Raw genomic sequence first — 53,703 nt, 5'->3', positions numbered from 1 at the left:
TAGGCCTCTAGACGATGGGGACGCAGAAAAATCTGTGTCACTAGGACGATTGATTAGTTAGACTCAAATCCTGAGTTTTAAGGTAATACGCTATACAAGTAAAGACTCGAGCTTTAATTGCTACGTTATTCTCTTGGTATATACCACAACTAATTAAATTAGTGGCGTCCCCAAGGGGATTCGAACCCCTGTTACCGCCGTGAAAGGGCGGTGTCCTAGGCCTCTAGACGATGGGGACACAGAAAACTGCTACCCTAGGACAGTGCACATTGTTTTGGTGGAGCTATGCGGGATCGAACCGCAGACCTCTTCGCTGCCAGCGAAGCGCTCTCCCAGCTGAGCTATAGCCCCAACTTTAACATCAATACACCTGCTCGCTTTAACGTGCTGTGTATCGCTGAGTGCGGGGCGCATTCTATGCAGTGCCCCAAATAAAGTCAACAGTTTTTTATCTAACTTTATTTAAATGATTTAATTTTCAACAAACTGGATAGAACACAAGCATTAAAGATTAACTTTTATCCATTTTTAAACGTAAGCCCTATTTACAACTCAACACACCTAACCAACTTAGGTGGGTATGAGCCCTACTCTATCTACCCTATTCGTTTATAAATAAATATTATGTGCTTTAAAGTAAGGAATGCCTATTTTAAAAGGTATACATTTATAAGCAATTTAAATCTAGGTGATGATTGATATATAAATTTCACTCATTAACTGCCCCTAGTGCAGTACTCAGTATTTATTTGCTGATTGTTTACCACTTGTTATTAAGTTAAATATAGTGGCTTTCGCCAAATCACTAAAAAAGAGATTAATATCGGCCTAAATAATGTAGCTGTTTAATACAGAAATGGCAGTACACATAATCACACACATTCATCTTTTACAGTTTACAAAAACGTTAAACAAAAGTACTGACGTTTGGTTGAGCAAATAACCTACCTATTTTAGCTGAGATACTTGCCTATAAAACATCCTCAATCACTGCTACGAGAACATATTTGATTATAAAAGCTTCACTCAGCACATTTTTATCATTCAAGTGTTGACACATTTCCAACTCTATCTATAATAGCGCCCCACAACAACGCAGCAATGTGTTGTTTTAGATATGGGTGATTAGCTCAGTTGGGAGAGCATCGCCCTTACAAGGCGAGGGTCACTGGTTCAAGTCCAGTATCACCCACCATAATTTAAAATATTATGGTCAATATCTAAGTTCTATACGGGTCGTTAGCTCAGTTGGGAGAGCATCGCCCTTACAAGGCGAGGGTCACTGGTTCAAGTCCAGTACGACCCACCATTTAACATTGTTAAATGTCGTGTAGAACAACAACGTAATATGGGTCGTTAGCTCAGTTGGGAGAGCATCGCCCTTACAAGGCGAGGGTCACTGGTTCAAGTCCAGTACGACCCACCATATTACACTATCTAAATGGGTCGTTAGCTCAGTTGGGAGAGCATCGCCCTTACAAGGCGAGGGTCACTGGTTCAAGTCCAGTACGACCCACCATTTAGATACTCTTTGCGGGTCGTTAGCTCAGTTGGGAGAGCATCGCCCTTACAAGGCGAGGGTCACTGGTTCAAGTCCAGTACGACCCACCATTTTATTGGTGAGTGCAAAGAAAAAAGATTATTTGGGTCGTTAGCTCAGTTGGGAGAGCATCGCCCTTACAAGGCGAGGGTCACTGGTTCAAGTCCAGTACGACCCACCATTTAATCGACATATTATATGTGGGTGATTAGCTCAGTTGGGAGAGCATCGCCCTTACAAGGCGAGGGTCACTGGTTCAAGTCCAGTATCACCCACCACATATAATAAAATCATACTGCCACTTCTTTTTATCTAAACGTTACAATATTAATCTATTTCATTGTTATCTTAGTTTTCGATATTATAGTTTTCGTAACAATTCTTTTTAAAGTTAAGCCGATACAACAAATTCCCTTGTAACGTATTAAAGGGTTGATTATAGTCTGTATAACGCATACTTAAGTTGCACCGTACATGCCAGCAAAAATATTTGATAAAGCAAAAATTCTCATAGTCGAAGAGCAACCATTGACTCAAAGCTATATGAAACAATCTCTTGAAAAGCTTGGCTTTAGCAAACTTTATTTTGCCGAACATGCAAAATCAGCTAAACAACAATGTACGACTGAGAAATTTGATATTATTGTTTGTTCGTTTAACTTAAGTAAACATCAAGATGGTTACCAGCTCTATGAAGAGTTAAGAGTAAAACAACTTATAAAACCCTCTACCGGCTTTATTTTCATTTCAGCTGAAACCAGTGGGACGCTGGTACACAGTGTTTTAGAATTACAGCCCGACGATTTTTTAGTAAAGCCATTTACCGTCAATGATTTAAAAATCAGAATTGAACGTATTTTAATACGAAAAAATGATTTATTAAAAATTTATACACTTATCGATGATCAAAATGATTCCAAAGCATTAAAGTATATCAATGCCACTCTTGAAAAAGCACAAGGTAATTACACCCCTATCCTACTGCGATTAAAAGGTGACATTTTATTACGATTAAATCGAGTGACTGAAGCTAAAGATTTTTTTAAATCCGTATTAAATATGCAAAATTTTGCGTGGGCTAAATTTGGCTTAATAGAAGCCTTAATCGAAAATAAAGAACATATCTTAGCCCAACGTATGTTAAAAACACTCATTGAACGCCCTGAAACACGTTTAATTGCCTTAGACTTACTCGGTAGGTTAGAAATTAAATTAAACCAATTTGAGCAAGCACAAACTTATTTAACGCAGGCTGCACAAATTGCACCGCGTAATATAAGCCGACAAAAATCGCTAAGTACCGTCTCTTTAATTAATCATGATTATGAACAAAGTTTTATGACTCAAAAAGAGATTGTTGATTTTGCCAAACATTCAATCCACGATCATCCCGACATCTATTTAAATGCCGCAAGAGCGGGTATCGACTTTGCGCTAACAACAGATCAAAGTGATCAAATACAACGAATTTCTCGTCAAACAAATCAACATTTAACGACATTAAAAAATCAATTTCCTAATATCTCAAACCAAGAACAAATTGATGTACTTAATGCACGCTTACATTATTTAAAAGATGAACATAACAAAGCAAAAGCATTAATTAACCAATTGCAAGATGATGAGCAAATCCGCTCAGTGGATGGTGCATTAGATAAAGCAAAAGCATTACATGAATTAGGGTTTCATCAAAAAGCACAAACATTGTTTACAAAGATCATTAGCCATTGTGAACGTCATTCACAAATCAGTGATAGTACTTATTTAAAATACATTCAACAGCAGCAAAATGAACGTCGAGATATTAAAATGGGGCCAAAGGAATTAAACAACCATGCTGTTACCCAGTTTAATAAAGGGCAACTTAATACCGCACTCGAAGCGTTCACTCAGGCTTTTCGAATCATGCCGCGTAATAACAGCATTGCATTAAACTTGTTACAGTGTTTATTTGATAGTGCGAGTCAACATGGTAAAACAATAAATTTAGCACTTGCCAAAAAATGCTATGCTTTATTAAGCAATGCATCTCTTGAAGAAGAACAAACTCAACGCTTTGATAAATTAGTAGATAAAGCAAATAAAATGAAGTTAAACCTAAGCTAATCGAGTATTAACTCACTTTTTTCATTGCTAAAGCATTAACGCAATAACGCAAACGACTCGGTGGTGGCCCATCAGGGAAAATATGACCTAAATGAGCATCGCACACATTACAAATCACCTCTACACGCTCCATACCATGGCTGTTATCTAATATATAAGCAATCGCAGAAATAGCCGCAGGCTGTGTAAATGACGGCCAACCACTGCCACTGGCAAACTTTTCATTGCCATCAAATAATAGATTGTCACAGCAAACACAACTGTATTCACCTGGCTCTAAAATATCACAACTGCTATTACTATTAGGATACTCGGTGCCTTTGTTGCGTGTGACATAGTATTGCTCAGGGGTTAGTTGGGCTTGCCATTGAGCATCCGTTTTTATCACTTTATGCTCAGCTTGAGGATTACCATGACTTGCAAAATGAATAATATCTTTCCACGTTAACATAACAGCCTCTAAATAGTTTTAATTAGTTATACGTTAGCATTAATGAAAATAAATTGATTGTTTTTCTGCTTCAGTTAATAGTCGCTGTAAAAAAATATCGAGCTCTTTTTTAGTGATTGGTAAGCTAATAGATAAACGACGATCGTTACTGCTATGTACAATTAATTCATTATTGTGAGTTTCTATTTTATTTATACTTTCAATAACTAACCATTGTGGTCCTAGCTTTTGATCAAAAAAACCGGCTAAACTAAACAACAATAAATGTTGTGCATCCCTTTGAATAAAGTGTTCGATCTTATTTCGTGCTTTAAATAAGGGCGTGATGCGATAGCAAGATGAAAGAAAGATGACTCCCCACACGCCTAATAACGCAATAAACCAATAATATTGCGTCAAATCTATGAGTAAAGCTAAAGATATAAGCGCTATACCAAATGCGCCTACACACAACATAATTTTTTTATTTACAGCTTCCATCGTGATTCCTAAGGAGTCGCTTAAACTTTATTTTTTATCGTTAGGCTCAGGCCAATCGTTAAAAAAAACAACTAAATAACGGCTTTTCACTAAATAGAGGGTCACCCAAAGAACCAGCACCATCTGCCCTGCTAATAAGCCTGAGAACTGATAATGACTATGTGCGGCTTGAATACTTAACCAGGTTAAATCTATAACCGCACATAACACTAATGGCCAACGCATAAAGCGCCATACCCTTGCTAATCGCTCGCTCTGTAAATGGGAGTCCCGAGGCCTTCTTAAACAAAACACCGCCAGCGGTAAAATAGCAATGGCACCAATCGCTACGGCGATAAAAAAGTCATTTTTCGTTCTAAAAAACAACGACATTAAATCAAGATCTGGGCGACGACTTAATGCCGCCACCGCCCAAATAAAATACCCTCGAAGTAACACTAATAAACTAAGGTGAAATGCTAAAGGCGTACGGTAGCTACCATACTTATCCCAGTACTGGGGTCCATATCGATTCATTATTACCTCAATCAACCATTATGAGCTACAAACAAATCAATGAGTTGTTGCTCGGTTAATACCTCAATACCTAAGTCTTGTGCTTTGGTTAATTTAGAACCTGCTTTTTCACCCGCCACCAAAGCATCTGTTTTAGCTGAGACACTGCCAGATACCTTGGCACCTAAATTCTGCAAGCGAGCTTTAGCATCATTACGGTTTAATGTATTGAGTGTCCCTGTTAATACATAGGTCAACCCAGCTAGCGGTTGCTCCTCTGTCGTGGCTACATTGATATCAGGCCAGTGGATTCCTTGCTCGATTAACGCATTGACCACATCGATATTATGTTGTTCGGTAAAAAAGCCACGAACATGGTTAGCAACAATGTCACCCACATCACTAACCTGTATTAAACTATCAGTATTTGCTGATATGATTTTATCTAATGTTAAAAAATAATTCGCTAGATTTTGCGCCGTTGCTTCACCGACTTCTCGAATACCTAAAGAGTAAATAAATTTTGCTAACGTCGTCGCTTTAGCGTCCTCTAATGCATGCACTAAGTTTTTTGCCGACTTAGGCCCCATGCGCTCTAATGACTCAAAGTGCCCTTGCTTTAAAATAAATAAGTCAGCAGGTGTTTTGATTAATTCACGGTCAACTAATTGGTCAACAATTTTATCGCCTAAGCCATCAATATCTAATGCTTTTCGTGATGCAAAGTGTTTAATCGCTTGCTTACGCTGCGCAGGACACACTAACCCTCCCGTACAACGTGCTACCGCTTCTCCTGCAACCTTTTCGATTTGAGAGTCACAAATTGGACACTGCTTAGGAAAAATAATATCACGAGCATCCTCAGGGCGTCTTTCTAACACCACTTGCGTTATTTGTGGAATAACATCGCCAGCCCTGCGAATAATAACTGTATCACCGACTTTAACTCCTAACCGCGCGATTTCATCGCCATTATGAAGTGTCGCATTTGAAACCGTAACCCCTGCGACAAACACCGGCTCTAAGCGAGCAACAGGCGTAATTGCCCCCGTGCGGCCCACTTGAAACTCAACATCAAGTAATTGTGTTATTTCTTCTTGGGCTGGAAATTTGTGTGCAATTGCCCAACGTGGTGCACGTGCAACAAAGCCTAAACGCTCTTGTAGGGCTTTTTCGTTAACTTTTATTACCACACCATCAATTTCATATTTAAGCTGTGCTCTGCGCGTTAAAATGTCGTTATAGTAGTCTAATGCGGCTTGTGTACCTGTTACTAACTTAGTTTCAGGGCACAAAGGAAGCCCCCAATCGGTTAATTTAGCTAACTGTTGATAGTGATCTTCAGGAATGCTGCCTTGAGCCACCAGCCCGGTGCTGTATGCGTAAAACATTAATGGTCTTTTCGCCGTGATTTTTGAATCCAGTTGGCGCAAACTACCTGCTGCGGCATTTCGGGGATTAACAAATACTTTCTCGCCGCGTTTTTGTGCTTGCTCATTAAGCTTGTCAAAACCGGCACTATCCATAAATACTTCGCCACGAACTTCTAGCTCAGCAGGGTAATCATTACCGCGTAATTTTAACGGCACATTGCGGATTGTTTTTACATTTTGAGTAATGTTTTCTCCGGTAAATCCATCTCCACGGGTCGCTGCTTGCACTAACACACCCTCGCGATAAATGATCGACACAGCAAGCCCATCAAGTTTAGGCTCACAACAAAACATCAGCTCATTCTTGCTCATCAAACGCTCTTTAATACGGCGTTCAAATGCGTTGAATTCATCTTCACTAAAGGCATTATCAAGCGATAGCATCGGCACTTGATGGTTTACTTGTTCAAACTTACTTAACGCAGCCCCCCCTACTTTTTGAGTTGGAGAGTCAGGCGTTAGCAATGCGGGATTTGCGGTTTCTAGCGCACTCAATTCACGTAATAGGCGATCGTATTCAGCATCGGGGATGCTTGGCGTATCAAGTACATAATAATTATAGTTATGTTGCTCTAAAACTTCACGAAGTTGAGTAATTTGTGCATCGGCGCTGGTAGACATTTGAACCTCAAAAATACATAAAAAAAGCCACTTTGACGCTAGCGCCCAGTGGCTTATAAAAACAAAACATTAATTAAGCTGAAAAAGCGCGAACTTGTTCAACATATTGACGTACACGATCTACGCTCATTTCATTACGTTCAGCATCTAAAATTTGAGCACCAAATTCATCCGCTAATTTTTTAGCTGCACTATGCAACATGTTAAATGCGCCAAGCCCATCCCCTTCGCAAGGTAAGGTCATAAATAAGCTCACGCCTGCGGTACTAAATTGTTCCATATTATCTATATCAAACGTACCTGGGTTATACATATTCACTAATCGAAATAAAATAGCACCTTGGCCTGCAGGATCAGTATGGCGATTAAAAAAACCTTCCTCTGAATACTTAAAACCTAATGTAGTAATACAAGGTAATAATTTACTGCCTTGCATGCTCAGTCCTTCTGGCATTTGAATATGTACAATAACAAAATCAGATACCGCCACATTGTCAGCTGACTCGTTTTCTGGCTCTGGGTCTGCCTCTGCGACAGGTTGCTCATCAATTGGTTGCTCGATTTCGTCACTTACTTGTGAAGAAAGTTCAATATCACCTATTTGTGGCTCATCACGACTTACTGAAACAGGTTCATTAAAATCGTTGTGTGCTGATTGGTTGGTATGCGATGATGGCTCTACACGTTCAAGTTGTTCATCAACTGAATCTTTTTTTCGTACAGACCATAGTCCATGTATTAATAAGCCACCAATAACAAAAATACTGATCACTATTAAAACCCATCTTAATTCTTCGGCCATCCCCTCACCTTTTATTTATTGTTATGCCTAAACTACAACTTATATCTATTATATAGAGCTGTAAAAATTATGTATGTGCTAATTGTACTGCTTGTTCTATATCTACCGCAACCATACGAGAAACACCTGGCTCAGCCATGGTCACACCGGTTAATCGGCCCGCCATTTCCATCGCAATTTTATTATGACTAATATAAATAAACTGCACCGATTGTGACATTTCTTCAACCAAACGGCAAAAACGAACGACATTGGCATCATCAAGTGGTGCATCTACTTCATCTAGCATACAAAACGGAGCTGGATTAAGCCTGAATATAGAAAACACTAATGATAATGCGCTCAGCGCTTTTTCTCCACCACTTAACAAGTGAATTGTCGAATTTTTCTTGCCCGGTGGTCTCGCCATTATACTAACACCACTTTCGAGTAAGTCATCACTGGTTAATTCTAAATACGCACTACCACCACCAAATACTTTTGGAAATAACGTTCCAAAATCATGATTAACTTGATCAAATGTTGCCTTAAAGCGAGTTTTAGTCTCTTTATCTATCTTATTAATAGCCGTTTCAAGAGTCGATAAGGCACTTGATAAGTCCTCAAGCTGGTTATCTAGGTAGTCACTGCGCTGCTGCGCTTGCTCAAATTCTTCTATTGCAGCTAAGTTGACTGCTCCTAAGTTAATTAATTCATTATTAATGTTCGATAATTTACTTTGCCACTGCGCTAAATTAATTGATTTAGGGAGTTTACTGAGAATGTCCTCTAAGCTTTGCTTTAACTCAGCCAGTGGGGCCAACGCAGCGTCGGCTTTAATGAGCAAACTTTGTTCTTCAATAGTGAGCTTTTGTAACTTAGCCTGCAATAATTGTAAGTCACTTTGCGAGTCTTTTAAGCGTGTTTGCTTATCACTGAGTAACGATTTTGCTTTAGCAACCTCTGCGTGTAACGTGTCTAGCTGTTGCTGTACATTATCTTGCTGTGCTAAATATTGCGCTATTTCATCACATAAGGTTAATTCAGGTTCAAGTAATTCGGCTAATTGCTGCTGTAAGTCTTGTGTAGTGTGTTCAACAGACAAGCACTCTTGTGATAAATGCGCTAACGTTGTTTCTCCTAACTGCCAATCACTGCGCGCTTTTTCTTCAGCTAACGTCTGTTGATGAACAGTCGTTTTAAACTGCGTTAATTGTTTACTTAAACGATTGTAGTCATCTGTACTTTTTTGTTGTTGCGCATTAGCCTGTGCTAATTGTTGCGCACGACTTTGCTGGTTTAAACTGGTTGCTTCGTAACTTTCACGCAGCTCACTCAGTTGTGTTTTTAGCTGTTCAATTTGGGCATCATAAGTGCTGTTTTGTGTGCTTAATTTTGATTTTTTTAACTGGTGCTGCTCGACATGCTCTGTCATCATATCAAAACGACTATTTGCTACCGCAAGGCGTTGTGCTAATTCATGAATCGCATATTTAAGTTGCTCCTGTTCATCTAGCAACGAATTATGCAAGGCTGATACTTCATCTAAGCTAAATTGTAGCTGTGCTAAATGCTGCTGTTGTTGCTCTAACTGCTGGGCTTTTTGCTGAATTTTTTTATGTTTAATTAAGACAGAGTTTTGCTCATTCGTATCGTTTTTTAAATGCCAGTTTCGCCCCGTTATCTCACCCTGCTTATTAATAACGGCAATAAATTGCGGGTTGTTTTTAAGTAAGCGAGTGTCTGCGCTCTCATGATAAGCAATAGCGTGTAGTAATTGCGGATAAACACCACCTTTTACTTTATGTGCTACAGAATGTGGTAATAATTCATCCTCTATCTTAGCGTCGCTTGGCCATACACTGTTTTGCGCCTCGCCCGGTTGTAATGTTAAATGCGCTAACCAACCTAATGCATGCTCAACCACCATTTCAAATCCTGGCTCCACCTCAAGTTGCGCAAATAGATTTTCATTTACATGTGTACTTTGTTCAATACCTACACTGCTGTTTAAGCCCGATATACTCGCTTTAAGCTCATTACACTGCTGAGTGCTTTGTTGTACCTGCTGTTGTATTTGTTGTTGTTTTTGCGAATGCGCTGATACGGTTTCTTCTATTTGCTTTAACTGAGTTTGCTTTACAGCAAGCTCAGTCGTAATGGCTTGTTTATTTTTTTGTTGCTCAGTCAATTGCGCTGTCAGCTGTTGTGCATCTAATTCGTTTAATTGGTTAATGACTTGCGCTTGTTGTTCATTTAAATGGGCAAGTGTTTGCTCTGTTTGAGTTAACTGATTTTTTGCAGACTGCAGCTCTAAGCATAAGGTTTGATACCCTTGGCTTTGAGTTTGATAGATATCTATATCATGCTGTTTTTGTTTTTCACTTTGCATCACTTGAGCCAATAATTGTTGCTCTTGTTGCGTTGCTAATACACTCTCTTTACCTATTTGCTCTAGTGCATCACTTAACTGCTGACAAACACGTTGCTGCTGCTCTTTTTCTTCATCAGCTTGGATTTGGCGCTGTTCAAGCTTCATTAAATTTTGCTTTAAAGCATTTTGTTGTTGCTTGTTACTGATCCTTTGCTGCTCTGCACGAGTTAACTCGGTGTGTATTTTATGTTGTTGGTGCTGTGCGTCGCTTAATTTATCTTGCTGTGTTTGTAATTGCGTCTCAAGGCTTGCTAGCACATCATCGTGACCTAAATGCGCAGTTTCAAAAAATGCTATCTGTTTATTTAATTGGGTTATTTTTTTACTTTTTTCGAGTTGTTGCTGATGTAGGCCTTGCCATTTTAAAACGGCAATTTGCGCTTTTAAAGTTCGTTCTTGGGCTTTTAGTTCACGATACTTCTTTGCATCAATCGATTGTACTGCCAATTTATTTAGCTGTGTTTGAAGCTCTTTGCGCACATCAAGTAAGCGTTCTGTGTTTTCTCGGGTGCTTTTTATTCGTGTTTGTGTTTCTTTACGACGCTCTTTATATTTAGAGACACCCGCAGCTTCTTCTAAAAACACTCTAAGTTCTTGTGGTTTGCTCTCAATAAGGCGCGAAATCATGCCTTGCTCAATGATTGCGTAACTACGAGGCCCTAAGCCTGTCCCTAAAAATATATCCGTAATATCACGCTTACGGCATTTACTTCCATTTAAGTAATAAAATGATTGGCCATCACGACTAACTAAACGCTTAATCGCCACTTGATTTCTATCAGCAAAGGTATTGGGTAAACGCCCTTGTGTATTATCAAAAATAAGTTCTACTGAGGCTTGTGATATGGCTTTACGATTAGTGGAGCCATTAAAGATAACATCGGTCATGGCATCGCCACGCAGATTTTTCGCAGAGCTCTCGCCTAGGACCCAGCGTACTGCATCAATCACATTTGATTTGCCACAACCATTAGGGCCAACGACACACGTCATTTGATCAGGAAAAGGGATTTTAGTGGGCTCAACAAACGATTTAAAGCCCGCTAACTTTATAGTGCTTAAGCGCATTAGATTGTTAGTACCACTATTTTTTTATTATTTGCAGACACACTGTAACTCAAAAACGGTTACGCGTTAAATTTGGCGTTTAAAATTATCTAAGATAATACCGGTTGCCATCGCCACATTAAGTGACTCAGCGGCACCATAAGCAGGTATGGTTATTTTATGACTAACAAATTTTTCGCACAATGGACGAATTCCATGCGACTCACTCCCCATCAGTAACACTGCATTTTGGGTAAATTGTGTGGTATGAACACTTTCACCATTTAAAAATGCACCATAAATAGGGCTAGTAATATTTTGCAAATACTCTAGCAAATCAACTTGGCTTACTTGCACTCTAACAAATGAGCCCATCGTTGCGCTAATGACTTTAGGGTTATAAGGATCAGCACTGTCTTGGCTGGCCACAATATGTTTTATACCGTACCAATCAGCAACACGAATAATAGTCCCTAAATTACCAGGGTCAGAGACACCGTCTAACGCTAAGATTAACCCTTCATTGCGAGGTAGCTGCACCGAAGGCATATCAACAATCGCAATGGCGGCATTATTAGAAACTAACGTACTGACCTTAGTGAGCTGCTCTTGATCCGCTGCAATAAAATTAAGCGAGCTATATTCGCTTTGGTATCGATCAATAAAGGTATCGGTAGCAAACACGGTGTTGCATGTTATTGGGCTGTTTAATAACTCAAGGACATTTTTTTCACCTTGTACTAAGTATTGATTATATTGCTTTCGATATTTTTTTTGACCAAGCTGGCGAATAAGCTTGAGTTGGTTTTTTGAAATCATAACAGCCTCATTTATTTATGAGCCACAGTATAACAGATATATTTTACAATTCTGAACAGCAAAGTCTTATGTGATATATAAACGCTGAATAGTTAAGCAGTTAAGGTGATTTAATTTAAAAAGGCAGTTCGAAAAGAGAAAAATACTGGCAAGAGAATAAAGGGGGGAGGTAATAAAAGCTTCTATCCAATATTAATAGAAGCTTAAATATAAACGCACATTTTTAGTTCAGTAAACCATTTAGTGCGTTTTTCATTACTTGCTTTTGAGCTTGGGCAGCATTTTTACATTGATCGCCCACGATCTCTTTACCTTCCATTTCGGCTTTCATACATGATTCAATCGCCTCGGCTAGCTTTTGTGGATCATCGACATAATCTTGTACTGATGGCGAACACGCACTTAATAATAAGACGGTTGGGATAATACATAATAATTTTTTCATTGTTGTGCCTTTCCTTGTTTTGTAACATTACTTTATAAACTGACGATAAAAATCAGTTATTTAACTAAATAGCTTCGATTTAAACAGTAACGGCAATATTCCTAATAAGCAATTATATTATTAACCGGCTTATATTGAGCCTACTGATTTAATGCCATTTCAGCTAATTTTAGTGTACTTTCTCGTGAGCGAGTCCCGGCGATAAATAAACCATTATGACAAAATACAGCATCTGCAATACCGGTGTGCGCTTGAAACTCTTCATCGGATAAGCCAGCCCACGAAGCAGGTAATGATTGCCTGTCTTCAAAAGATCCCGGTTCAATAGGCACCGTTTGAATAATCCACTGACCATTTTGAGAAGGATAAAGCATGTATAACGCTTCATTTGATAGCTGATGAACCGTTTTTTTCCAAGGAGTATACTGTTCAAGTTCGATTAAGCGCGGATCTGGGGCATTATCAATCGCCTTAGCAACAATGTCTTTAGCGTTAATACTGCCACGTGCTGATGCGATAAAACGCGTAAGCATAGTCACAGCAAAATCCACTGCTCTATCAAAGCACTGATCAAATTCGCTGGGTTCTTCCCATGTAGGATTAAACATAGAAATAGTTTGGCTTAAACTAATACCTGTCGCGACACCTTCGCCATAACCACAATCAATAGCATCGATGGTTGACACTAACCCGGCATCAACGCGATCAGCAACAGCTTGTTCATTATTACATAATGCTAAACCATAATGTTGCCACACTAAACCAAATGATGAGTAAGGAATACCATTTTCACGAGCGCCTGCTCCGCCTCGCTGGTGATGATCAAAGCGTCCAGTTTCGGGGTTATATTCACCGCCAACATCAATGACAATGTCAGCACTTTCTATTTTGGCTTTATCGCGTGTACGTACTAACTTGAAAGACGCTAAGGCATGTTTTAGTACGGCGATACTAAATACATCATCAGCATGAAAATTGCCGCTGTGGGTTACTACTGTTAACTCGGTCATAAACTACTACTTTTGCTAAAGATACGTTTCGTTATACACACTAAGATATATTTATAGTTCTATAACGCTATTTGGGCGATCTTATACGAAACACACAATAGAAACACCATTTAATCCGTATAAACTATTGTTTATTGTCCTAAATGCCACGTTAAATAGTTCGAATGACTCATTGGCTTGGCAATATAAAAACCTTGTACTGCAGTGATATCAACCGATTGTAACAATTCAAATTGCTCTTGGGTTTCAGCCCCCTCGGCAACAACCGCTAAATTTAAACTTTTACCTAGGTTAATAATTGTTTGCAAAATACTAAACCCGGCTCCCTTATCTAAAATTTTATCAATAAAGCTTTTATCTACTTTTAATTCATCCACCGGAAAAGTACTCAAATGCGCCAAACATGAATAACCAGTACCAAAATCATCAATAGAAAAAGTAAAACCTAATTGTTGTAATTCATCCATCTGCTGCACCGTACTTGCATTATCTACCGATAACATGGTTTCGGTAATTTCTAATTTAATTTGCGATGCAGAAATATTGAATTCATTAATGGTATTAAAAAGTGTATGCGGTAGTGTTGCAGAACTAAATTGACCATGACTAATATTAATTGAAATTTTGAAGGTATCGTCTATTACTTGCTTTTCATTTAACACCTGAAGCAAACTACAAATATCGCGTAGAACTATATTTTGCAGCGATTGTAATAAACCATATTGTTCAGCAATCGGTATAAATTCGTTAGGCGAAATAAGTCCTTTGGTTGGATGGATCCAGCGTATTAAAGCCTCTGCACCAATAACCTTTGCGGCTTTGTCAACTTGCGGTTGAAAATAAGCACAAAATTCATTGGCAGCAATCGCTCTTACAATATCCGACTCTATTTCTGTTTGGCTATCAAGTAAGCTCTGTAATGCAGGGTCGTAAAAATGGCTGCGATTACCGCCATTCATTTTAGAGCGATACATTGCAGTATCGGCATACTTTAAAATATTTTCAGGGTCTGAATTATTTTCGTCTATTAAACAAATCCCAATACTACAATTAACCTTAAAAACGAGCTCGCCCAATTTAAATTCATCGTTAAATGCATTTTGCAATTTATTAGCAACGTGTTCGGCTTCAATTACCGCTTGTTCATCGCCATCACCAATACACTCAAGTAATAATACAAACTCATCGCCCCCTACGCGTGCCAAGGTATCGATGTTTCTTATTGTATTACTCAGGCGACTTGCCACCTCAATTAAAATCTCATCGCCTGCACCATGGCCTAGAGAATCATTAATTCTTTTAAAGTTATCTAAATCTAAAAAAAACAAAGCGCCAGTTTTGGTTGTGGCTTTTACCACATCAACATACATGTTTAGTCTATCACTTAACATGCGACGGTTTGGTAAGCTGGTTAAGGGATCAAAAAAAGCTAATCGGTTTATTTCTTGCTCTGTTTTTTTGCGGACGGTGATATCTCTTGCGACCCAAACGATATGCTTTTTCTGTGGGTCTTCGGCCAAATAGTTATCTATACACGCAGTTCGCCCTTCGAAGGTCATAAACCGACCTTGAATCTCAAGATCGTATTCAAATATTTGCACATCATTGGTACTTAATGTTTTAGCAATCACTGACATAACAGCTTCTGCATCTTGTGATGGAAGCATATCGGTCACTTTTTGATTAAGCATTTCATTCACACTGCGATACAGCATATCGTTTGAAGAGCCGTAAATATCTATATACTCTCCTTCTTCACTGAGAATAAGTGATAAATCTGGCATCACCTTGGTAAACGCGGCAAATTTATTATTGCTTTGTGTTAAATTTGCAATCAACCTTTTTACTTTTTCTGACTCTGAATTTTTTTCTAGTGCAATGCTGGTAAAGTGGGCAAAAAAATCAATTAACTCTAACTCTTGATGGGTCGGGACTCTAGGCTCGCTATGATAAACCGCAATGGTACCAAGCAACTCAGCAGCTGAAGAAATAATAGGCGTAGACCAACACGCTTTAAGTTGATATTGATCCGCTAAAGGCTGAAAATTCTGCCATAAAACAGAGGTCGTAATATCATCAACAATGACCTGTTTTTTTAAAAAAGCCGCGGTTCCACAAGACCCAACATTATTTCCAATTTTAATCCCGTTAATGGCCTGTCTATAGCCTGGGTGAATGTGAGGACCTGCGCAATGAAAAAGTTGCTCACCACTTAATGAAAGAATAGAGCACTTCGCAGTTTCTGAATTAAAAATCTCTTCAATAGATAAGCAAATATCATTTAATACGGCATTAAGCGGTACACCAAGGGCTATCTGTGACAATATCATCTTTTGATAAGATAATAGTTTCTTTAGCCTAAGCTTATCCATATATCTCCTTTATTATAAAAGTTAATAAGCGATAAAATCAGAATCACTCTTTACTTAATCCCAATTCCATAAACACACTAAGTGGACTATCATCATAATCACCAAATTTGCCACAACGTACAAAGCCTAGATCTTCATATAAATTAATTGATTGAGTTTGTTTAGGCCCTGTTTCTAAGCGAATTAATGGGATTTGAGCATCGCCAGCATAATGCAATAAATTTTGCATAATACGTCGTGAAAGACCTTTTCCACGATAACTAGGTTTTACATATAAGCGTCTAATTTCGCCATATAAGACGTTATCAAACTGCTTTACTATTGCTCCGCATGCAATAATTCCATCTTCATTTTTTAACCCTATTGCGTGCACATTTGGCGAGCTAAGTTCTGATAAGGTAAGCGACTGCGCTGTGGCAACCGGATATAATGAATTAATTAACCGGTCAATATCATCAAATACAGCAATTACATGTGGATCATTTGGCGTTAAATCAACCAACTGCATAAACATTCCTTTTTATTATTATATGTACCTAAGATAGTATAAATTCGAGTCAAAATAACCTAGTTTTTTTTCTTTAAAATAAAATAATACTTTTTCACTATAACATAACTAAGAAATTTTTATCCGAAATAATTAAAGGTTAAGCCATATGAAAATAAAATATCGTGGCGGCCTCAGTGCCTATGTCGGCATTTAATCAATAACGCAGTGTCTATTAAATAAAACACACCTGTATATTTATTTTAAACTCACAGCTTTGCACCCTACCTGTTAAACACTTTGTTACCTAAAATATCTGTTCAAAAAAAATAAGCGACTTATACTGGTCGTTATAATGAAATTGATCCGAGGTTAGTTGTGCAGGTTGTTCAAGGTATAGAATATTTTTTCTCTGGTTTTAAACTCATAAGTCAAAAGGGACTCAAACGCTTCGTCATTATCCCGCTATTGATCAACATTATATTGTTTGGTAGTTCGTTATTCTTTTTAGTTGGTTGGCTCAGTGATAGTTTTAATTATATCAGCTCTATGCTGCCAGATTGGCTAAGTTGGTTAGAGTGGTTAATGTGGCCGATTGCATTGTTAATTGTCTTATTTAGCTACACCATGCTATTTACGGTAATAACCAATTTTATAGCCGCGCCGTTTAATGGTTTACTCAGTGAAAAAGTAGAATTGTATTTAACAGGGCAAAAAATTAATGACGATAAATTTTCTGATATTATAAAAGATATACCGCGCATGTTAGGCCGAGAGTGGATTAAGCTTCGTTATTATCTACCACGCGCCATTGGCTTTTTTATACTGCTGTGGATACTGCCCGTTATTGGCCAAGTATTATGGGTATTATTTTCATGTTGGATGTTTGCTGTTCAATATAAAGATTATGCGTTTGATAATCATAAAATTGACTTCACTCAAATGAAAGACGATTTAAAAAGTAAACAAGGGCTTTCTTACGGATTTGGTTTTGCTGTTATGTTACTCACCGCAGTCCCCGTTATTAATTTAATCGTAATGCCTGTTGCCGTGTGCGGTGCAACAAAGTTATGGGTTGAAAACTACCGTAATAAATACCGCCCTTAATATAAGGGCTATTTTCAGACAATAAAAAGCACAGCATTAGCTGTGCTTTTTTGTTATATCCTAAGCCGTAAAGCGTTTAAAACGCTTTAACTATATAAACTTTGTGGCACTTTCGTCACATTTAAATGTACCGTAATTTCTTCTCGGTCATGGTAAAGGTGTTTAGCTTGAAGTTCATAGCTAATACCGTATTTCGCAAGTTCTTGCTTAATCATATTTAAACATTCATAGACGCTATCAAAACGTTTTTTCATCGGTAGTTTTAAATTAAAAATAAGCTCTTTAGCATACGCATTAACAGCCCAATCAATCATTAAATTAGTCACTTTGGTTGGCTTTTCAACCATGTCACATACAAGCCACGTTATATTGCGTTTTTCGGGGCGATATTTAAAGCCATCTTCTCGATAATGCTTTACTTGGCCTGTTTCCATAAGCTCGTTATTCATCGGGCCATTATCTATAGCACTTACAAACATCCCTCGACGAACTAATTGGTAAGTCCACCCTCCCGGGCAGGCCCCTAAATCAACACTGCGCATACCCGCTTGCACACGCTCATCACGTTGTTGCTCAGGAATAAACACATTAAATGCTTCATCTAACTTTAATGTAGAACGGCTTGGTCCATCATTTGGCATACGAAGGCGTAAAATCCCCATAAAAAATGGCGAGTTATTATAACTATACGAATACCCAACATAGGCTGCATTATTTTCTAAAAATAATACATGCATAACCGGACGATTGGCTTTGGGCTCACGAAGGACTGTATTTTGTTTTTCGAGGGCTTTTTTAAGTGGCGTAGAGATTTTTTTACAAAACTTTAAAAGCTCTTTGCCTTCGTTCGTATCTGGTGTTTCTACTCGTAACTCACTACACAAAGGAAAATCTTTTGCAGCTTCAATTATCTCGCTAACTCTATCCTCAACAGGCATATTCGACACTAATGTCCCTGCAAACCATTGGCGTGCAAATACCATATTTTTAAAGTCGACTTTTTTAATAATTTCGTCACTATGCTGTGCTTCAAAACATTCGTAAATAACATAACCGGTATTTGGTTTTGCTTTTACGTAGCCAGCAAAACCTTGCTCTGCAGCATGAAATGTTATTTCAGCCGCCGCATCGTTTTCAAACCCACTGCGACAATAAATCACAACACTAGACATATAAACCCTTAAACTCTTTAAAACTTAAATCGTGCAACTTGCACTAAAATAACAATCCAACCGGCTATAAAACACAATCCACCTAAAGGTGTTATTGGTCCAAGCCAGTTTAATCCTGTAATAGCAAGCAAATATAAACTGCCACTAAATAGTAATGTGCCAATTGTAAAAAAACCACCAGCCCACTTTAAATTAATACCCCACTTACTCAGCAATGCTATCGCAATAAGTGCTAACCCATGCACCATTTGGTACTGGGCTGCGGTATTAAATATACCGATAGCATAACTTGATACCTGCCCTTTAAGAGCATGAGCAGCAAACGCACCTAAAATAACCGACAGCATACAAAAAGTACTGCCCATTAATAGAAAAAACTTAATCATAGCGCCTCTATAATTTGCTTGATAAAAGCTTGAGCAGCATGTGCGGCCGTCACTCTATTTTGTTGCTCTGTAAAACCGCTTTTTTTGCGTGGTTTTAATGAATGATCGCCATCGGGTAACCAACAATACTGCGGCTCTTTTGGCATATCCATTGTTGCCAACTCTTCTCGAGTACCAAAGGTGTCGCGCTCCCCTTGCAAAACTAAAAATGGGCAAGGTATATCGCAAAAATGTGCTGTTCTTAGCTTTTCAGGTTTACCAGGTGGATGAAAGGGATAACCAAAAGCAAGTATACCACGTACAGTATGAGGCGTATCACAAGCTAGCATTGAAGCCATACGTCCCCCCATTGATTTACCGCCTATAAATAAAGGTAATTCGGGCTGAGCATGATTCATAATATGCGAAAAGTCTTGCAGTAATTTAGGCGCACGCTCTGGTGGACGACGTTTATTTGTTTGTTTAGCAATTTGCATATATTTAAAATCAAATAAACCAACATCAATGCCATGCTCACTAAGTAACAAAGCCATTGTCTGCATAAATTCTGAGTCGCTACCCGCTCCTGCGCCATGGGCAAAAATAAATTGGGCTATAGGCGCAACGGTGTTATTTTTAATCCACTGTATTGTCATATTAATACTCTTGCTCTTGCTCTACTAGGCTAAGCATCCAGTCTTTAAATGATACGATTTTACCCAGCTCAGTTTGTGATTCTCTAATCACTAAATAGTAAGCATTTTTACTTTCTAAACTATGATTAAAAGGAATGATTAAACGCCCGGCATCTAAATCGGGTTTAGCTAATACACTATTACCTATTGCCACACCTTGGCCATGTACAGCGGCTTGTAGCACCATAGATGAATGGCTAAATATTGGGCCTTGGTTAACTTGTATATTTCTCACCCCGGCTGTTTTCATCCAGGTTTTCCAATTTTTTCGGGTGGTATCGTGAAGTAACGTATGATTAATTAAATCACTTGGTTGATCTAACGGTTTTGGCCCACTTAGTAAAAGCGGACTACATAAAGGGACTAAGTATTCTGTATGCAACTTAAATGCTTGTACCCCACTCCAAAGGCCACGACCATAATAAATAGCAACATCAACATCATCTGTTAACGAATTATCATCACTGTCTTGGGCTTTAATACGTACATCAATTTCGGGGTGTAGTTCATTAAAAAGACTTAACCTAGGTACTAACCACTGAATTGCAAAACTCGCAGTTAAACTTACGGTTAGAGAGCCTTTAGCTCCTCGTGCCAATAGTTTTTCGGTCGCTTCAATTAGCTGAGTAAAGATTTCTTTTATATCTAAAAAGTAACCTTGCCCTTCTTCGGTTAATAACAACGAGCGATTTTTACGCAGAAATAATTTGAGCCCCAAATGCTCTTCTAATGTTTTTATTTGATGACTCACCGCAGCTTGCGTCACATACAACTCTTCTGCAGCTTTGGTAAAACTTAAATGACGCGCTGCAGCTTCAAAAGCTTTTAGTGCATTTAATGGGGGGACTCGTCTTGACATAGCAACCAAGTTTAGAATTAGTTATTTTTATAGGTATGATTATATACCTATGCTATGAAAGAGTATATTCAAGGTATAAAAAAAGCGACCTAAGTCGCTTTTACATTATGGGTAACTTATAAATCGTTGGCACTGGTATCAAGCGGTGCAAAAGATTTAATTAAATCATCTACCGCTTTCATTTGCGATAAATAACCTTCAAGTTTACTAAGAGCTAAAGCACATGGGCCATCACATTTTGCTTCATTTGGATTTGGGTGCGCTTCTATAAATAGTCCTGCAATACCTAGTGCCATACCACTGCGTGCTAATTCTGCAGCTTGCGCACGGCGACCATCCGCAGAGTCAGAACGACCACCCGGGCGTTGAAGAGCGTGTGTTGCATCAAAAATAACGGGGGCCATCACTTTCATGTCATCCATGCCTAGCATATCAACCACAAGGTTATTATAGCCAAAGCTTGAACCTCGTTCACACAGCGCCACATTGTTATTACCAGCATCATTAAATTTAGTAATGATATGTCGCATTTCATGTGGTGCTAAAAATTGTGGTTTTTTCACATTAATAATGGCATCCGTTTTAGCCATCGCCACCACTAAGTCAGTTTGGCGTGCTAAAAAAGCAGGAAGTTGTATCACATCAACAACCTCAGCCACAGGGGCTGCTTGATGAGGTTCATGTACATCTGTAATTAAAGGGACATTAAATGTGCGCTTAATTTCTTCAAATATTTTTAGCCCTTCATCAAGCCCTGGGCCTCTGTAAGAGTTAATTGATGAGCGGTTTGCTTTATCAAACGATGCTTTAAAAACATAAGGGATATTGAGTTTTGTTGTTACTTCAACATAGTGTTCTGCAATACGCATCGCTAAATCGCGAGACTCTAAAACATTCATCCCACCAAACAATACAAACGGCTTATTATTTGCCAGTTCTATTTGGTTAATATTTATAATTTGGTTATTCATTTTAATTCCTTAAGGAGCAACTGCTTGCATCATTAACCCACAAATATAAGCCATATATGTGCCTACACCGTAGCCAAGGACTGCTAACAATACACCAACGGGTGCAAGTGATGGGTGAAATGCCGATGCAACAACAGGTGCTGACGCCGCACCACCTACGTTCGCTTGCGAGCCTACAGCCATGTAAAATAAGGGGGCTTTTATTAATTTAGCAACTATGAGCATTAAGCTTGCATGCGTTAACATCCAAATACCGCCAATCAAAAACAACCCTGGATTACTAAATATTGCCGTTACATTCATATGTAAGCCAATCGATGCGACTAAAATATATAAAAAGCTAGAAGCCACTTTAGATGCACCAAACGCTTCAATTTGGCGTACTTTAGTAAATGATAAGCTAATACCTATGGTGGTAGAAATAACAATTAACCAAAAGAACTTGCTATTTAAGCTATATTCTTTAGCCCACTCATAATTATTAGCAAAAAATGGCCCTAAAAAGTCAGCACAAAAATGCGCCAGACCCGTTATACCAAAGGCAATGGCAATAATCGTCATATAGTCATTTAAGGTTGGCATACGAGCATGTTGTGCATGATACGCTTCTACTCGTTGTTTTAAATCTTCAATGGCAGTGGTATCAGCCCCTGTTGCAGCATCAATTTTTTTATGATTTGCAGCCATTAATAATAAAACAGCCATCCAAATATTGGCGACAATAACATCAACGGTCACCATGACCGAAAATATATCACCCCCTACTTCAAACATCTCTTTCATAGAGGCTTGATTAGCCCCGCCACCAATCCAACTACCAGCAACCGTAGTCATACCTCGCCAAACAGCATCAGGACCATGTCCACCGACTAACTCAGGATTAAATGCACTGGTAACTAAAATAGCTAAAGGCCCACCAATGACAATACCTAAAGTGCCCACTAAAAACATAATTAAAGCTTTTGGACCCAAATTAATAATCGCTTTTAAATCAATACTAATGGTTAATAAAATTAAACAAGCAGGGAGTAAATAGCGAGATGCAACAAAGTACACATTTGAACTGTGGCCATCAACAATACCAAAAGTATTTAATAACGAAGGTAAAAAATAACACAGTAAAAGTGCCGGTACATATTTATAAAACGTTTTTAATGCTGGTCGCTCACTGTTTGAGGTTTTAAAAATAAAACCTAAAATAACAGCCAGTAAGCCAAGTACAACAGCATCATTGGTGATCAATGCAGTATGGGTATCAGCCATAATTATTCCTATTATTAGTGGTGTGTATTATTATTATCTTCAAGTTCTTCTAGTTGATGTTGAATAATTTCAATCGCAGGGTCATCTGGGCATTCATCAATAAAAAACTGTAAGTCGTCTCTTGCCATTTTAGGGCAATCTAATTGATTTAATAAGTACCCTCTGTCGCGTCTTTCATACGGGTCATCGCCAAGTAAATCAATGAGCATCTCTACACATACTAAAGCATGACCAAATTTATTTGCCGCAATAAACGACCACTTTTGTTGCGCTAAATAGAGTTTATAAACTTCATCATCAAAAATTAGCTCTAACGGCTCTAATTGTTCGCCATTTTCTTCATCAGCATTTTCGGGGATAATATACCAACTTTGTTGCCCAGTCGTTGGCTCTAGCAAATAGCCTTCTTCTTCACTAATGGCCACATGCACCCCTAAATCATTTTTATTTATGGTTACACTGGCATCAAATTTGGCTTGTTGTAAAAAATGACATAGTAATATCGCCAAAGTGGTCGATGAACCACTGCGCATTAAAAGCGTATAGCTAAAACTACTTAATTTATATTCTGGTACTTTAAGGCCTGAGGCACTATAAAGCCATTGGCTGTAAAATATATCAACCACGGCCTCTAAACGTTCATGCACATCTTTAATTTGACTGCATATACTATCAATCTGCTGCTCACACTCTTTTAGTAAAGAAAAACAAGGCGCAAGATCTATTTGAGGATCCCATTTAGATTCAGCACTAATACAACGATACAATGCCGGAGGGGTATATTCATCAAAGGTATCATCAAGTTGTTCGTCATCGTGTTCATCAAAAACGAAGGTGGTCATTCAATTCGCTACATTTAATAAAAAGAAGGCGTAGTTTACCTATTTTTACTGTGAGTTACCAATCCCCTACTTTTATCCACCATTAGAAAAATAAAAACACCCTAATACTATGCATATTAGGGTGTTAAATTATTATAAGATAAACGCTGTTTTAGAGACAGCTAAGTAACCAATCGCTAAAATCACGGCTGTATTTAGTATCAAAAAAGCCAGCTTTTTCATTGTATTAGTTAGTTTAATACTTTTAACACCTAATACAATATACATAATTACTAATACAATTTTCTCTAATAACCAATGTTGTTCAAACGGGTTTATTCCGCCGATAAACATAAGCGTTATAGCAGACACTAATAACAAAGGGTCTGCTATAACACTACTAATTGATATCAATTTATTCTTTGCGACAACCCCTTTACCAATACGTGAAAAAGAGCGAATATAAAATAAAGTAATGCTTAGCAATGCAATTGCCATATGTACGTGTTTTACTGCTAAATAATCCATAAGCCTATAATGTTTCTAATTAAATTGAATATGTATCTGGGTAACGTGATAATACCGTTTCTAGCTCTTCTAAACTATCATTAAATACATCAACTAATTTGGGATCAAAGTGAAGCCCTTTTTGCTTGTTTATTTCATCCGCTACATCTTGCACTGTCCAAGGCTTTTTATAGCAACGTTTATGTCTCAATGCATCATAAACATCCGCAAGAGCAACAATGCGGCCAAAGATATTAATTTCTTCACCTTTTAAGCCTTTAGGGTAGCCAGAGCCATCCCATTTTTCGTGGTGCTCTTGGGCAATAATAGCCCCTGTATTTACAATTTCTCGACGAGAGTCTTTTAAAATTGTAAAGCCTTTATCGGTATGGGTTTTCATTACTTCCCATTCTTGTGGGGTTAATTTAGCAGGCTTATTTAAAATAGCATCAGGGATCCCTACTTTACCAACATCATGCAACGGCGAAGCTAGGCGTACTAATTCAGCTTTCGCTTTGCTTAAACCATAACCGACCGCCAATACATAACAAATATGCGCAACTCGCTTAACATGGTTTCCAGTTTCAGCAGAGCGTTGTTCAACAGCCTCACTTAATCTAAATACAAGCTCCTGTTGTGTTTGCTCTATTTCCGATTGCAGTTGTACATTCTCAAAAGCTTGTTGTACGTTTTGTGCAAATATCTCAATTAAATTACGTTGAGTATCGCTAAGTTGGCAAGCAATACCCGACACAAATAAAATTGCATTGTGGTTAAATTCACTACTGCAATATGCAAATAAGTAATGATCTTTATAAACAATACTTTTATTTATCAACGCTTCATTACACGCTTTTAATTGATCGTGGTTAAAAATATCTTCTATACGCCTACCTTCACTTTGCTCAAAATCACCCGCTCCTGAACAAATAATTAGTTTTTTATTATTTTCCTCTTCGGGATGATTGGTAGCAACCAACGAAGTGGCATACATTGCCTTCTCAGCCGTACCTAAAATAGAAGTTAGTTGTTGCATCACGCCATCAATAAACTGATCGATAGAGTGTGATGAAAAAATATCACGAGAAGCTGTAATTATTTTCTCAAGCCCTAAACGTGACTGCTCAATAGCAATAATATCCCGATAAGAGCGTAAGCTAGACATGATCACAGTGAATAGTTTTTGTGCGGTAAGTTCGGTTTTCGATTTATAGTCGTTAATATCATAATTAATAATAACTTGTCGCTCAGGTGCTTGGCCGGGTTGCCCGGTGCGTAAAATAATACGAATGTGATTATTTTTAACGTCTTCGCGTATAAACTTTGCTACTTGCAATCCTGCGTCATCGGTTTCCATAACAACATCAAGTAAAACAATCGCAGCATCTTTATGCTCAGCTATAACCTCTTTCGCTTGTGCCCCTGAATACGCACTAATAAACTCAATGCGTTTATTTTGAAACTCAAAGTCACTTAAGGCCAATTTAGTTACAGCATGAACTTCGGGTTCATCATCAACAATTATTACTTTCCATGTACCGAGATCCAAGTCTTTTTCAGCTTCTTGCGGTTCATCTGAAAATAAAAAGTCACCCATCATAATTATTGTTCCCTTAAGTTATAACAAATATTATTTAGTCACTCATGAACTGTCCACCGATTGCCATTGTGCCAGTGTGACACGTTCATTTTGTCCTAAATCCTTAACTGTTCTGATATTTATATAAGCCATTTTTGCAAAATATTCCCGAACAGATTGAGCTTGTTCAAAACCATGCTCTATTAAAAGATAGCCATAAGAGTTTAAATAGTCACGGGATTGGTCAATTATTTGTTTAATATCAGCCATACCTAGATCATCAGCCACCAATGCAGAGCGCGGTTCAAAACGTACATCCCCTTGTTCAAGGTGAATATCTGTCGTTTCGATATAAGGCGGATTTGTGACAATGAGGTCGAATCTTTCGTCTTTTAAGTTGCTAAACCAATTACTGAGTTTAATTTGTACATTATTAAACTTTAATCGTTGTTGATTGCGAGAAGCCAATGCTACCGCTTCTTCAACACGATCAACGGCCACAATACTCCAGTGAGGCATTTCACTTGCTAAAGCTAATGCTATCGCCCCGGTGCCGGTTCCAAGATCAAGTACTTTCGCTTTTTCTGCAATATTCAGGTCTAAGGCATGCTCTACTAAGGTTTCGGTATCAGGTCGGGGGATCAATGTCGTTGCATTGACTTCCAACGATAAACTCCAAAACTCACGCTTGCCGGTAATATGTGCAATTGGCTCACCCGCTAAACGGCGTTGGCATAATTCGTCAAATTGAGCCTGTTGCGCTGTTGTTAGTGAAGCTTCTGGCCAAGAAAATAAATAGCTATGAGGTTTTTGTAAAATATTGAGGAGTAAAATTTGGGCATCTAATTTTGCGCTTTCGCTGCAACAAGCTAATAATTTAGCTCCCGCAGCGATTGCACTTTCAACTGTATGGCGCACCTTTATTCGTCGCCCATTGCCGCTAGCATATCAGCTTGATGCTCTTGCATTAGTGGATCGACGATACACCCTAAATCACCGGCTACCACTTCATTTAAACGATAAAGAGTTAAATTAATACGGTGATCGGTGATGCGACCTTGTGGATAATTATAAGTACGAATACGTTCTGAGCGATCACCACTACCCACTAAGTTTCTACGTTCAGATGCCTCAGCAGCATGACGTTTTTCATCTTCAGCTTGTTGTAACCTTGCGCCAAGTACCGACATTGCTTTAGCACGGTTTTTATGTTGCGAACGCTCATCTTGACACTCAACAACAACCCCTGTTGGTAAGTGGGTAATACGAATTGCAGAATCGGTTTTATTTACGTGCTGACCACCGGCACCCGATGCTCTAAATGTATCAACTTTAATATCCGCGGTATTAATTTCAATCGCTTCGGCTTCAGGAATTTCAGCCATTACAGCAACCGTACACGCAGAGGTATGAACTCGCCCTTGAGATTCTGTTTCAGGAACACGTTGTACACGGTGTGCGCCCGACTCAAATTTAAGTTTTCCGTATACGCCATCACCGCTGATATTTGCAATCACTTCTTTATAACCGCCATGCTCACCTTCGTTTGTGGTGACCACCTCAACTTTCCATTTTTGCGTTTCAGCAAAACGGGTATACATTCTAAATAAATCACCGGCAAATATAGCTGCTTCATCGCCCCCCGTACCAGCACGGACTTCTAAAAACACATTATTATTGTCTTTAGGATCTTTTGGCAACATCAGCACTTGTAACTCATCTTCAAGGGCTAATATTTGTGCCTTTGCTTCTTTGTATTCTTCTTGCGCCATTTCACGCATATCAGGGTCTGAGTCTTTTAGCATTTCTTCGGCTGTAGCAACATCTTCTTGTGCTTGTTGATAAGCCAAAAATGTTTTTACTATTTCTTCAAGCTCAGAGTATTCTTTTGAAAGAGCACGAAAGCGATTTTGGTCACTAATGACCGACGGATCACTTAGCAGTGCTTGTACTTCTTCATAACGCTCTACTAAGGTTTCTAATTTACGATATACAGACTCTTTCATTTAACGGTTATTCCTGATCTATACCTAACATTTTTTTTAATTGCGACAACTGCGCCACTTCACCTTTTTTCGCTGCATCTTGAATTGCACGGGTAGGCGCGTGCATTAAGCGATTGGTTAATTTATTGGCGAGCTCTAAAATTATTTTTTCTGCATTTTTGCCAGCATTTAGTTGGCTAACAGCTCTTTCAACAAGTTCCACTTTAATAGTTTGTACGTCATTGCGATAATGGCGAATTAAATCCACCGAATCGAGAGAACGTAACCACATTAAAAACTCTTGTACTTTTTCATTTATAATTATTTGTGCTTGTTCGGCTGCATCTTCTCGAGCAGCCATATTCTCGCTTACAATAGCTTGTAAGTCATCCACTGAATATAAATAGGCCGCGTCTAAATCACCTACTTGGCTTTCTATATCTCTTGGTACAGCAATATCAATAAACAACATCGGCTTTTGACGACGTAGCTTAAGTGCTTGTTCAACCATCCCTTTACCAATAATTGGTAATGTACTGGCAGTAGAACTAATCACAATATCCGCTTTTATTAAACGCTCTGGAAGTTGTGCTAACGCAATAACATCAGCCGACACTTCTTGTGCTAAATTACGTGCTCGTTCAATCGTACGGTTAGCAACGGTAATTTTTTGTGGGCTATTTTGGTAAATATGTTTGGCAACAAGCTCTATCGTTTCGCCTGCACCTATGAGTAAAACATTGGTTTTATCTAATTTACCATAAATATGTTTTGCTAAATTTACCGCTGCAAAGGCAACCGATACGGCGCTGGCTCCGATATCCGTATCAGTACGGACCTGCTTCGCCACAGAAAATGTTTTTTGAAATAAGCGATCAAATGTTACACCCACTGCATCGTGGGTTTTCGCACTATTATAAGCTTGTTTTATCTGGCCTAGTATTTGTGGCTCGCCTAGTACTAATGAATCGAGCCCACAAGCCACACGCATTAAATGATTTATTGCCTTATCACCTTCGTGGTAATAAATATTGTTACTCAGCTCATGTTCATCCAAACCATGGAAACTAGCCAACCATTGCAGTAATGTTTGGGAATTTGGCTCAGCAAGGCTACAATAGATTTCGGTTCGGTTACAGGTAGAGACAATAACTGCTTCATTAAAAAGCGCATGCCCACTTAATTGCATTAACGCATCTGACATTTGCTCAGGCGAAAACGCCACTTTCTCACGTAATTCTACGGAAGCGGTTTTATGGTTAATCCCAAGTGCTATTATGGTCATAGGCGCAAAATATTACTAAGCCAAACTTTAAAGGCGGTAATTTTATCAAAAATAAGCTGAATATGGAAAGTAAGGAATAACATTTGATTCGACATTCTTTGATTTTAACTCTGTTTTTTTTATTTTTATCTGGCTGTGCTCAAAAAACAGCAACACAAACAGTACTTTATGCTGACTGGAAAACACGTTTAGCTAATCAACAAACATGGCACATAAAAGGTAAATTAGCATTTATTAGCCCTGATGAACGCCAATCTGCAAATTTAAATTGGCAACAATTCAAAAATAAAAATACTTTATCGCTTACCAGCTTCATTGGTATACAAGTTTTAGCGTTAGAACAAACACCAGACCAAGCCCATTTAAAATTTGATGGTGAAGAATATAAAGCACGTGATGCGCAACAATTATTACAACAACTAACCGGTCTGACTTTACCGCTAAATAAGGCCGGTGATTGGCTTAAAGGGACCAGTAATTCAGCAAATTTATTGGTAGATGAACTAGGCCGAGCTCGCAGTGTTAGTTGGTTAGATAATTCAGCAATCAATTGGCATATTGATTATAGTAATTATATTCAGGAAAATGGTTTTTGGTTACCGACTAAACTGACTTTAACACACCAAAAAATTAAAATTAAAATTCAAATAAATAATTGGCAATTTAATTAATGACTACATCCCCTCTCAGTGCATTGACACTTATCGCACCAGCAAAACTCAACCTGTTTTTACATATCAACGGCCGTCGTCATGATGGCTACCATGAATTAGAAACCTTATTTACCTTTTTAGATTACGGTGATGAACTCAGTTTTGAGCTAACAGCTAATAAAACGATTTCCCTTTTAGGTGATACAAAAGGGATTGCTGATGAAGATAATTTAATTTTTAAAGCGGCGACACTGTTACAACAACATCGTCAGGTTAATAAAGGTGCAAAAATTAGTTTAGTTAAACGCTTGCCAATGGGAGGCGGTGTAGGCGGAGGGTCATCTGATGCCGCTAGCACCTTACTTGGGCTAAATAAACTATGGCAATGTGGCTTAACTATTGAACAATTAGCGGCGTTAGGTTTACAGCTAGGTGCAGATGTACCTGTATTTATACGTGGTACCAGCGCGATAGCCCATGGTATTGGTGAACAATTACAACCCGTGCAACTAGAAAAAAAATGGTACTGCGTCGTTCACCCAAATCAACATGTTAGTACCGCAAAAATTTTTACCCATCCAGATTTAAAAAGAGATACTCCTAAGCTGTCAAAGTTATGGCAACACGAAGTTTTAAGCAATGATTGTGAGCCTTTAGTTAAAAAGCTGTGTCCTGAGGTTGAAAAAACCCTTCAGTGGTTGCTAAAATACGCACCGTCGAAGATGACCGGTACAGGTTCATGTTGTTTTGTTGAATTTGACACACAAGTTCAAGCACAAGATGTTCTTGCAGACCTACCCCCAAATTGGCAGGGATTTGTTGCAGCAAATACCAATATCTCTCCCGCCCATTCGAGGTTATCCGCCATGTTTGACGATCCCAACTGAGGGAATGAAGTAACGTACAAGTAATCATAAGTTAACTTGCAATGGTATATTCATTGCCTGTTAGTCCAGAAATTCAGCGCCTGAGGAACCCAACCGTGCCTGATATGAAGCTCTTCGCTGGTAACGCAACACCTGAGTTAGCTCAAAAAGTTGCAAAACGTTTATATATTGAATTAGGTGATGCTGTTGTAGGCCGTTTTAGTGACGGTGAAATCAGTGTTCAAATTAATGAGAACGTCCGTGGTTCTGATGTATTTATTTTACAATCAACCTGCGCCCCTACTAATGATAACTTAATGGAACTTATTGTGATGGTTGATGCACTTCGTCGTGCTTCAGCAGGACGTATCACAGCAGTCATTCCATATTTCGGTTATTCACGACAAGACCGTCGTGTACGTTCTGCACGTGTACCAATTACCGCTAAAGTTGTCGCTGACTTCTTATCAAGTGTTGGTGTTGACCGCGTATTAACGGTTGATCTACACGCAGAACAAATTCAAGGCTTTTTTGATGTCCCTGTTGATAACGTATTCGGCAGCCCTGTATTACTAGACGATATGAACGAACGAGAGTTTGAAGATGTTGTTGTAGTCTCACCTGATATTGGTGGTGTTGTTCGTGCACGTGCAATTGCAAAACTACTTAACGACACCGATTTAGCTATTATCGATAAACGTCGCCCACAAGCTAACGTATCGCAAGTAATGCATATTATTGGTGATGTAGAAGGTCGCGATTGTATTATTGTTGATGACATGATCGATACCGGTGGTACTTTATGTAAAGCAGCTGAAGCACTAAAAGAACATGGTGCTAAACGTGTATTTGCATATGCAACTCACCCTATTTTATCTGGTAAAGCCGCTGAAAATATCCGTAACTCGGTTATTGATGAAGTGATTGTCACTGATTCAATTCCATTATCAGATGAATTAAAAGCACTTGAAAAAGTAAAAGTATTAACGCTTGCTGATATGCTTGCTGAAACGATTCGCCGTATTAGTAACGAAGAGTCAATTTCAGCGATGTTCGAACATTAATAGTTTAAAGTATTAAATGTTCAATATAAAAAGCGCCTATATGGCGCTTTTTTTGTCACTGTGGTTTATTTTGCTATGGGGTGGTGTTATGATAGCGCGCCTTTTGGCTAGGGACCTTGGTCGCAAAGGCCCTACACTTTTAAATTATTGGAGACAATTATGTCTAACGAAACATATACATTTGACGCTGAACTTCGCGTAGAAACTGGTACTGGTGCGAGCCGCCGCCTACGTCGCGAAGACAAAGTTCCTGCTATTCTTTACGGTGCAAACAAAGACGCTGTATCACTTTCTTTTGCTCATAAAGATATGATCAAAGCACAAGAAAGCGAAGGTTTTTACACGCATATTCTTACGCTTAATGTTGGCGGCGAAAAAGTTGAAGCTATCTTAAAAGATATCCAACGTCACCCATTCAAGCCTAAGCTTACTCACCTTGATTTCCAACGTGTAGATGCAAGCCAAGAACTTCACACTAAAGTTCCACTTCACTTCATCGGTGAAGAAGCGGTAACTAAAGCTGGCGCAACTGTTGTTCACCAGTTAACAGAAGTTGAAATCACTTGTTTACCTAAGTCACTACCTGAGTTCATTGAAGTAAATGTTGCTGAGTTAGTTGTTGGTGATTCAGTTCATATTTCTGACCTTAACTTCCCAGCAGGCGTTAGCTCTGTAGATCTTGCTAAAGGCGAAGACCACGATCAGTCTATCGTTACTATCAAAGCAAACAAATCTGCTCCAGCTGAAGACGACGCTGCAGAAGACGCTGCTGAATAATATTTAAGGTTTGCACCTTGAATTCTATTCAATTGCTAGTGGGCCTGGCTAATCCAGGCCCCGAATACGCAAACACACGCCACAATGCAGGTGCTTGGTTCATTGAACAACTCGCTGCACGCTACAACTGCACTCTTAAACACGACCCTAAATATCACGGCCTAACAGGTAAAGTGATTATTCAAGGCAAAGAATTCAAATTATTGATCCCCAGTACTTATATGAACTTAAGTGGCAAAGCGGTCAGTAGTTTAGCTAATTTTTTCAAAATCCCAGTGGAAAACATTTTAGTTGCCCATGACGAAATGGATTTAGACCCCGGTATCGCCAAATTAAAAAAAGGCGGTGGCCACGGTGGCCATAATGGCTTAAAAGACATTATTGCAAAAATGGCAAATCAAAAAGATTTTATGCGTTTACGTGTAGGCATTGGTCATCCAGGACATCGTGAAATGGTTACCGGTTGGGTGCTTGGAAAAGCAGCCAAAGACGACCAAGAAAAAATGGATGCCGCAGTCGATGAAGCAGTTCGTTGTATGGAAATACTTGCAAAAGACGGTGTGTTAAAAGCACAAAACAGACTACATTCGTTTAAACCATAAACAACTGAAGCTAAATCAGACGTTTAAACGACACTAAACAAGGTATCTTACTATGGGTTTTAAATGTGGCATTGTTGGTTTGCCTAATGTGGGTAAATCGACACTTTTTAATGCATTAACCAAAGCGGGTATTGAAGCCGCTAACTTTCCTTTTTGTACCATTGAGCCTAATACTGGCGTAGTACCGGTACCTGATGCTCGCTTAGACGAACTTGCAAAAATAGTTAAGCCACAGCGTATTTTACCTACAAGCATGGAGTTTGTTGATATTGCTGGCTTGGTTAAAGGGGCTTCTAAAGGTGAAGGTTTAGGTAACCAATTTTTAGCAAATATTCGTGAAACCGATGCGATTGGTCATGTAGTACGTTGTTTTGAAGATGAAAACGTTATTCACGTTGCAGGTACTATCGATCCTGCTGACGATATCGACGTCATTAATACTGAGCTTGTTTTAGCCGATATGGACAGTGCTGATAAAGCCCTTTTCCGTAATGCAAAAAAAGCAAAAGGCGGCGATAAAGACGCAAAAGAGCAAAATGCAGTACTGGAAAAAGTAAAAGTGCATTTAGATGAAGGCTTAACACTTCGCTCACTTGAATTAACTAAAGAAGAAAAAGCAGCAATTAGCTCACTTAACTTCTTAACGATTAAACCAACGATGTATATTGCTAATGTGGCTGAAGATGGTTTTGAAAACAACCCTCATTTAGACCGCGTACGTGCTATCGCTGAGTCTGAAGATGCTGTTGTTATTCCGGTATGTGCTGCTATTGAGTCAGAGTTATCAGAATTAGATGACGAAGATAAACTTGAGTTTATGGCCGATCTTGGCTTAGAAGAACCGGGTTTAAACCTTGTTATCCGTGGTGGTTACGAGTTACTTCAATTACAAACTTATTTTACAGCAGGTGTAAAAGAAGTTCGCGCATGGACGATCCCTGTTGGCGCAACGGCTCCACAATCAGCAGGTAAAATTCATACCGATTTCGAACGCGGATTTATCCGTGCACAAACGATAGCGTACGATGACTACATCACTTTCAACGGTGAAAGTGGCGCTAAAGAAGCAGGTAAAATGCGCCAAGAAGGTAAAGAGTACATTGTAAAAGATGGCGATGTAATGAACTTCTTGTTTAATGTATAAACCCCACGCTTTATAACTATTAGTTAGTTTGTATTTTAAAGGCTCGTAAATTCGAGCCTTTTTTAATTTCTAATGTTTAAAAAATTTAAAATACCTGCTGTCAGATCATTTAAAAAAGCATCGATTTAAATAAAATTTAGCCTCTTAGCTTATTTTTCCTGCAAACAAACACCGATAAGTGTTTTTTTGCAAAAAAGGTGTTGACGCAGTTGGGTCATATCAGCATAATACGCCCCGCACTCAGCAATGATGTGTTAAACAAAAAAGATGGCTAAGTAGCTCAGCTGGTTAGAGCACATCACTCATAATGATGGGGTCACAGGTTCAAATCCCGTCTTAGCCACCATTTTTTTGTTACTCAATGAAGAGTTTAAAATAACTACCATTTCTTTGATTAATTCAAAGTAATAATGCGGGAGTGGCGGAATTGGCAGTTGTCTTGAATATAGACGCTGGATTTAGATTCCAAAGCATTAAAATCCTGTATGTAATGCGCGGGAGTGGCGGAATTGGTAGACGCGCTGGATTTAGGTTCCAGTAACTTAGGTTGTGAGAGTTCAAGTCTCTCCTTCCGCACCATGTTCTTGATAAGAACTAAAATTATCAATTGTTTATTGTTGGGATATCGCCAAGCGGTAAGGCACCAGGTTTTGATCCTGGCATTCCCAGGTTCAAATCCTGGTATCCCAGCCAACAATGGCTAAGTAGCTCAGCTGGTTAGAGCACATCACTCATAATGATGGGGTCACAGGTTCAAATCCCGTCTTAGCCACCATTTCTTCTTTTAGAAGTGGCTCTGCAAGAGTTAAATTGCACTCAATGAAGAGTTTAAAATAACTACCATTTCTTTGATTAATTCAAAGTAATAATGCGGGAGTGGCGGAATTGGCGGTTGTCTTGAATATAGACGCTGGATTTAGATTCTAAAACATTAAAATCCTGTATGTAGTGCGCGGGAGTGGCGGAATTGGTAGACGCGCTGGATTTAGGTTCCAGTAACTTAGGTTGTGAGAGTTCAAGTCTCTCCTTCCGCACCATGTTCTTGATAAGAACTAAAATTATCAGCTTATTCTTTGTTGGGATATCGCCAAGCGGTAAGGCACCAGGTTTTGATCCTGGCATTCCCAGGTTCAAATCCTGGTATCCCAGCCAACTTCTTCTACCAAAGAAATGTTGATTAAGAAAGCTCTGTTAAGAGTTTAAATATAAACTTGTATGCGGGAGTGGCGGAATTGGCAGTTGTCTTGAATATAGACGCTGGATTTAGATTCTAAAACATTAAAACCCTGTATGTAATGCGCGGGAGTGGCGGAATTGGTAGACGCGCTGGATTTAGGTTCCAGTAACTTAGGTTGTGAGAGTTCAAGTCTCTCCTTCCGCACCATGTTCTTAATTAGAACTAAAACTCATCCAAATTTAGAGTTGGGATATCGCCAAGCGGTAAGGCACCAGGTTTTGATCCTGGCATTCCCAGGTTCAAATCCTGGTATCCCAGCCAATTTCTTTACTTAGTCTAGTCATACCTTCCATCATTTTATTTTTAGCTGTTTTTATAGCGATAGCTTTATTTTCCATATTCAACAAATTTATGTACGATAATATTAATTAAATAACTTTATATTACTCAAAAAATAAACGACAGCCAAACCCTCTGCTTTTACAACAGCATACCTTATATAAAACATCCCAAAATAAAACGAGTACCGGCTGATATTAAGCTTGCTTATGCCTAATCAAATTATTTAGCGGCTTTGTGTGCTAAAGCAAAAGTTCAACGACTTAAATGTTTAACGTAGTGAATCACAGCCAATGGTTAAAATTAGCTGATGTAAATCTATAACTAATTGGTATTAAGGCCCACTAACGCCTCTTCAAGCGTGATAGGTTTACTGTAGTAATAACCTTGTAAGTAATCGCAGCCTAAATTAAGTAACAATTGCTCTACTTCGCTATTTTCAACGCCTTCTGCAACCACATCACACCCTAATTGATTTGCCAAAAATACAATTGATTCTACAATTGCAAAATCAGCACTATGACTGAGCATATTCGTGACAAATGAGCGATCTATTTTAATCTGCTCAATGGGTAATTCTCGTAATAAAGATAACGATGAGAAACCGGTACCAAAATCATCAATGCTAAAATAAAAACCTTTTTTATTAAGCGTGAGTATCATTTCACGCGCGGCATCAATATTTGTCATCATGGCACTTTCGGTAATTTCAAACGTAATGTCATCACTTATCGTTGGATTAGCGTCATGTAAATCAACAATATGCTTTAAAAATACAGGGCTTTGTAAATCTTGCGCTGAAATATTTAAGTGAATCGTGCCAGTAAAACCATTTGCTTTAAAACGAGACAAATCCCTAGCAGCTTGGTTAACAACCCACTTGGTTAATAATAAAATTAAGTTGGTTTGTTCAGCGATAGGAATAAACGAATCTGGGTAAATAAAGCTGCCATCTTTTTGTGGCCAACGGATCAATGCCTCAAACCCCGACGATTGCCCTGCTTTTGCTGAACTAATGGGCTGATAATAAAGTGTAAACTCCTCCTGCTCTATGGCTGTTTTAAGTTTACTAGCTAACATCAGCGTCTCGTTTGATTTTTCACCTAAGGCCTGCGTATAAGGCACAAACAAATGTTTATTTTTCTTAGCTTCATACATGGCTAAGTCAGCATTTTTAATCAGCACATCGACATTTTCACCATCTTGCGGATAGTGACTGCCCCCAATACTTAAATTAATTAGAATTGATTGCTGACCCACTTTAAGAGGCTGAGCGATAGCTTGCTTAATTTTATTTATGCATGCTTCGTCGTTATATTGATTTTGTTGTATCAGGATAATGGCAAATTCATCCCCCCCAATTCTTGCTAGCGAAGCGGGTTGAATTAGCTGTGACTGTAGCATTTTAGCAGTGGCAATGAGCAATTGATCACCTATATGATGGCCAAAGCTGTCATTTATATATTTAAAGTTGTTTAAATCGATAAACAATACCGAGCAAGGTATGCCCCTATTAATGTAATGAGAGAGGGAGTTGAAAAACATTTTACGATTGGGCAGTGCGGTTAAACTATCGTGCTCAGCTTGGAAGCGTTGTTCTTCAAGTGTTTGCTCTATTTTTAAAATACTTGAATAACTTAATTTAGTTACCAAATAAACAAATCCACCTCCGGCGAGTAAAATACACGAAACAATATAAATTACATTGGTATTAACTATCGAGGCAATAAAGTAATAAGTAACAGCGCAATAACTAAGAATAAATAAAAAAATTAAGTTAAATAAAATATACCAAAATACATTTTCAGTTGCCCTACATATCCGTAATGTAGTCGGTAAGCTGGCCACTAAAAATAAAATACCAACAAAAATGATTACGCTAAAAAGTTCGTCCAAGATACCACCTAAATAAAATAATCCATTACATTTTAATAAACGCAAGACAACTAAAGCTATTAATAACAAAAATACAGCACAATAAACAGATTAAATAGTATTAAGTTTATCTATTTTTCTAGTTCTTTTATCTAAACCTTAAAGCGTAATCCCTCATGTTCTTAATGTTTATTTATCACCAATCGCATATTTTAAAACCCATTTTTTTAACGGTGAATTAATGTTAGCTGTTTTTAAAATGTGTCTTCGTGCCCAGCGAAGTGGACTGATAGTGTTAGAAAAACCAAAGTAGCACGCATCCATCATACTCATCATTAATAAATTAGCTTTGCGGCGCTTAGATTCATATTGTTTTAATTTAATGATACAACCAATATCATCAATCTCGTTTAATGCATCAGCCAAAGCGACGACATCTTTAAACCCTAAATTCACTCCCTGCCCTGCTAATGGGTTAATCGTATGTGCCGCATCACCAATTAAAACTAATCGTTTCGCTGAGTAGTGATTAGCATGCTGTCGGGTTAAAGGAAAAACAGCTTGGTTAATCACTTCAAAGTCACCGGCCAGTGCTGGGAACTTTGCTATGATTTGTTGTTTTAATTGCTCTGTGGTTAGTGTTTTAAGTGTAGCTAGCGTCTCAGGGTTGTCGTACCAAATTAAATTAGCATAAGGAGCTTGCATAGGTAAAAATGCAACCGGGCCTGTGGGTGTAAATTGCTGCCATGTTTTTATTTGTTGTGGCGCATCAAGTTTAATTAAAACCCCCATACACTGTTGCTGATATTGCCAGCCTTCCACCCCGATGTTGGCTTTAAGACGACATTGCGACTGGCCACCATCTGCACCGACCACTAAGTGAGCGGTATAACAGGTATCATTGTAATGCAGGGTAATGTCATCGGCTGTTTGAGTAATAGCACAGATAGCGCCTGATTGTTCTATCACCGTAATATTATGTTTTTTAAATTGTTGCCAAAGACTTGCCTGAATTAATTTGTTTTCAATTAAGTGCCCTAAATGAGACGAATTTATATCAGCGCAATCAAATAATAATCTATCATTACCTAACTCAAAGGCCTCAAGCTGTTGGTATGGGGCTATACGGTTATGGCGCAATAAATCCATGGCCCCCAATTCATCAAGTAAATTTTCAGAAAAACGATTTATTGCCGAAACACGAATATCCACCTGCTGACTTTGTAATATCTCAGTGGCATCTATTGGTTTATTTTCAATGACACTCACAAGATTACCTTGTTGCGCTAACTTTATTGCCATGGCCGAGCCAACCATGCCACCACCAACCACAATTACTTTATTTTTCATCGTTTTCATCATTTTAGGGGTTACTTCCAACTATTTTAATTGTAGCGCAATTGTATCGTTAAGTGCACGAGGGAATAGCCCACAGGCGTATAAAACCCGTTTAGATTGATTTGAAACCATAAACATGAAAACTATACTTGGATTTAGCCTTATATCCATATAAAATGTGCGTCCTTTAACTGGCCCCAATGGTCATTTAATCCTGAATTAAGCACACATTTGTGCCACTACCGAATTGAACACGAGGCTATATTCAATGAGCAAAAAGCTGCATATAAAAACCTGGGGTTGTCAGATGAACGAGTACGACTCGCAGAAGATGGCAGAACTTTTAGATGCGACAAACGGCTACCAGCTAACTGAAGAAGCCACAGAAGCAGATGTTATATTGCTTAACACCTGTTCAATTCGTGAAAAAGCACAAGAAAAAGTATTTCACCAATTAGGTCGCTGGAAATTATTAAAAGATGATAAACCAGACCTTATCATTGGTGTGGGCGGCTGTGTTGCCTCACAAGAAGGTGATTCGATTCGTCAACGTGCACCGTTTGTCGACGTTATATTTGGCCCTCAAACCTTACACCGCTTGCCAGAAATGATTAAACAAGTGCAAGGTGATAAAGGCTCATCGGTTGTTGATATTTCTTTCCCTGAAATCGAAAAGTTTGACCGCTTACCAGAGCCAAAAGCCGAAGGCCCTTCTGCTTTTGTATCGATTATGGAAGGCTGTTCTAAATACTGTACTTTTTGTGTAGTCCCTTACACACGTGGTGAAGAAGTTAGTCGTCCGTTAGATGACGTACTATTAGAAGTTGCTCAATTGGCAGAGCAAGGCGTGCGTGAAGTTAACTTACTCGGACAAAACGTAAATGCCTATCGCGGCGAAACACACGAAGAAGAAATTTGCTATTTCTCTGATTTAATTCGTTATGTAGCTGCCATTGATGGTATTGACCGTATTCGTTACACCACTTCGCATCCGGTAGAATTTACACCAGATATCATCGAAGCTTATGCTGATGTACCTGAGTTAGTTGATCACCTGCATTTACCGGTTCAAAGTGGCTCAGATCGTATCTTAAATTTAATGAAACGTGGCCATACAGCGATTGAATACAAGTCGACAATTCGTAAACTACGTAAGATTCGTCCTAATTTAAGCATGTCATCTGATTTTATCATTGGTTTCCCTGGTGAAAGCAAAATGGACTTCGAAGCAACGATGAACCTAATCAATGATATTGGTTTTGACATGAGCTTTAGCTTTATTTATAGCGCACGTCCTGGTACACCAGCTGCCGATTTACCAGATGATGTAACCGAACAAGAGAAAAAAGAACGTCTTTACTTATTGCAAAACCGTATTACACAAATGGCACAACAAATTAGTCGTCAAATGTTTGATACCGAGCAACGTATTTTAGTCGAAGGCCCTTCTAAGAAAAATCCAATGGAATTACGAGGCCGTACCGAAAATAACCGTGTTGTTAATTTTGTCGGGCCACATACAGTGATCGGACAGTTTGTTGATGTACGTATTACTGAAGCATTGCCTAATTCTTTACGTGGTGAGCTAATTCGTACAGAATCACAAATGAACTTGCGCCGTGACATTGCTCCAGCAGCAATATTATCTAAAGCTGCAAATAATGATACAAAAGCAGAAAGCGCCAATGAAATTGGTGTAGCAACGTTTGTACCTTAGCCAAAATACAACGCGCCAGTTTACGCTGGCGCAATGCAATAGGAAGTAATTTTGAGTAATCAATTAAAAACATTAGAGATTTATTTAGAACCTGCCGATAACAAACGCCTTTCTTCTTTATGTGGTCCGTTTGATGAAAACATCAAACAAATTGAACGCCGATTAGGTGTCGAAATTATTCACCGTGAAAACTTTTTTAAAGTAACCGGAAAGCTCATTAGTAGTACCGCAGCGGTAGAAATCTTAAAAAATCTTTATATTGATACTCAACCAGTACGTGGTGAAATCGGCGAAATAGAACCCGACAACGTACACCTAGCCATTAGTGAATCAAAAGCCCTAGAGCAAGATACCGCTAGCGGTGCTTATGGCAAAGAAATGGTCATTAAAACACGTCGAGGCGTTATAAAACCACGTAACGACAACCAAGGCGCTTATGTTGCTAACATTCTGCATCATGATATTACTTTTGGTATTGGCCCTGCCGGTACAGGTAAAACCTACCTTGCGGTTGCCGCGGCTGTTGATGCACTCGAACGCCAAGAAATTCGTCGTATTTTGTTAACCCGCCCAGCGGTTGAAGCCGGTGAAAAACTGGGGTTTTTACCTGGTGATTTAAGCCAAAAAATAGACCCATACCTGCGCCCTCTTTACGATGCGCTATTTGAAATGCTGGGTTTTGAACGTGTAGAAAAGCTCATCGAAAAAAATATTATCGAAGTGGCTCCCCTAGCATATATGCGTGGTCGTACTCTTAACGATGCCTTTATTATTTTAGATGAAAGCCAAAATACCACTGCAGAACAAATGAAAATGTTTTTAACGCGTATAGGCTTTAATTCTAAAGCGGTGATCACCGGTGATATTACACAGGTAGATTTACCCCGAGGTGCGCGTTCAGGTCTTCGCCACGCTATACAAGTACTCGATGGGGTTGATGAAATAAGCTTTAACTTTTTTAAAGCGCACGACGTTGTTCGCCATCCTGTCGTTGCACGAATCGTTGAAGCGTATGAACGTAACGATGAAAGTGAGCGCTTAAAACGGATAGAAAAACAAAAAGAAAAAGACTTACTCGCCGCACAGGCTCAATCTTCGACTAAAGAGTAATACAGTGAGCACTGAACTTGATTTACAAATAGCGTGTGAGTTTGAAAACTTACCAAGCCACGAACAGTTTCAACTATGGGCAGATAAAGCCCTTAGCCAATACCGAGATGAATCTGAGCTCAGTATTGTCATTAGTGATGAAGCGCAATCGCAACAGCTTAATAACGACTATCGCGGTAAAAACAAACCGACAAACGTATTGTCGTTTGAATTTGAAGCACCAGCAGGCATTGAGCTGCCATTAGTCGGTGATTTAATTATTTGTCCAGCTATTGTATTAGCCGAAGCAAATGAGCAAGAAAAAACATTTCATGAGCACTTTGCTCATATGGTTATCCATGGATGCTTGCATTTACTTGGTTTTGACCATATAAAGGATGAAGATGCTTTTGAAATGGAAAGTATAGAAAAGCAATTACTTGCCGAACTTGGCATCGCCGACCCATATCGGGACGATATTTAAAATTAACGGAGCATTTAGACGCAATGAGCGACGATAACTCGCAAACTAGCCAGGGTTCTTCTGGCAAGAGCTGGCTGGGAAGAATAACTCAGCTATTGCAAGGGGAACCCCAGAATAGAGAAGAGCTGGTTGAAGTAATTGCCGACGCGCAAGAGCGAGAGCTAATTAATCCCGAAACCAAAGAAATGATGGAAGGCGTATTAAGCGTATCTGAATTAAAAGTACGCGATATTATGATCCCTCGTTCGCAAATGGTGACACTTGAAATAGATAGCCCGCTTGAAGAGCTTATTCCGATGATGGTCGACTCCACACACTCACGTTTTCCCGTTGTGTGCGAAGACAAAGATCACGTAGAAGGAATACTACTTGCTAAAGATTTATTGCCACTTATCTTAAATAAAGATGAGCACTTACCTTCATTACGTGATTATTTACGCCCCTCTATGGTTGTGCCTGAAAGTAAACGCGTCGATACCTTACTTAATGAGTTTCGCCAACAGCGTTACCATATGGCGATTGTCATTGATGAATACGGCGGTGTATCAGGATTAGTCACCATCGAAGATATTCTTGAAACCATTGTTGGCGAAATAGAAGACGAACACGATGAAGAAGAAGGCCAACAAGATATTCGCCAACTTGCTAAACACGTTTATGTAGTACAAGCATTAACCCCTGTTGACGATTTTAACGAATATTTTACCACCGGCTACAGTACCGATGAAGCCGATACAATCGGTGGTATTGTTATTCATGCCTTTGGTCACATGCCAAGCCGCGGCGAAACCATTGAGATAGACGGTTATCAATTTAAAGTAACAAACTCTGATAATCGCCGTATTTTGCAAGTGCAAGTCACCGTACCAAAGGTTGATGATAGCGACAGTGAAGAAACTGCTAACTAAACTAACTTGTATAGCAAAAGATAAAAAAGCATGGCTCGCACTGATTGCGGGCCTTGTTTTAACTTTTGGCTACGCGCCTTTCGAATTATGGCTAACTCCATTTTTTAGCCTAGCCTTACTGTTTTATTGCTTAACGCCTAACAACACCGCCCCCTTATCAGCAAAACGTGCCGCTAAATATGGCTTTATATTTGGTTTAGGCTGGTTTGGCGCTGGAATAAGTTGGGTCCATGTTTCTATTGCTACTTTTGGCGGTATGCCACTTATTGCTTCGCTTTCTATAATGGCGTTGTTGTGTGCATATTTATCTTTATTTCCTGCTTTTGCTTGCTGGCTCAGTACGCGCTTAGCAAATGGTCCTTATTCTTTTTGTGCATTATTAGTGAGTGGTTTTGCTGTTAGTGAGTATTTACGCGGCATTTTACTTACAGGCTTTCCTTGGTTAAGTTTTGGTTATACGCAAACCGATGGTCCATTACGGATTCTTGCTCCTTATATTGGAGAATTTGGCTTAACACTCAGTTGTATTATTATCGGTTTTTCACTGTATCGCCTCAGTAAAAAAGACATTAAACCACTGTTGTTCTCTGCCATATCTTTAACCTTACTTATTGTTGCAGCTAACAATACCGGAACTAATCAATACTCAAATAAAACCATGTCAACCTTACTGGTACAAGGCAATATAAAACAGCACTTACGTTTTGAGCCCAGTGAATTTTGGACCACAATGAGTAAGTACCAAGATTTAACGCGCCCACATTGGGATGTAGACCTTGTTGTATGGCCCGAAGCAGCAGTCCCCGAAATAGAAGCCCTCGCAGACACCTACTTAATTGGCTTAGATAGCGCGGCATCGTTTAACAAAACAGCATTAGTCACGGGTGTGGTCGATTATCAATTTGATACCAAAGCTATTTTTAATACCTTAATTGTACTGGGTAATAAAGATAACAACGACGAACACGGGCAGTATCATTATTTGCATAAAAACCGATACCAAAAACATCAGCTGTTACCCATTGGTGAATTTGTGCCTTTTCAGGATGTATTACGCCACATAGCTCCTTTATTTGATTTACCTATGTCATCGTTTACACGTGGCGATAAAGTACAAAATAACTTACGCGCTAATGGCTTTAATATACTCCCCGCCATTTGCTATGAAATTGCCTTTGCAGATTTAGTACGCGGTAACTATAAAAGTGAATCAGATTTACTCTTTACCGTGAGTAACGATGCCTGGTTTGGCGATTCAATTGGCCCTCATCAACATATGCAAATAGCACGAATGCGAGCGCTCGAACTTCAACGTCCGCTTATACGTGTTACCAATAATGGGATCAGCGCAGTGTATGACCCCATCAGCCACACTCAACAAACGATGCCTCAATTTAAAGCCACCACCATGAAAGCCAACATAAAGCTAATTAAGGGCGATAGTGTATACAGCCAATATGGTAATGGCCCTGTATGGGTATGGGTATTAATAATGGCTATCGCAGGTATAGCCACAAAAGTAAGAGCAAAGATTAACCGTTAAATGGTTAATCTTTGCTAAAACATAAAATCATATCTTTAATCGTTTTATAGGTTTAATACGCAAATAGATAAACGATAGCCCCCTACGCGTTTTAAAATATAGTATTAATCGTGCACTGCTTTTTCTATTGTTTCTTCATTAACGATTTGATCCACACTGCCTTTTATAACCACCGTTGCCGATATTTTATCTTGGATGGCTTGCCTATTAGGATCCCAATAAATTTGAAAAAAACCGAGTAAACCAGTAGCAAAACCAGCGCCATAACCCCCGTAACGCACAAACGAATCGAATAAATTAAGTTTACCGCCTTTTAATAAAACCACTCTAATGTTACATAATTTTTTGCCCGGGGTTTGCCCGTTCCATAATAATGAAAACAAAGTAAAGTAAATCGCAGCCCAGCCAAAACCAAGGCCTAAATCTTCTATAATCCCCTTGCCCCAAGCTAAAATGCTGTTTGGTTTTTGTGTTGTTTCGTATTGAGTCTCAAAAGGCGCGTGTTGTTGTGTGTCAGTAAGCTCGACAAAACCCAACAATAATATTTGGCTCATACCTACATTATCAGTGTCGACTAAATCATTGAGTTTAGGTACATCTGCAATAAGCTGGGCAAGCCGCGCTACTTCGCAGCTTTCATCACAGGCTTGCTGCGTTTCACCTTCAAGTAGGTAATCCTTTATTAATTGTTTTTCTGCTACGTTAAACGCTAAGCTTTGTGATTCACTATCAGCGCCATTATTGCCCTCTAAATAATCAATGGCAAAGCTAAGTAAAAGCAAAGAGCTAACAAATAAGAAGCTCGCAGCTGTAAATTTTAATGCTCTGCGCCCTATCGTCGACATTGCAGGTAAATGCTTTTGCGCTGTGCCTCTATAAAAAGCCAATGCCGCAAAAAATGCGATAATAGCGGCACTTATTTTCGCGGCTAAAAATATTAATGTTACATCAATAATAATAGCCAAAGCGCGCCGAGCAGGACTTGCTAAGGGTAAACCCAGTAGCGCTTGATCTATTTTAAACGCGTAAGGGGTAACAATATCGCGCGTTTCAGCACGTGATAAGTCGAGTTTTTCAATGTCTTTAGCTTGCATGACCGGTTATCAATCCTTAAATATTTAGAGTCTTGGTTTTTTTATTAATTATGTAAATTTTAAGTGTTTTTTAAACTCATTGCGTAAAAACAAAAAGCTAATAATTGCTTGTACCGCCACTGAAAATACCGATACATACCATAAATCGGCCAACAAAAAAGTGTCTACCTGATTAAGCCACAGCGCAATACTGGCAAATAATAAAATACGAATAGCGGTACTGTATAAACCCGGTAGTGTATTACCAAGTGATTGGAACATGCCTGAACACGAAAAAATCACCCCTGTCGGAATAAAGTTTAAACAAATGATACTTAAAAATGACGCAGCCACTAAAAGCACTCCCGTATCTTTTGAAAAGCTATTAATTAATACCCAAGGAGAAAACAAACACACCATTGTTAAAATTGCCATTAACACGGTTGTCATTAAACTGGTGTAAAAAAAGGTGTCGCGCACCCGTGAATACTGTTTAGCACCATAGTTTTGTCCTGCCACCGCAGGGGCTGCAAAGGCAATAGCCATAGCCGGTAAAAAAAGTGATTGCATTATACGCGAGCCTAACCCAAACCCAGCTTGTGCTTCAGGGCCAAAACGCTGGATAAGCCAATATATTAACGACATATACATAAACATTAAGAAAAATTCGCCACCAGCAGGGAGCCCAATAACAAATAAACGCTTTATTTGCGTCATATTAACTGGCCATAACTGAGTATCTAAGGTGATATATTTTTCGGCCTTGGCAAAATAAACACACAACATAATAATTGCAGAAAAAACTGAAATAGAGCTCGCTAACCCAGCACCGGCAACGCCCATTGCGGCCCCTGTCCCCCACCCGGTAATTAAAATAGGCGACAAAATAATATTAATAATAATTGAAAAAGCTTGCACTAACATTGTGGGTTTAACTATCCCTGTACCTCTCAGTGCAGCACTAATAGCCACTAAAGGAAATTGCAAAGCCATACAGGGTAAAAACCAGTATAAATAACGCTTACCTTGGTATATCGTCGCAGCATCATCCGAAATATTATGTAAGTACCAATCGGTCCCTATATAACCAAACACTAACACCAGCAATGCCATAACACTGGCTAGCATTAAGCTTTGATTAAATATCGTATTGGCATCTTGTTTATCTTTTCGTCCAACGGCCTGTGCAATTAATGCAGCCGTACTGACATTAAGCACCTGAGTTAACGCAAAAATTAAAAACATTGCGTTACCAGCCAAGCTTAAGCCCGCTAAAGCATTAGCCCCTAATTTTCCAACAAAATATAAATCGACTAAAAAGTAGAGGGTTTGGATCACCATGCCTATCATGATAGGAAGAGCCATTACAATTAAGTGTTTAGCGATAGAGCCTTTGGTGAGGTCGTGCATTTTTATGTCTTATTTAATGATTAAGTAATGATAATATCAATCAACGAACAAAATACCAGCGATTAAACAGGTATTATCTAATTGATTTTTCACACTTGTTGTTATTTATATAATAGTTAACAATACGCATCTTAATAACATGTTCCTAAGGTTAAAAATGCCGCTTAAAGTCCCTTCTTTTGCCGCCCAAATGGGCCGTATATGCTTGTTTTATGCTTCTGTTATGATGACTCACAGTGCCAATGCAACTAATGCTGAACAAACAATTATTGTTATGGGTACAGATATAACAACCTGTAGCAATTTAACTCCTGAATTTTGTAATGAACAAGCAAAGTTCACGCATGAGCAAACCGAGCAATATAAACTAACCCAAGGCGCAATTAAAACCTTACAAACGCATTGGCCATCGGCTAATAAAAACCATAAACAAGACACCGTAAAAAACTTAACCGTGTTATTAAATTCACACCCTCAAAAACTCACTAAGCGCGAACTTTTATGGGCATGGCGCGATATTGCTAGCTTTCAAATGAGTGAGTTAACCGAAGAGGAGTTTAACTATGTCATAAACATGCTACAAATACCCAATGCTATAACGAAAAACACGCTAGAAGTAGCAAGCAAACATAGTTTATCCGATCAAACCTGGCTTAATGATTCTATCGACTTTATTAAAGCAAGCTTACAAGTAAAAAGTGCAAAGCCCACTTTATTATTTATTACCAGCGCCCAGCAAGACCCTTACCAACCTGTGCGCTATTATCAAAGCGTATTGGCACAAGCCGGCATTAATGCTCAATGGCTTGCACTCACTCCGGCATTAGTTACTGCATTAAATAATGGTCAGTGCGAAAACCTTGATACATACAGAAATAAAACAATGGCGCTTTATAACCGCGAAACGGTTTACCCTGAGCATACACGCGCCGAATATGCGCTGTGCAAACAAGGAGTTGACACACTACTTGAGCAGATAACACAAAGTACAGGCGTACTGCTATTAGGCTCAAACAATGACAATGTATTACGTAAAAGTTTATTTGATAAACACGATAACGCTTATCCATGGAGCCAACAAATAGCGAATGCAGAAGTATTAATAACAACCGGAAACAGTGCCGATTTACTTGCAAGCCACCAGCTAACCAAAGTTATCTCAAACCAAGAAACACCACAGTTAAAAGCGGGATTAAATGCCTTTAGTTATGGCTTTTTAACCAGCCAGTTTAGCGAACAAAATAAAACCGCACTGTATACCCAAGCATTAAATACAAACAAAGTAAGTCGTGTATTAGGTGTTGATGATAACACCAGTTTGGTGGTTATAAAGTCAGCTCAAGGTAATGTGTTAACCGTACTTGGAGAGCGCGGCGTCGTGTATCTAACAACCACCGAACAGCAACAATACCGTTATTCATATTGGCCTAGTAAAACCGTTTTGCAGCCCCATGCTTCGGCATTTAAATTAAGCAAGCGTAGTATCGATAATGCCTTAGGAAATATAAAGATTCCGCCGTTACCATCACAGCGTTTTAAAAATATATTAAGTGATAGCCGCTTGCGCTCGTTAACTCAAGCCATGTGTTTAAGCCAAGAAAAAACCACCTTAGGACAGCATAAAAACCAATTAGTCACAATAAGTGCAACAAACAGCACGGCTTACTACCGCATTAATAGCAGCCCCTATGGCTGCGCAATAGAAAACCTAACATTAAACTTAACTAATAATTAAGGCCCTTATGTGGCATTGAATTTTGTCGATGCCACCTCTAGTTTATTTTTTACTTGGGCTAAACAGTTAAATGCTCACTGCTGAGGATAAAAACAACCAAGCCTGTAAATATTGCATAGCCTGCGCGTTATTTACTCTTTTTAAAATATAAAAAATTATATCTATTACGTAAAAATAAAAATTAACTAAACAAAATCAAGGTATTAAAAACAAAGTTAAATAAATACAGACTGGTTATTAATTTGCACTATCACCTACATCTTAAAGTAAGGAGATAATAATGAGTAATACAGTCAGTACGATTAATCCCACAAACGAGCAAACACTTGCTAACTACACATTACTTTCGCAACAAGACGCTGAGCACATCATTGAACAATCTCACGATACATTTTTAAAATGGCGCCTTACCTCTTTCACTGAACGTGCGACCTACTTAAATAAACTCGCTTCATTATTTGAACAAAACAAACACGATCTAGCCAAGCTAATGACCGAAGAAATGGGCAAGCTATACCAACAAGGTATACAAGAAGTCGAACTTTGTGCCGAAATATGCCGTTATAGTGCACAAAATGGGGCGCGTGTATTAAGCGATGAACAACGAGAGATGCAAAACGGACGTGCTATCATTAGTTATCAACCTACGGGCGTTTTATTAGGGATACAACCTTGGAATTTTCCGCTTTATCAAGTTATTCGTTATAGCGCTGCCAATATCATGGCAGGTAACACAACCGTGTTAAAACACGCCGGTAATGTATTTGGTATGGCCGAAAAAATAGAAGCATTGTTTTTAGAAGCAGGTTTCCCTAAATATTGTTTTAACAACTTACTTATTGATGGCAAAACTGCCAGTGCATTAATCAGCCATAAAGCAATTAGTGGCGTTACATTTACAGGTAGCGACACAACAGGTAAAAAAGTAGCCGAGGAAGCGGCTAAGTACGTTAAAAAAACCGTGCTTGAACTGGGAAGTAACGATGCTTACATTGTACTTGATGACGCCGATTTAGAACTTGCCGTTAAAACATGCCTACAAGGCAGAATGATCAATAATGGCGAAACCTGCGTATCGGCAAAACGCTTTGTTGTGGTTGAGTCTTTATATGAGCGCTTTAAACAGCAAATGAAAAGCCAGCTAGAAGCCATGAAAATGGGAGATCCGATGGATGACACTACCGATCTTGGCCCAATGGCGCGTGAAGATCTACGCGATGGCATTCACAAACAGGTAAAAGAATCGGTTAAAGCGGGTGCCAGCATAGTTACCGGAGGCGAAATCCCAAATAAACCCGGATTTTACTACCCCCCTACTTTATTAGAAGATGTATCACCGGGTATGCCAGCCTACGACGATGAACTGTTTGGCCCGGTTGCCTCACTTATTAAAGCCACAGACAACGACGATGCAATGAGAATCGCCAATGATTCACGCTATGGCTTAGGCGGTGGCATATTTTCAAAAAATGAAGACAAAGCCATAGAGCTAGCCATTAAATACTTTAATACCGGTATGATCAATATTAATGGCTATGGCCTAGCCCAACCAAACCTGCCCTTTGGCGGCGTAAAAGAAAGTGGCTACGGACGAGAGCATGGTGGATTTGGCATGCGCGAATTTGTAAATATTAAATGCGTAATGATAAACAGCCAATAGCTTTACCTATATTTTAACTAATGTAAAAAGCCTAAAGTGACAGCCACTTTAGGCTTTTTACGACAATAAAACACAACCTTTTTATTCATTATTTTTATACCGCACAGGCACTTTCCCTTTTAACATCGCCCTGCTCTTTAATACTTTATAAGAACACTGGAAAATGCAATTGATACAATATAACATATCTATAAATATAAATGAGTAAGATAAATTAAATGATAAATAAACTGCCCGTCACAGTGTTATCAGGTTTTTTAGGGGCTGGTAAAACCACCGTCCTTAGCCATATTTTAAATAACCGACAAGATAAAAAAGTAGCTGTTATCGTCAACGATATGAGCGATATCAACATCGATGCTGGCACAATAAAAAACGATGTATCGTTAAATCATAGCAACGAAAAACTGGTAGAAATGAGTAATGGCTGTATTTGTTGCACCCTCAGAGAAGATTTACTTATTGAGGTAAGTAAGCTTGCCAAAGAAGGTCGCTTTGATTATCTAGTAATAGAATCAACCGGTATTTCTGAGCCTTTACCCGTTGCCGAAACCTTTACCTTTGCCGACGAAAATGGCGTATCTCTTGGTGATGTTGCCACCTTAGACACCATGGTGACGGTTGTTGATGCCGTTAATTTTTTAAACGACTACGAACAAGCAAACGATTTACAAGCCACTGGCGAGTCGTTAGGTGAAGAAGACGAGCGAAGCGTTACCGACCTGCTAATTGATCAAGTTGAATTTGCCGATGTTATTTTAATCAGTAAAACTGATTTAGTCACAACCGAGCAATTAAACACCCTCACCGCTATTTTAAATACCCTTAATACACAAGCCGAAATTATTCCTATATCGGCTGGTAATATCGATATAAATAAAGTACTTAACACCGGATTATTCGATTTTGAGCAAGCAAAACTTGCCCCAGGTTGGCTAAAAGAAATGCGCGGAGAGCACATTCCCGAGACGCAAGAATACGGTATTAGCAGTTTTAATTACACGGCTCATCGCCCCTTCGATCCCGAAAAGTTTTATAACTTTCTGCACGGAACAGAACAATTTGGCAAGCTTATTCGCTCAAAAGGCTATTTTTGGTTAGCGACCCGCCCGCAATTTTGCGGCCAATGGAATCAAGCCGGAGGGATTGCTCACTACGGCTTTGCTGGCATGTTTTACAAAGCCATTCCTAAAAAGGATTGGCCAACCGAGCCTGAATTACTGGCCGATATACAAAGCAAATGGGTAGAACCCTTTGGTGATATGCGCCAAGAGCTAGTTTTTATTGGTCAATCACTCAATCAACACGCCATGATTACCGCCCTTAATGATTGCCTACTGCCCGAAGATGCCGTCCTAAAAGGTAAAGACTTTTGGCGCACCTACCACGACCCATTTCCAATTTGGGAGGAAGAGTCATGAATGCTAATGCCCTTGCACCTTTAGGTAACACAATGCAGCCAACAAAACCGCTAATACGAAAAGCTGCCCAAGCAGACAGCGCCCATGTATTAAGCGATATTTACAATGAAAACGTTAATATTGTTATATGGCAGCGTGCACTGGCCGAAAAATTAGCCGCGTCAGTGAGCTCACTAATTGCTACAAATAGCATAAAAGATTTAGAGCTTGCTGTGACTCCCGACGATGCTTTTGAAAAATTAACCACTGCGTTAAAAATTAACGACACAAATCGAGACTCAATTCATACGTTGTGCACCGATATTGCTTTATTAGTGGATATGTTTTGCTGCCTGTTTGAATTAAAGCGCGCAGGCTTAAGGTTAACCTTATTAACGCGTCCAATGTGCCCTCGTTTTCATGTTGACCGTATACCATGTCGGTTAGTGACAACATATCAAGGTGTGGCAACTCAATGGCTTGAGCACAATGAAGTCGAACGCTCAAAACTCGGAGCCGGTAATTTGGGTAAACCCGATGAAAGCTCTGGATTATTTAAAAGCATAAGTAACATTAAACAGCTAAAACAAGGTGACATCGCCTTACTTAAAGGCGAATATTGGGATGACAATGAAGGTGCGGGATTAGTGCATCGCTCGCCGCCTGTTGAATCAAACGAGCAACGCTTACTACTCACTCTCGACTTTATTTAAACACCCACTAAGCGGGCAAAAACTAACGTAACACCCGCTTACGTTTTATCTATTTAACCTAACAAACCATCTTACTTATTATCGCTTTTAAACGACTTTAATACAGAGTTTATACTCATTTTTGGCATGAAAAACAGTTGCTTGAAAAACCGTTACCCAAAACTATTACATTAACTAAAAGCAACAACAAACCATTGCCCTTGCTTTTAGTTAAGCCGTAAATGTTATGCGTTATTCATCAACCCGAGTATATTTGTATTCACACGATACAACCGCAGCGCACAGGCCACTAAAAGCAAGTAAAGCAACCGAACAAGCCACACCCCACATCGAAATCATAATCGCTGAAATACCATTACTTTGAAGTATCGCGCCATTGCCAAGCGACATATTACTACCTAAGCCACTCATAAGACCAATAATGCCCACAATAACAGTGACCACCAAAAAAGCGTAACTCAAAAAAGCAAGAACGCGAGAAGCAAATAATAAACCTTTAAGGTTTTCTGTTTTTATTTTTGCATAGGGATACAACTTCATAATAATCCTTTAATTTTATTTTTTACGGTATATAAATCGTTGATTAACAATATAAAAAAAACACTTTTAAAATGTATCACAACCATTCACTTGTTTGCTAGTAACGACTTATAAAAGTAATAGAGCGTTTTACATAAATTCAAACGACTATATATCACCCAATAGGGTTTTAAGTATAAGTTAGCATTAATCTAGAAGTTTAGAACTGTCTAGTGAATAGAGAATAAACTAGACACCCACTTTAATTAAACTAATGAATAAACTAGACACCCACTTTAATTAAACTAACAAAGCTGCACCATTAAACTTGCTATTCATGTTCAGAATTAACCTTTTAATATTGGGGTAGTTTCATTTCATGTTTTAAATAAGTCATTAGCATGCTTATACCTGAATTACACGCATGAGAATAACTGAAGAATTTCAGTTTCACTTTTTCTGAATGGTTTTTAATTTATGCGAGTAG

At 38.8% G+C, this 53,703-nt stretch carries 45 protein-coding genes and 17 tRNA genes; 32 read left to right on the top strand and 30 right to left on the bottom strand.

Annotation, left to right across the window (positions count from 1 at the left end; genetic code table 11):
* Positions 1 to 162: 162 nt before the first annotated feature.
* Positions 163 to 238: transfer RNA gene (locus J8L70_RS15075), tRNA-Glu, on the bottom strand.
* A gap of 37 nt (positions 239 to 275) precedes the next feature.
* Positions 276 to 351, bottom strand: a tRNA-Ala gene (locus J8L70_RS15070).
* 768 nt (positions 352 to 1,119) lie between these two features.
* Here J8L70_RS15070 and J8L70_RS15065 point away from each other — a divergent pair.
* From J8L70_RS15065 to J8L70_RS15030, 8 genes are all read left to right on the top strand, one after another.
* A tRNA-Val gene (locus J8L70_RS15065) sits at positions 1,120 to 1,195 on the top strand.
* 38 nt (positions 1,196 to 1,233) lie between these two features.
* Positions 1,234 to 1,309: transfer RNA gene (locus J8L70_RS15060), tRNA-Val, on the top strand.
* 41 nt (positions 1,310 to 1,350) lie between these two features.
* Positions 1,351 to 1,426: transfer RNA gene (locus tag J8L70_RS15055), tRNA-Val, on the top strand.
* A gap of 17 nt (positions 1,427 to 1,443) precedes the next feature.
* Positions 1,444 to 1,519, top strand: a tRNA-Val gene (locus tag J8L70_RS15050).
* 16 nt (positions 1,520 to 1,535) lie between these two features.
* Positions 1,536 to 1,611: transfer RNA gene (locus J8L70_RS15045), tRNA-Val, on the top strand.
* 34 nt (positions 1,612 to 1,645) lie between these two features.
* A tRNA-Val gene (locus J8L70_RS15040) sits at positions 1,646 to 1,721 on the top strand.
* A gap of 21 nt (positions 1,722 to 1,742) precedes the next feature.
* Positions 1,743 to 1,818, top strand: a tRNA-Val gene (locus J8L70_RS15035).
* Positions 1,819 to 2,014: 196 nt separating this feature from the next.
* Positions 2,015 to 3,646, top strand: coding sequence for a tetratricopeptide repeat-containing response regulator (locus tag J8L70_RS15030; RefSeq protein WP_211056401.1), 1,632 nt, complete (start codon positions 2,015 to 2,017; stop codon positions 3,644 to 3,646).
* A 7-nt stretch (positions 3,647 to 3,653) separates the two neighbouring features.
* Here the strand turns inward: J8L70_RS15030 and msrB are convergent, their stop codons facing one another.
* The 11 genes from msrB to J8L70_RS14975 form a co-directional block, all read right to left on the bottom strand.
* A complete protein-coding gene (msrB, locus tag J8L70_RS15025; protein ID WP_211056400.1) occupies positions 3,654 to 4,097 on the bottom strand; it encodes a peptide-methionine (R)-S-oxide reductase MsrB in 444 nt (147 codons plus the stop codon).
* A 39-nt stretch (positions 4,098 to 4,136) separates the two neighbouring features.
* Complete coding sequence (locus J8L70_RS15020; RefSeq protein ID WP_211056399.1) at positions 4,137 to 4,577, bottom strand: hypothetical protein; 441 nt, start codon at positions 4,575 to 4,577, stop codon at positions 4,137 to 4,139.
* Positions 4,578 to 4,604: 27 nt separating this feature from the next.
* Positions 4,605 to 5,093 carry a DUF2919 domain-containing protein gene (locus J8L70_RS15015; protein ID WP_211056398.1) on the bottom strand — a complete coding sequence of 163 codons (489 nt, stop codon included), beginning with the start codon at positions 5,091 to 5,093 and terminating at the stop codon, positions 4,605 to 4,607.
* Positions 5,094 to 5,104: 11 nt separating this feature from the next.
* Complete coding sequence (gene ligA / locus J8L70_RS15010; protein WP_211056397.1) at positions 5,105 to 7,126, bottom strand: NAD-dependent DNA ligase LigA; 2,022 nt, start codon at positions 7,124 to 7,126, stop codon at positions 5,105 to 5,107.
* A gap of 73 nt (positions 7,127 to 7,199) precedes the next feature.
* Positions 7,200 to 7,928: a cell division protein ZipA gene (zipA, locus tag J8L70_RS15005; RefSeq protein WP_211056396.1), complete on the bottom strand. Its 729-nt coding sequence runs from the start codon at positions 7,926 to 7,928 to the stop codon at positions 7,200 to 7,202.
* 67 nt (positions 7,929 to 7,995) lie between these two features.
* Positions 7,996 to 11,409, bottom strand: coding sequence for an AAA family ATPase (locus tag J8L70_RS15000; protein ID WP_211056395.1), 3,414 nt, complete (start codon positions 11,407 to 11,409; stop codon positions 7,996 to 7,998).
* 66 nt (positions 11,410 to 11,475) lie between these two features.
* Positions 11,476 to 12,207: an RNA methyltransferase gene (locus J8L70_RS14995; RefSeq protein ID WP_211056394.1), complete on the bottom strand. Its 732-nt coding sequence runs from the start codon at positions 12,205 to 12,207 to the stop codon at positions 11,476 to 11,478.
* Between the two features lie 223 nt (positions 12,208 to 12,430).
* Positions 12,431 to 12,652, bottom strand: a complete 222-nt coding sequence (locus J8L70_RS14990; protein WP_211056393.1) for an EexN family lipoprotein — start codon at positions 12,650 to 12,652, stop codon at positions 12,431 to 12,433.
* 140 nt (positions 12,653 to 12,792) lie between these two features.
* Positions 12,793 to 13,662 (bottom strand): MYG1 family protein, encoded by an 870-nt coding sequence (locus tag J8L70_RS14985; RefSeq protein ID WP_211056392.1) that lies wholly within the window; start codon positions 13,660 to 13,662, stop codon positions 12,793 to 12,795.
* Positions 13,663 to 13,793: 131 nt separating this feature from the next.
* Positions 13,794 to 16,034 carry an EAL domain-containing protein gene (locus J8L70_RS14980; protein WP_211056391.1) on the bottom strand — a complete coding sequence of 747 codons (2,241 nt, stop codon included), beginning with the start codon at positions 16,032 to 16,034 and terminating at the stop codon, positions 13,794 to 13,796.
* Between the two features lie 43 nt (positions 16,035 to 16,077).
* Complete coding sequence (locus tag J8L70_RS14975; protein ID WP_211056390.1) at positions 16,078 to 16,542, bottom strand: GNAT family N-acetyltransferase; 465 nt, start codon at positions 16,540 to 16,542, stop codon at positions 16,078 to 16,080.
* 357 nt (positions 16,543 to 16,899) lie between these two features.
* Here J8L70_RS14975 and cysZ point away from each other — a divergent pair, with 357 nt between their 5' ends.
* Complete coding sequence (gene cysZ / locus J8L70_RS14970; RefSeq protein WP_211056389.1) at positions 16,900 to 17,628, top strand: sulfate transporter CysZ; 729 nt, start codon at positions 16,900 to 16,902, stop codon at positions 17,626 to 17,628.
* An 86-nt stretch (positions 17,629 to 17,714) separates the two neighbouring features.
* On the opposite strand, the gene rlmM is transcribed toward cysZ, so the two are convergent.
* From rlmM to hemA, 12 genes are all read right to left on the bottom strand, one after another.
* Positions 17,715 to 18,800: a 23S rRNA (cytidine(2498)-2'-O)-methyltransferase RlmM gene (gene rlmM, locus J8L70_RS14965; RefSeq protein WP_211056388.1), complete on the bottom strand. Its 1,086-nt coding sequence runs from the start codon at positions 18,798 to 18,800 to the stop codon at positions 17,715 to 17,717.
* Between the two features lie 17 nt (positions 18,801 to 18,817).
* A complete protein-coding gene (locus J8L70_RS14960; RefSeq protein ID WP_211056387.1) occupies positions 18,818 to 19,186 on the bottom strand; it encodes a DUF423 domain-containing protein in 369 nt (122 codons plus the stop codon).
* Positions 19,183 to 19,821, bottom strand: coding sequence for an alpha/beta family hydrolase (locus J8L70_RS14955; protein ID WP_211056386.1), 639 nt, complete (start codon positions 19,819 to 19,821; stop codon positions 19,183 to 19,185). The genes J8L70_RS14960 and J8L70_RS14955 overlap by 4 nt, the downstream gene beginning before the upstream one ends.
* A 1-nt stretch (position 19,822) precedes the next feature.
* Positions 19,823 to 20,719, bottom strand: coding sequence for a transcriptional regulator GcvA (locus J8L70_RS14950; RefSeq protein WP_211056385.1), 897 nt, complete (start codon positions 20,717 to 20,719; stop codon positions 19,823 to 19,825).
* Between the two features lie 116 nt (positions 20,720 to 20,835).
* The gene (kdsA, locus tag J8L70_RS14945) at positions 20,836 to 21,690 is read right to left on the bottom strand and encodes a 3-deoxy-8-phosphooctulonate synthase (protein ID WP_211056384.1); all 855 of its coding nucleotides are present in this window, start codon (positions 21,688 to 21,690) and stop codon (positions 20,836 to 20,838) included.
* A gap of 9 nt (positions 21,691 to 21,699) precedes the next feature.
* Positions 21,700 to 22,953 carry a DUF819 family protein gene (locus tag J8L70_RS14940; RefSeq protein ID WP_211056383.1) on the bottom strand — a complete coding sequence of 418 codons (1,254 nt, stop codon included), beginning with the start codon at positions 22,951 to 22,953 and terminating at the stop codon, positions 21,700 to 21,702.
* Positions 22,954 to 22,967: 14 nt separating this feature from the next.
* Entirely contained in the window at positions 22,968 to 23,795 is an 828-nt protein-coding gene (locus J8L70_RS14935) for a tetratricopeptide repeat protein (RefSeq protein ID WP_211056382.1), read from the bottom strand.
* 132 nt (positions 23,796 to 23,927) lie between these two features.
* Positions 23,928 to 24,302 (bottom strand): SirB2 family protein, encoded by a 375-nt coding sequence (locus tag J8L70_RS14930; protein WP_211056381.1) that lies wholly within the window; start codon positions 24,300 to 24,302, stop codon positions 23,928 to 23,930.
* A gap of 19 nt (positions 24,303 to 24,321) precedes the next feature.
* Positions 24,322 to 25,881: a response regulator gene (locus J8L70_RS14925; protein ID WP_211056380.1), complete on the bottom strand. Its 1,560-nt coding sequence runs from the start codon at positions 25,879 to 25,881 to the stop codon at positions 24,322 to 24,324.
* A gap of 42 nt (positions 25,882 to 25,923) precedes the next feature.
* A complete protein-coding gene (prmC, locus tag J8L70_RS14920) occupies positions 25,924 to 26,778 on the bottom strand; it encodes a peptide chain release factor N(5)-glutamine methyltransferase (RefSeq protein ID WP_211056379.1) in 855 nt (284 codons plus the stop codon).
* Positions 26,779 to 26,780: 2 nt separating this feature from the next.
* The gene (prfA, locus tag J8L70_RS14915; protein ID WP_211056378.1) at positions 26,781 to 27,866 is read right to left on the bottom strand and encodes a peptide chain release factor 1; all 1,086 of its coding nucleotides are present in this window, start codon (positions 27,864 to 27,866) and stop codon (positions 26,781 to 26,783) included.
* Between the two features lie 7 nt (positions 27,867 to 27,873).
* Positions 27,874 to 29,130, bottom strand: coding sequence for a glutamyl-tRNA reductase (hemA, locus tag J8L70_RS14910; protein ID WP_211056377.1), 1,257 nt, complete (start codon positions 29,128 to 29,130; stop codon positions 27,874 to 27,876).
* Positions 29,131 to 29,213: 83 nt separating this feature from the next.
* On the opposite strand from hemA, the gene lolB reads away from it, so the two are divergent.
* The 14 genes from lolB to J8L70_RS14840 all read left to right on the top strand — a co-directional run bounded on the left by lolB (position 29,214) and on the right by J8L70_RS14840 (position 35,734).
* On the top strand, positions 29,214 to 29,801 hold the full coding sequence (lolB, locus tag J8L70_RS14905) for a lipoprotein insertase outer membrane protein LolB (protein WP_211056376.1): 588 nt from the start codon (positions 29,214 to 29,216) through the stop codon (positions 29,799 to 29,801).
* A complete protein-coding gene (ispE, locus tag J8L70_RS14900; protein ID WP_211056375.1) occupies positions 29,801 to 30,670 on the top strand; it encodes a 4-(cytidine 5'-diphospho)-2-C-methyl-D-erythritol kinase in 870 nt (289 codons plus the stop codon). The genes lolB and ispE overlap by 1 nt, the downstream gene beginning before the upstream one ends.
* A 95-nt stretch (positions 30,671 to 30,765) precedes the next feature.
* Entirely contained in the window at positions 30,766 to 31,713 is a 948-nt protein-coding gene (locus J8L70_RS14895) for a ribose-phosphate pyrophosphokinase (RefSeq protein ID WP_211056403.1), read from the top strand.
* A gap of 159 nt (positions 31,714 to 31,872) precedes the next feature.
* Positions 31,873 to 32,490, top strand: coding sequence for a 50S ribosomal protein L25/general stress protein Ctc (locus J8L70_RS14890; RefSeq protein WP_211056374.1), 618 nt, complete (start codon positions 31,873 to 31,875; stop codon positions 32,488 to 32,490).
* A gap of 17 nt (positions 32,491 to 32,507) precedes the next feature.
* A complete protein-coding gene (gene pth, locus J8L70_RS14885) occupies positions 32,508 to 33,092 on the top strand; it encodes an aminoacyl-tRNA hydrolase (RefSeq protein WP_211056373.1) in 585 nt (194 codons plus the stop codon).
* Between the two features lie 52 nt (positions 33,093 to 33,144).
* Entirely contained in the window at positions 33,145 to 34,236 is a 1,092-nt protein-coding gene (gene ychF / locus J8L70_RS14880; protein ID WP_211056372.1) for a redox-regulated ATPase YchF, read from the top strand.
* A 269-nt stretch (positions 34,237 to 34,505) separates the two neighbouring features.
* Positions 34,506 to 34,582: transfer RNA gene (locus J8L70_RS14875), tRNA-Met, on the top strand.
* A gap of 148 nt (positions 34,583 to 34,730) precedes the next feature.
* A tRNA-Leu gene (locus J8L70_RS14870) sits at positions 34,731 to 34,815 on the top strand.
* A gap of 39 nt (positions 34,816 to 34,854) precedes the next feature.
* Positions 34,855 to 34,929 (top strand) — tRNA-Gln (locus tag J8L70_RS14865).
* A gap of 5 nt (positions 34,930 to 34,934) precedes the next feature.
* Positions 34,935 to 35,011: transfer RNA gene (locus J8L70_RS14860), tRNA-Met, on the top strand.
* A gap of 177 nt (positions 35,012 to 35,188) precedes the next feature.
* A tRNA-Leu gene (locus J8L70_RS14855) sits at positions 35,189 to 35,273 on the top strand.
* A gap of 40 nt (positions 35,274 to 35,313) precedes the next feature.
* Positions 35,314 to 35,388 (top strand) — tRNA-Gln (locus J8L70_RS14850).
* A gap of 147 nt (positions 35,389 to 35,535) precedes the next feature.
* Positions 35,536 to 35,620 (top strand) — tRNA-Leu (locus J8L70_RS14845).
* A 39-nt stretch (positions 35,621 to 35,659) separates the two neighbouring features.
* Positions 35,660 to 35,734, top strand: a tRNA-Gln gene (locus J8L70_RS14840).
* A 342-nt stretch (positions 35,735 to 36,076) separates the two neighbouring features.
* Here J8L70_RS14840 and J8L70_RS14835 read toward each other — a convergent pair.
* The gene (locus J8L70_RS14835; RefSeq protein WP_211056371.1) at positions 36,077 to 37,648 is read right to left on the bottom strand and encodes an EAL domain-containing protein; all 1,572 of its coding nucleotides are present in this window, start codon (positions 37,646 to 37,648) and stop codon (positions 36,077 to 36,079) included.
* Positions 37,649 to 37,816: 168 nt separating this feature from the next.
* Positions 37,817 to 38,989, bottom strand: a complete 1,173-nt coding sequence (locus J8L70_RS14830) for an FAD-dependent monooxygenase (protein WP_211056370.1) — start codon at positions 38,987 to 38,989, stop codon at positions 37,817 to 37,819.
* Between the two features lie 244 nt (positions 38,990 to 39,233).
* Here J8L70_RS14830 and miaB point away from each other — a divergent pair, with 244 nt between their 5' ends.
* Genes miaB through lnt form a run of 5 tightly spaced genes read left to right on the top strand, consistent with a single transcriptional unit; the run spans position 39,234 to position 44,706 of the window.
* Entirely contained in the window at positions 39,234 to 40,682 is a 1,449-nt protein-coding gene (gene miaB, locus J8L70_RS14825) for a tRNA (N6-isopentenyl adenosine(37)-C2)-methylthiotransferase MiaB (protein WP_211056369.1), read from the top strand.
* Between the two features lie 51 nt (positions 40,683 to 40,733).
* Entirely contained in the window at positions 40,734 to 41,792 is a 1,059-nt protein-coding gene (locus tag J8L70_RS14820; protein WP_211056368.1) for a PhoH family protein, read from the top strand.
* A 4-nt stretch (positions 41,793 to 41,796) separates the two neighbouring features.
* Positions 41,797 to 42,255 (top strand): rRNA maturation RNase YbeY, encoded by a 459-nt coding sequence (gene ybeY / locus J8L70_RS14815; RefSeq protein ID WP_211056367.1) that lies wholly within the window; start codon positions 41,797 to 41,799, stop codon positions 42,253 to 42,255.
* Positions 42,256 to 42,278: 23 nt separating this feature from the next.
* Positions 42,279 to 43,163 (top strand): CNNM family magnesium/cobalt transport protein CorC, encoded by an 885-nt coding sequence (gene corC, locus J8L70_RS14810; protein WP_211056366.1) that lies wholly within the window; start codon positions 42,279 to 42,281, stop codon positions 43,161 to 43,163.
* The gene (lnt, locus tag J8L70_RS14805) at positions 43,144 to 44,706 is read left to right on the top strand and encodes an apolipoprotein N-acyltransferase (protein WP_211056365.1); all 1,563 of its coding nucleotides are present in this window, start codon (positions 43,144 to 43,146) and stop codon (positions 44,704 to 44,706) included. Before corC ends, lnt begins: the two co-directional genes overlap by 20 nt.
* A 104-nt stretch (positions 44,707 to 44,810) precedes the next feature.
* Here the strand turns inward: lnt and J8L70_RS14800 are convergent, their stop codons facing one another.
* Both J8L70_RS14800 and J8L70_RS14795 read right to left on the bottom strand, forming a co-directional pair.
* Positions 44,811 to 45,800, bottom strand: a complete 990-nt coding sequence (locus J8L70_RS14800; protein ID WP_211056364.1) for an RDD family protein — start codon at positions 45,798 to 45,800, stop codon at positions 44,811 to 44,813.
* A gap of 48 nt (positions 45,801 to 45,848) precedes the next feature.
* Positions 45,849 to 47,189, bottom strand: coding sequence for an MATE family efflux transporter (locus J8L70_RS14795; RefSeq protein WP_247664851.1), 1,341 nt, complete (start codon positions 47,187 to 47,189; stop codon positions 45,849 to 45,851).
* Between the two features lie 157 nt (positions 47,190 to 47,346).
* Here J8L70_RS14795 and J8L70_RS14790 point away from each other — a divergent pair, with 157 nt between their 5' ends.
* The 4 genes from J8L70_RS14790 (at position 47,347) to J8L70_RS14775 (ending at position 52,697) form a co-directional block, all read left to right on the top strand.
* Entirely contained in the window at positions 47,347 to 48,924 is a 1,578-nt protein-coding gene (locus J8L70_RS14790) for a cyanophycinase (protein WP_211056363.1), read from the top strand.
* Positions 48,925 to 49,204: 280 nt separating this feature from the next.
* Entirely contained in the window at positions 49,205 to 50,584 is a 1,380-nt protein-coding gene (locus tag J8L70_RS14785) for an NAD-dependent succinate-semialdehyde dehydrogenase (RefSeq protein WP_211056362.1), read from the top strand.
* Positions 50,585 to 50,802: 218 nt separating this feature from the next.
* A complete protein-coding gene (gene zigA / locus J8L70_RS14780) occupies positions 50,803 to 52,005 on the top strand; it encodes a zinc metallochaperone GTPase ZigA (protein ID WP_211056361.1) in 1,203 nt (400 codons plus the stop codon).
* Entirely contained in the window at positions 52,002 to 52,697 is a 696-nt protein-coding gene (locus tag J8L70_RS14775) for a DUF1826 domain-containing protein (RefSeq protein WP_211056360.1), read from the top strand. The genes zigA and J8L70_RS14775 overlap by 4 nt, the downstream gene beginning before the upstream one ends.
* 231 nt (positions 52,698 to 52,928) lie before the next feature.
* Here the strand turns inward: J8L70_RS14775 and J8L70_RS14770 are convergent, their stop codons facing one another.
* Entirely contained in the window at positions 52,929 to 53,237 is a 309-nt protein-coding gene (locus J8L70_RS14770; RefSeq protein WP_211056359.1) for a hypothetical protein, read from the bottom strand.
* Positions 53,238 to 53,703: the final 466 nt, after the last annotated feature.

The sequence above is a fragment of the Pseudoalteromonas sp. MMG010 genome (assembly GCF_018100905.1).
GTDB lineage: Bacteria > Pseudomonadota > Gammaproteobacteria > Enterobacterales > Alteromonadaceae > Pseudoalteromonas.
The sequence above is the reverse complement of the archived record's forward strand: the minus strand, read 5'-3'. Positions and strand labels throughout refer to the sequence as shown.

What these genes read in the sequence shown, in the direction of transcription:
- J8L70_RS14990 (WP_211056393.1), bottom strand. Translation starts at nt 12,652, where the DNA reads ATGAAAAAATTATTATGTATTATCCCAACCGTCTTATTATTAAGTGCG.
- J8L70_RS14930 (WP_211056381.1), bottom strand. Translation starts at nt 24,302, where the DNA reads ATGGATTATTTAGCAGTAAAACACGTACATATGGCAATTGCATTGCTA.
- ispE (WP_211056375.1), top strand. Translation starts at nt 29,801, where the DNA reads ATGACTACATCCCCTCTCAGTGCATTGACACTTATCGCACCAGCAAAA.
- ligA (WP_211056397.1), bottom strand. Translation starts at nt 7,126, where the DNA reads ATGTCTACCAGCGCCGATGCACAAATTACTCAACTTCGTGAAGTTTTA.
- ychF (WP_211056372.1), top strand. Translation starts at nt 33,145, where the DNA reads ATGGGTTTTAAATGTGGCATTGTTGGTTTGCCTAATGTGGGTAAATCG.
- corC (WP_211056366.1), top strand. Translation starts at nt 42,279, where the DNA reads ATGAGCGACGATAACTCGCAAACTAGCCAGGGTTCTTCTGGCAAGAGC.
- J8L70_RS14785 (WP_211056362.1), top strand. Translation starts at nt 49,205, where the DNA reads ATGAGTAATACAGTCAGTACGATTAATCCCACAAACGAGCAAACACTT.
- zigA (WP_211056361.1), top strand. Translation starts at nt 50,803, where the DNA reads ATGATAAATAAACTGCCCGTCACAGTGTTATCAGGTTTTTTAGGGGCT.
- rlmM (WP_211056388.1), bottom strand. Translation starts at nt 18,800, where the DNA reads ATGTCTAGTGTTGTGATTTATTGTCGCAGTGGGTTTGAAAACGATGCG.
- J8L70_RS14925 (WP_211056380.1), bottom strand. Translation starts at nt 25,881, where the DNA reads ATGATGGGTGACTTTTTATTTTCAGATGAACCGCAAGAAGCTGAAAAA.
- J8L70_RS15015 (WP_211056398.1), bottom strand. Translation starts at nt 5,093, where the DNA reads ATGAATCGATATGGACCCCAGTACTGGGATAAGTATGGTAGCTACCGT.
- J8L70_RS14770 (WP_211056359.1), bottom strand. Translation starts at nt 53,237, where the DNA reads ATGAAGTTGTATCCCTATGCAAAAATAAAAACAGAAAACCTTAAAGGT.
- J8L70_RS14935 (WP_211056382.1), bottom strand. Translation starts at nt 23,795, where the DNA reads ATGACCACCTTCGTTTTTGATGAACACGATGACGAACAACTTGATGAT.
- msrB (WP_211056400.1), bottom strand. Translation starts at nt 4,097, where the DNA reads ATGTTAACGTGGAAAGATATTATTCATTTTGCAAGTCATGGTAATCCT.
- J8L70_RS14980 (WP_211056391.1), bottom strand. Translation starts at nt 16,034, where the DNA reads ATGGATAAGCTTAGGCTAAAGAAACTATTATCTTATCAAAAGATGATA.
- J8L70_RS14795 (WP_247664851.1), bottom strand. Translation starts at nt 47,189, where the DNA reads ATGCACGACCTCACCAAAGGCTCTATCGCTAAACACTTAATTGTAATG.
- zipA (WP_211056396.1), bottom strand. Translation starts at nt 7,928, where the DNA reads ATGGCCGAAGAATTAAGATGGGTTTTAATAGTGATCAGTATTTTTGTT.
- J8L70_RS14960 (WP_211056387.1), bottom strand. Translation starts at nt 19,186, where the DNA reads ATGATTAAGTTTTTTCTATTAATGGGCAGTACTTTTTGTATGCTGTCG.
- J8L70_RS15000 (WP_211056395.1), bottom strand. Translation starts at nt 11,409, where the DNA reads ATGCGCTTAAGCACTATAAAGTTAGCGGGCTTTAAATCGTTTGTTGAG.
- J8L70_RS15020 (WP_211056399.1), bottom strand. Translation starts at nt 4,577, where the DNA reads ATGGAAGCTGTAAATAAAAAAATTATGTTGTGTGTAGGCGCATTTGGT.
- hemA (WP_211056377.1), bottom strand. Translation starts at nt 29,130, where the DNA reads ATGACCATAATAGCACTTGGGATTAACCATAAAACCGCTTCCGTAGAA.
- prfA (WP_211056378.1), bottom strand. Translation starts at nt 27,866, where the DNA reads ATGAAAGAGTCTGTATATCGTAAATTAGAAACCTTAGTAGAGCGTTAT.
- J8L70_RS14940 (WP_211056383.1), bottom strand. Translation starts at nt 22,953, where the DNA reads ATGGCTGATACCCATACTGCATTGATCACCAATGATGCTGTTGTACTT.
- J8L70_RS14790 (WP_211056363.1), top strand. Translation starts at nt 47,347, where the DNA reads ATGCCGCTTAAAGTCCCTTCTTTTGCCGCCCAAATGGGCCGTATATGC.
- kdsA (WP_211056384.1), bottom strand. Translation starts at nt 21,690, where the DNA reads ATGAATAACCAAATTATAAATATTAACCAAATAGAACTGGCAAATAAT.
- J8L70_RS15030 (WP_211056401.1), top strand. Translation starts at nt 2,015, where the DNA reads ATGCCAGCAAAAATATTTGATAAAGCAAAAATTCTCATAGTCGAAGAG.
- J8L70_RS14800 (WP_211056364.1), bottom strand. Translation starts at nt 45,800, where the DNA reads ATGCAAGCTAAAGACATTGAAAAACTCGACTTATCACGTGCTGAAACG.
- J8L70_RS14775 (WP_211056360.1), top strand. Translation starts at nt 52,002, where the DNA reads ATGAATGCTAATGCCCTTGCACCTTTAGGTAACACAATGCAGCCAACA.
- miaB (WP_211056369.1), top strand. Translation starts at nt 39,234, where the DNA reads ATGAGCAAAAAGCTGCATATAAAAACCTGGGGTTGTCAGATGAACGAG.
- J8L70_RS14950 (WP_211056385.1), bottom strand. Translation starts at nt 20,719, where the DNA reads ATGTCAAGACGAGTCCCCCCATTAAATGCACTAAAAGCTTTTGAAGCT.
- J8L70_RS14890 (WP_211056374.1), top strand. Translation starts at nt 31,873, where the DNA reads ATGTCTAACGAAACATATACATTTGACGCTGAACTTCGCGTAGAAACT.
- J8L70_RS14830 (WP_211056370.1), bottom strand. Translation starts at nt 38,989, where the DNA reads ATGATGAAAACGATGAAAAATAAAGTAATTGTGGTTGGTGGTGGCATG.
- J8L70_RS14955 (WP_211056386.1), bottom strand. Translation starts at nt 19,821, where the DNA reads ATGACAATACAGTGGATTAAAAATAACACCGTTGCGCCTATAGCCCAA.
- J8L70_RS14985 (WP_211056392.1), bottom strand. Translation starts at nt 13,662, where the DNA reads ATGACCGAGTTAACAGTAGTAACCCACAGCGGCAATTTTCATGCTGAT.
- J8L70_RS14995 (WP_211056394.1), bottom strand. Translation starts at nt 12,207, where the DNA reads ATGATTTCAAAAAACCAACTCAAGCTTATTCGCCAGCTTGGTCAAAAA.
- J8L70_RS14975 (WP_211056390.1), bottom strand. Translation starts at nt 16,542, where the DNA reads ATGCAGTTGGTTGATTTAACGCCAAATGATCCACATGTAATTGCTGTA.